At 37.5% G+C, this 57,671-nt stretch carries 46 protein-coding genes, 1 tRNA gene and 2 pseudogenes (1 of these 49 running past the window's edge); 28 read left to right on the top strand and 21 right to left on the bottom strand.

Going from position 1 to position 57,671, the window contains the following annotated elements; all coding sequences use genetic code 11:
- The 3 genes in view from sdhA to sdhE are tightly spaced (at most 9 nt apart) and all read left to right on the top strand, a layout consistent with a single transcriptional unit that may run on beyond the window.
- Positions 1 to 898, top strand: partial view of an 8-methylmenaquinol:fumarate reductase flavoprotein subunit gene (sdhA, locus tag CYP64_RS05590; RefSeq protein WP_103648993.1) — the final stretch only. Its footprint begins 965 nt before the window's first position; the window shows 898 of its 1,863 coding nt (coding positions 966-1,863); its start codon lies beyond the left edge, outside the window; its stop codon occupies positions 896 to 898.
- 9 nt (positions 899 to 907) lie between these two features.
- Entirely contained in the window at positions 908 to 1,873 is a 966-nt protein-coding gene (gene sdhB / locus CYP64_RS05585; RefSeq protein WP_103648992.1) for an 8-methylmenaquinol:fumarate reductase iron-sulfur subunit, read from the top strand.
- Between the two features lie 2 nt (positions 1,874 to 1,875).
- Entirely contained in the window at positions 1,876 to 2,733 is an 858-nt protein-coding gene (gene sdhE / locus CYP64_RS05580) for an 8-methylmenaquinol:fumarate reductase membrane anchor subunit (protein ID WP_087585917.1), read from the top strand.
- A 136-nt stretch (positions 2,734 to 2,869) separates the two neighbouring features.
- Here sdhE and htpG read toward each other — a convergent pair whose 3' ends face one another.
- Positions 2,870 to 4,726: a molecular chaperone HtpG gene (gene htpG, locus CYP64_RS05575; RefSeq protein ID WP_103648991.1), complete on the bottom strand. Its 1,857-nt coding sequence runs from the start codon at positions 4,724 to 4,726 to the stop codon at positions 2,870 to 2,872.
- 210 nt (positions 4,727 to 4,936) lie between these two features.
- On the opposite strand from htpG, the pseudogene CYP64_RS10525 reads away from it, so the two are divergent.
- Positions 4,937 to 5,869: pseudogene (locus tag CYP64_RS10525) on the top strand (Cache 3/Cache 2 fusion domain-containing protein); the annotation flags it as partial.
- A 27-nt stretch (positions 5,870 to 5,896) separates the two neighbouring features.
- Positions 5,897 to 6,949, top strand: a pseudogene (locus CYP64_RS10520) (methyl-accepting chemotaxis protein); the annotation flags it as partial.
- 143 nt (positions 6,950 to 7,092) lie between these two features.
- Here CYP64_RS10520 and CYP64_RS05565 read toward each other — a convergent pair.
- Genes CYP64_RS05565 through CYP64_RS05540 form a run of 6 tightly spaced genes read right to left on the bottom strand, consistent with a single transcriptional unit; the run spans position 7,093 to position 11,988 of the window.
- The gene (locus tag CYP64_RS05565) at positions 7,093 to 7,767 is read right to left on the bottom strand and encodes a lysophospholipid acyltransferase family protein (protein WP_223154721.1); all 675 of its coding nucleotides are present in this window, start codon (positions 7,765 to 7,767) and stop codon (positions 7,093 to 7,095) included.
- On the bottom strand, positions 7,748 to 9,043 hold the full coding sequence (locus CYP64_RS05560; protein ID WP_103648990.1) for an SH3 domain-containing protein: 1,296 nt from the start codon (positions 9,041 to 9,043) through the stop codon (positions 7,748 to 7,750). The genes CYP64_RS05565 and CYP64_RS05560 overlap by 20 nt, the downstream gene beginning before the upstream one ends.
- Positions 9,037 to 9,702: a phosphoribosylformylglycinamidine synthase I gene (gene purQ / locus CYP64_RS05555; RefSeq protein ID WP_103648989.1), complete on the bottom strand. Its 666-nt coding sequence runs from the start codon at positions 9,700 to 9,702 to the stop codon at positions 9,037 to 9,039. Before purQ ends, CYP64_RS05560 begins: the two co-directional genes overlap by 7 nt.
- Positions 9,699 to 9,935: a phosphoribosylformylglycinamidine synthase subunit PurS gene (purS, locus tag CYP64_RS05550; RefSeq protein WP_087577064.1), complete on the bottom strand. Its 237-nt coding sequence runs from the start codon at positions 9,933 to 9,935 to the stop codon at positions 9,699 to 9,701. The genes purQ and purS overlap by 4 nt, the downstream gene beginning before the upstream one ends.
- A gap of 8 nt (positions 9,936 to 9,943) precedes the next feature.
- On the bottom strand, positions 9,944 to 10,654 hold the full coding sequence (purC, locus tag CYP64_RS05545) for a phosphoribosylaminoimidazolesuccinocarboxamide synthase (RefSeq protein ID WP_021091373.1): 711 nt from the start codon (positions 10,652 to 10,654) through the stop codon (positions 9,944 to 9,946).
- Positions 10,655 to 10,671: 17 nt separating this feature from the next.
- Complete coding sequence (locus tag CYP64_RS05540; RefSeq protein ID WP_440130150.1) at positions 10,672 to 11,988, bottom strand: S41 family peptidase; 1,317 nt, start codon at positions 11,986 to 11,988, stop codon at positions 10,672 to 10,674.
- Positions 11,989 to 12,197: 209 nt separating this feature from the next.
- Here CYP64_RS05540 and CYP64_RS05535 point away from each other — a divergent pair, with 209 nt between their 5' ends.
- Positions 12,198 to 14,771, top strand: a complete 2,574-nt coding sequence (locus CYP64_RS05535) for an ATP-dependent Clp protease ATP-binding subunit (RefSeq protein WP_103648987.1) — start codon at positions 12,198 to 12,200, stop codon at positions 14,769 to 14,771.
- Between the two features lie 104 nt (positions 14,772 to 14,875).
- On the opposite strand, the gene CYP64_RS05530 is transcribed toward CYP64_RS05535, so the two are convergent.
- Positions 14,876 to 16,414, bottom strand: a complete 1,539-nt coding sequence (locus CYP64_RS05530; RefSeq protein ID WP_103648986.1) for an inorganic phosphate transporter — start codon at positions 16,412 to 16,414, stop codon at positions 14,876 to 14,878.
- Positions 16,415 to 16,544: 130 nt separating this feature from the next.
- On the opposite strand from CYP64_RS05530, the gene CYP64_RS05525 reads away from it, so the two are divergent.
- Both CYP64_RS05525 and CYP64_RS05520 read left to right on the top strand, forming a co-directional pair.
- Positions 16,545 to 17,447, top strand: coding sequence for a Ppx/GppA phosphatase family protein (locus CYP64_RS05525; protein WP_103648985.1), 903 nt, complete (start codon positions 16,545 to 16,547; stop codon positions 17,445 to 17,447).
- A 30-nt stretch (positions 17,448 to 17,477) separates the two neighbouring features.
- Positions 17,478 to 17,909: a GatB/YqeY domain-containing protein gene (locus tag CYP64_RS05520; protein ID WP_103648984.1), complete on the top strand. Its 432-nt coding sequence runs from the start codon at positions 17,478 to 17,480 to the stop codon at positions 17,907 to 17,909.
- A 551-nt stretch (positions 17,910 to 18,460) separates the two neighbouring features.
- Here the strand turns inward: CYP64_RS05520 and CYP64_RS05515 are convergent.
- The 4 genes from CYP64_RS05515 to CYP64_RS05500 are packed head-to-tail and all read right to left on the bottom strand — an operon-like array spanning position 18,461 to position 25,013.
- Positions 18,461 to 19,801 (bottom strand): TolC family protein, encoded by a 1,341-nt coding sequence (locus tag CYP64_RS05515; RefSeq protein WP_103648983.1) that lies wholly within the window; start codon positions 19,799 to 19,801, stop codon positions 18,461 to 18,463.
- Between the two features lies 1 nt (position 19,802).
- Complete coding sequence (locus CYP64_RS05510) at positions 19,803 to 21,731, bottom strand: MacB family efflux pump subunit (protein WP_103648982.1); 1,929 nt, start codon at positions 21,729 to 21,731, stop codon at positions 19,803 to 19,805.
- On the bottom strand, positions 21,732 to 22,925 hold the full coding sequence (locus CYP64_RS05505) for an efflux RND transporter periplasmic adaptor subunit (protein WP_103648981.1): 1,194 nt from the start codon (positions 22,923 to 22,925) through the stop codon (positions 21,732 to 21,734). It lies immediately after the preceding gene.
- A gap of 54 nt (positions 22,926 to 22,979) precedes the next feature.
- Entirely contained in the window at positions 22,980 to 25,013 is a 2,034-nt protein-coding gene (locus tag CYP64_RS05500; RefSeq protein WP_103648980.1) for an ATP-dependent helicase, read from the bottom strand.
- Between the two features lie 65 nt (positions 25,014 to 25,078).
- On the opposite strand from CYP64_RS05500, the gene pbpC reads away from it, so the two are divergent.
- From pbpC to CYP64_RS05460, 8 genes are all read left to right on the top strand, one after another.
- On the top strand, positions 25,079 to 27,247 hold the full coding sequence (pbpC, locus tag CYP64_RS05495) for a penicillin-binding protein 1C (RefSeq protein WP_103648979.1): 2,169 nt from the start codon (positions 25,079 to 25,081) through the stop codon (positions 27,245 to 27,247).
- A gap of 1 nt (position 27,248) precedes the next feature.
- Positions 27,249 to 32,369: an alpha-2-macroglobulin family protein gene (locus tag CYP64_RS05490; RefSeq protein WP_103648978.1), complete on the top strand. Its 5,121-nt coding sequence runs from the start codon at positions 27,249 to 27,251 to the stop codon at positions 32,367 to 32,369.
- Between the two features lie 119 nt (positions 32,370 to 32,488).
- The gene (locus tag CYP64_RS05485) at positions 32,489 to 35,113 is read left to right on the top strand and encodes a valine--tRNA ligase (RefSeq protein ID WP_103648977.1); all 2,625 of its coding nucleotides are present in this window, start codon (positions 32,489 to 32,491) and stop codon (positions 35,111 to 35,113) included.
- Positions 35,113 to 36,069 (top strand): methionine ABC transporter ATP-binding protein, encoded by a 957-nt coding sequence (locus tag CYP64_RS05480; protein WP_103648976.1) that lies wholly within the window; start codon positions 35,113 to 35,115, stop codon positions 36,067 to 36,069. Before CYP64_RS05485 ends, CYP64_RS05480 begins: the two co-directional genes overlap by 1 nt.
- The gene (locus tag CYP64_RS05475; RefSeq protein WP_103648975.1) at positions 36,069 to 36,743 is read left to right on the top strand and encodes a methionine ABC transporter permease; all 675 of its coding nucleotides are present in this window, start codon (positions 36,069 to 36,071) and stop codon (positions 36,741 to 36,743) included. The genes CYP64_RS05480 and CYP64_RS05475 overlap by 1 nt, the downstream gene beginning before the upstream one ends.
- Positions 36,744 to 36,999: 256 nt before the next feature.
- A complete protein-coding gene (locus CYP64_RS05470) occupies positions 37,000 to 37,782 on the top strand; it encodes a MetQ/NlpA family ABC transporter substrate-binding protein (protein WP_103648974.1) in 783 nt (260 codons plus the stop codon).
- A 75-nt stretch (positions 37,783 to 37,857) separates the two neighbouring features.
- Positions 37,858 to 38,637 carry a MetQ/NlpA family ABC transporter substrate-binding protein gene (locus tag CYP64_RS05465; RefSeq protein WP_021091343.1) on the top strand — a complete coding sequence of 260 codons (780 nt, stop codon included), beginning with the start codon at positions 37,858 to 37,860 and terminating at the stop codon, positions 38,635 to 38,637.
- A gap of 138 nt (positions 38,638 to 38,775) precedes the next feature.
- Positions 38,776 to 39,366, top strand: coding sequence for a DedA family protein (locus CYP64_RS05460; protein WP_103648973.1), 591 nt, complete (start codon positions 38,776 to 38,778; stop codon positions 39,364 to 39,366).
- Positions 39,367 to 39,438: 72 nt separating this feature from the next.
- Here CYP64_RS05460 and murI read toward each other — a convergent pair whose 3' ends face one another.
- Entirely contained in the window at positions 39,439 to 40,227 is a 789-nt protein-coding gene (gene murI / locus CYP64_RS05455) for a glutamate racemase (protein ID WP_103648972.1), read from the bottom strand.
- A gap of 92 nt (positions 40,228 to 40,319) precedes the next feature.
- On the opposite strand from murI, the gene CYP64_RS05450 reads away from it, so the two are divergent.
- A complete protein-coding gene (locus CYP64_RS05450) occupies positions 40,320 to 41,480 on the top strand; it encodes an FtsW/RodA/SpoVE family cell cycle protein (protein ID WP_021091312.1) in 1,161 nt (386 codons plus the stop codon).
- Positions 41,477 to 42,499, top strand: coding sequence for an undecaprenyldiphospho-muramoylpentapeptide beta-N-acetylglucosaminyltransferase (gene murG / locus CYP64_RS05445; RefSeq protein ID WP_103648971.1), 1,023 nt, complete (start codon positions 41,477 to 41,479; stop codon positions 42,497 to 42,499). Before CYP64_RS05450 ends, murG begins: the two co-directional genes overlap by 4 nt.
- On the opposite strand, the gene CYP64_RS05440 is transcribed toward murG, so the two are convergent.
- Together CYP64_RS05440 and CYP64_RS05435 are read right to left on the bottom strand one after the other, a co-directional pair.
- Complete coding sequence (locus tag CYP64_RS05440) at positions 42,491 to 43,225, bottom strand: imidazole glycerol phosphate synthase (protein WP_103619260.1); 735 nt, start codon at positions 43,223 to 43,225, stop codon at positions 42,491 to 42,493. The two genes, murG and CYP64_RS05440, sit on opposite strands and share 9 nt — an antisense overlap.
- Positions 43,226 to 43,296: 71 nt before the next feature.
- Positions 43,297 to 43,373, bottom strand: a tRNA-Arg gene (locus tag CYP64_RS05435).
- Between the two features lie 109 nt (positions 43,374 to 43,482).
- On the opposite strand from CYP64_RS05435, the gene CYP64_RS05430 reads away from it, so the two are divergent.
- The 3 genes from CYP64_RS05430 to CYP64_RS05420 are packed head-to-tail and all read left to right on the top strand — an operon-like array spanning position 43,483 to position 45,331.
- Positions 43,483 to 43,668, top strand: coding sequence for a hypothetical protein (locus tag CYP64_RS05430; RefSeq protein ID WP_021091395.1), 186 nt, complete (start codon positions 43,483 to 43,485; stop codon positions 43,666 to 43,668).
- A 50-nt stretch (positions 43,669 to 43,718) separates the two neighbouring features.
- Positions 43,719 to 44,549 (top strand): adenylosuccinate lyase, encoded by an 831-nt coding sequence (locus CYP64_RS05425; RefSeq protein WP_103648970.1) that lies wholly within the window; start codon positions 43,719 to 43,721, stop codon positions 44,547 to 44,549.
- 38 nt (positions 44,550 to 44,587) lie between these two features.
- Positions 44,588 to 45,331 carry a hypothetical protein gene (locus CYP64_RS05420; protein WP_103648969.1) on the top strand — a complete coding sequence of 248 codons (744 nt, stop codon included), beginning with the start codon at positions 44,588 to 44,590 and terminating at the stop codon, positions 45,329 to 45,331.
- Here the strand turns inward: CYP64_RS05420 and CYP64_RS05415 are convergent, their stop codons facing one another.
- The 6 genes from CYP64_RS05415 to CYP64_RS05390 are packed head-to-tail and all read right to left on the bottom strand — an operon-like array spanning position 45,332 to position 50,901.
- A complete protein-coding gene (locus tag CYP64_RS05415; RefSeq protein ID WP_258032967.1) occupies positions 45,332 to 46,582 on the bottom strand; it encodes an RNA polymerase factor sigma-54 in 1,251 nt (416 codons plus the stop codon).
- A 3-nt stretch (positions 46,583 to 46,585) separates the two neighbouring features.
- Entirely contained in the window at positions 46,586 to 47,314 is a 729-nt protein-coding gene (gene lptB, locus CYP64_RS05410; protein WP_103648967.1) for an LPS export ABC transporter ATP-binding protein, read from the bottom strand.
- Positions 47,307 to 47,705: a tRNA (adenosine(37)-N6)-threonylcarbamoyltransferase complex ATPase subunit type 1 TsaE gene (gene tsaE / locus CYP64_RS05405; protein ID WP_103648966.1), complete on the bottom strand. Its 399-nt coding sequence runs from the start codon at positions 47,703 to 47,705 to the stop codon at positions 47,307 to 47,309. The genes lptB and tsaE overlap by 8 nt, the downstream gene beginning before the upstream one ends.
- Entirely contained in the window at positions 47,705 to 47,950 is a 246-nt protein-coding gene (locus tag CYP64_RS05400) for an RNA-binding S4 domain-containing protein (protein WP_002940508.1), read from the bottom strand. Before CYP64_RS05400 ends, tsaE begins: the two co-directional genes overlap by 1 nt.
- A gap of 33 nt (positions 47,951 to 47,983) precedes the next feature.
- On the bottom strand, positions 47,984 to 48,811 hold the full coding sequence (locus CYP64_RS05395) for an alpha/beta hydrolase (RefSeq protein WP_103648965.1): 828 nt from the start codon (positions 48,809 to 48,811) through the stop codon (positions 47,984 to 47,986).
- Entirely contained in the window at positions 48,805 to 50,901 is a 2,097-nt protein-coding gene (locus tag CYP64_RS05390) for a TonB-dependent receptor domain-containing protein (RefSeq protein WP_103648964.1), read from the bottom strand. The genes CYP64_RS05395 and CYP64_RS05390 overlap by 7 nt, the downstream gene beginning before the upstream one ends.
- Positions 50,902 to 51,103: 202 nt before the next feature.
- Here CYP64_RS05390 and CYP64_RS05385 point away from each other — a divergent pair, with 202 nt between their 5' ends.
- The 7 genes from CYP64_RS05385 to CYP64_RS05355 form a co-directional block, all read left to right on the top strand.
- Positions 51,104 to 52,327: an argininosuccinate synthase gene (locus CYP64_RS05385; RefSeq protein ID WP_103648963.1), complete on the top strand. Its 1,224-nt coding sequence runs from the start codon at positions 51,104 to 51,106 to the stop codon at positions 52,325 to 52,327.
- Between the two features lie 23 nt (positions 52,328 to 52,350).
- Positions 52,351 to 52,797 (top strand): 50S ribosomal protein L9, encoded by a 447-nt coding sequence (rplI, locus tag CYP64_RS05380; protein WP_054196623.1) that lies wholly within the window; start codon positions 52,351 to 52,353, stop codon positions 52,795 to 52,797.
- A complete protein-coding gene (gene hslV, locus CYP64_RS05375; protein ID WP_002940451.1) occupies positions 52,798 to 53,331 on the top strand; it encodes an ATP-dependent protease subunit HslV in 534 nt (177 codons plus the stop codon).
- Positions 53,332 to 53,339: 8 nt separating this feature from the next.
- The gene (gene hslU, locus CYP64_RS05370; protein ID WP_103648962.1) at positions 53,340 to 54,662 is read left to right on the top strand and encodes an HslU--HslV peptidase ATPase subunit; all 1,323 of its coding nucleotides are present in this window, start codon (positions 53,340 to 53,342) and stop codon (positions 54,660 to 54,662) included.
- A complete protein-coding gene (gene era / locus CYP64_RS05365) occupies positions 54,659 to 55,528 on the top strand; it encodes a GTPase Era (RefSeq protein WP_103648961.1) in 870 nt (289 codons plus the stop codon). Before hslU ends, era begins: the two co-directional genes overlap by 4 nt.
- A 59-nt stretch (positions 55,529 to 55,587) precedes the next feature.
- Positions 55,588 to 57,108 carry a C4-dicarboxylate ABC transporter gene (locus CYP64_RS05360; RefSeq protein ID WP_103648960.1) on the top strand — a complete coding sequence of 507 codons (1,521 nt, stop codon included), beginning with the start codon at positions 55,588 to 55,590 and terminating at the stop codon, positions 57,106 to 57,108.
- The coding region (locus CYP64_RS05355) for a pilus assembly protein PilO (RefSeq protein ID WP_103648959.1) at positions 57,105 to 57,671 on the top strand (567 nt) is incomplete at its 3' end. The genes CYP64_RS05360 and CYP64_RS05355, both read left to right, overlap by 4 nt.

Raw genomic sequence — 57,671 nt, 5'->3', positions numbered from 1 at the left:
GCTAGCTCCTCGTGACGTCGTCGCTCGTGCGATCGAGACAGAAATTCGCGAAGGCAGAGGCTTTGGCGAGGGTATGAGTGCTTACGTGCTTTGTGACGTTCGTCACCTTGGCAAAGATACTATTATGAAAAAGCTTCCAAAAATTCGCCACACAGCCATGCTTTTCCAAAATATCGATCTAATCGAACAACCAGTACCTATCCGTCCAACAGCTCACTACTCAATGGGTGGCATAGAGGTAGCTAAATTTGATGATATGAGCACAAAAATCCCTGGAATTTATGTAGGTGGCGAGGCTTCATGTGTATCTATCCACGGTGCAAACCGCCTTGGCGGAAACAGCCTAACTGACGCAGTTGTAACTGGTGATCTAGCTGGCAAAGGTGCTGGTGCTTACGCTCAAAATGCAAAATTTGCAAGCGGAAAGAAAACTTCTGAGCTAGCAAAAATGTGGCAAGATAAATTTAAAGCCATAGCAACAGGCGAGGGCGGTGTGAACGACATGTACGCACTTCGTGAAGAGCTTGGTAAAAATAACTGGGATCTAATGGGTATCTTTAGAACTGGCGCAAAACTTGATCAGCTTTCTAAAAACCTAGAAGCTATCCAAGCAAAATATGACACTATCAAAGTGCCAAATCAAAACCCAGTTATGAATACAGCATTTACCGACTATGTCGAGCTTGGCAATCTTATACTTCTTTCTCGTGCAGCATGCCTTGCAGCGCAAAATCGTCTTGAGAGCCGTGGCGCTCACACAAGAGAGGACTATCCAAAAAGAGATGATGTAAATTTCTTAAAACACAGCATAGTCACACTAAAAGACGGCAAGCTTGAACTTAGCTACAAAGACATTGTGACAGGCATATTTTCACTTGACGGCAAGAAGCCAGAGTAAGGAGCTAGGATGGAAATTATTATCGACCGTTTTGACGGAACTAAAAAATATGAATCAACTTATGAGCTAACAAATGAAGAGATCAAAGGCAAAACTCTTTTAACAGTGCTTCTTGATATCAAACAAAAAAAGGATGCGACGCTAAATTTCACTGCATCTTGCCGTTCAGCGATATGTGGAGCGTGTGCTGTTAGAGTAAATGGTCACTCGTATCTAGCTTGCGATACAAAGATGAATGAGCTTTTGGCGGAGTATGACAATCCAGAGAGTATAAGAATTTCTCCACTTGGAAATTTCAGGGTCATCTCTGATCTTATGGTGGACTGGGAGCCAAGTATCGAAAATTTACGCAAGATTAGGCCTAGCATCACTGCTAAGTCAGAATTTAGCGCAGAAAAAGGCTGTAAGCAAAGTCAAAAAGAGTACGAAAAAGTAGCACTTGAATGGGACTGCATACTTTGCGGAGCGTGCGCTAGTGAGTGTAATAAGCTTGAAGCTGATGCGAGCGATTATATGCAGCCATTTGTATTTGTGCATGCTTATAGAGCGGCATTTGACTCACGTAGTAAAGATCCTATGCCGCATCTAAAACCAGCTATCGATAATGGTCTTTGGATGTGTGTAAAGTGCCAAGAGTGCGCTGATCGCTGTCCAAAAGGCATAAGCGCATGCAAAGACATAACTGATCTTCGCATCATGGCTATACAAAAAGGCTTTGATGATGGTATGGGACCAGATCACGCTGAGGCGTTCTTAACCGATCTAGTTGATGGCTCAGGCAGACTAAATGAGATCAAGCTTGCACTTCGCTCTGAGGGAGTGTTTAGAAATATGGGCAAAATGGATATCGCTGCAAATTTAATGCTTGCAGGTAAGATGAATCCGCTTCATATCTTTGGCGAAGAGGACATAGAAGGACATGATAATCTAGTAAAAATGATAAATGCGGCTCGCAAAGCTGCTAGTAAGGAGTAATTATGCAAAACGAATTCGCTTTTTTTCCAGGATGCGTACTCTCTCAAGCAGCTAAAGAGGCTAAGATGTCGCTTGAGGCTATCGCTCCGATACTTGGCTGGAAGCTTCACGAGATAAAGGGCTGGAGCTGCTGTGGTGCCCAACAAGCACAAGACGTAGATCCTATCGCTACGCTTGTGGCAAATGCTAGAAACATAGCGCTTGCAGAGCAGATGAATATGCCGATGCTTACGACATGCTCAACTTGTATGCTAACTCTAACAAGAGCAAAAACTACACTTGATAAGGGTGCAAAGGACCGCATAAATACTTTCTTGGCTGAGGGCAATATGAAATATAATGGCTCAACCGAGATCACAAGCCTTCTTTGGGTGCTTTATCAAAACGTAGAAACGCTAAGAGCAAAGGTTGTTAAACCACTTAGCGGGCTAAAAGTAGCGCTGTTTTACGGCTGCCATAGCCTAAGACCTGAAAAAGATCTGCACAATAGAGAAAGCTCAGTCAATCCAAAGAGCTTTGAAACTGTTGTAGGCGCACTTGGTGCTACTATCGTGCCATTTGAGAAAAGACTTGACTGCTGTGGTTTCCACGCTAGCTACCCAGCTGGCACATCTGTAAGGAAAATGTCAAGTCAGATCGTAAATAACGCCGATGAAAACGGCGCTGACGTAGTTGTCACACCATGCCCACTTTGTCAAATGCAACTTGACATCTACCAAGAGAGATATCAAGATGAGAACCACTCAAATGTGAGAAAGCCTATCATTCACCTATCTCAGCTTGTAGGTCTTGCACTTGGACTATCTGTTGAAGATCTTGGACTTGATCTAAACATCATCGACGCTACCAAGATAGCGTAAATTTATCCCACGTCTTTTGGCGTGGGAAATTTAGCTTACACAATTAAATTTTTACCGTAATAAAGATAATAAATATAGGAAATTTAAATTTATAGAAGCAGGTTAAAGCCCAAAATTTCTCTTGGGCTTTATAAATTTAGATAGCTTTTATCATCACTTTCGTTAGTAGCTCTGAAAATTTAGCAGGGTTTTCTAGGCTCATGCCCTCATTTAGCCTTGCCATATCAAGAAGCAAAGGCGCAATGTCGTAAATCATAGCCTCATTTTTCTCTAGTTTTGAAAAAATTTCATGGTCAGCATTGATTTCTAAGATCGGCTTAACTTTTGGAGCGTTTGCACCTTGTCCCATTTGTTTTAGCATCTCTTGCATAGCATAATCAGGATCGTTTTTATCATAAATTAGCACAGCAGCGGAGCTTGAGAGTCTTGAGCTAAGTTTTACGTCTTTAACTTCATCTTTTAAAATTTCTTTCATTTTAACAAGTGTATTTGCAACTTTGCTTTCATCTACTTTTTCATCGCTTTTTATCTCATCATTAATATCAGCGTGCGAGATAGATTTTATAGGAGTTTTGTCAAATTCATTCACCATTGGCATAACGATCGTATCTATCTCTTCATCCATAATAAGAACCTCGATATCATTTTTCTTAAAGCTCTCAAGGAGTGGAGAATTTCTTAGCATATTTTCGTTGTTGCCACTGATATAATAGATCGACTTTTGATCATCTTTCATTGCTTCTTTGTACTCTTTTAGGCTGATAAGTCCATCTCTTTTTGAGGTTTTAAATAGACAAAGATCTAAAATTTGCTCTTTTTCAGCACTGAATCCATAAAGACCTTCTTTTAAAACCTTACCAAATAGTTTGTAAAATTTTATGTATTTTTCACGATCGTTATCTTTTAGTTTTGCAAGCTCGCTTAAAATTTTCTTCACGCTTTGCTCTTTGACACTTCTCATGATCGCATTTTCTTGTAAAATTTCACGGCTTACATTTAATGGCAGATCCTCAACATCAATGATACCCTTGATAAATCTTAAATATGGCGGCAAGAGTTCTTTTGCATCATCTGTGATAAAAACTCTTTTTACATAAAGCTTTACGCCACTTTGATAATCAACCCTAAATAGATCAAATGGCTCGGTGCTTGGCACATAAAATAGAGTTGAGTACTCGATCTTGCCTTCAGCCTTTGTATGAATATAAAGGAGAGGATCGCTACTGTCGTGAGAAATTTGCTTATAAAAGTCGTTGTAATCTTGCTCTTTAAGGCTAGCTTTGTTTAGCCTCCAAAGCGCATTTGCCTTATTTATTTGCTCATTTTTAGTCTCATATGTGCCTTCTTTTTCGCCTTCTTTTGGAGCGACATAGCTTTGCTTATCCATAAATATAGGATAAGGAATGTGGTTTGAATACTTCTTGACTATCTCTTCAATACGCCAAGAATTTGCAAACTCATCATCGTTTAGATACAAAGTGATATCAGTACCAAAACTCTCTTTGCTGGCCTCCTCGATCTCATAGCTTTTTGCATCAGATGTCCATTTGTAGGCCTTATCGCCAAGTACTCTTTGGCTGATGACTTCGATCTTGTTTGCTACCATAAAAGCTGAGTAAAAGCCAACGCCAAATTGGCCTATTAGTGAACTATCTTTTTTTGCATCACCGCTTAAATTCTTCATAAAGCCTTTTGTGCCGCTTCTTGCTATTGTGCCCAAATTTGCGATAAGCTCATCTTTGTCCATACCAATGCCGTTATCACTAATAGTCAGTGTTTTGGCTTTTTCATCGATTTTGATATCGATCCGTGGGGTATAGTTTAGTTTTTTGTACTTTTCGTCGGTCAAACAAAGATAGTTTAGCTTGTCTAGTGCGTCGTTTGAGTTTGAAATAAGCTCTCTTAAAAATATCTCTTTGTTTGAGTAAAGAGAGTGAATCATTAAATTTAGAAGGTCATTAACCTCGGTTTGAAATTCAAATTTATCTGCCATTTTTCTTTTCCTTTTTTTAAAATTTTTGGCAGATTATAACACAAAGTGATAAAAATATACTTAACCTTGATAGCATTACTATCAAGATTTTTAAATTAATTTTTTAAAATGATTTCAAAAAAGTTATAGTTTATGAATAAAATAATAATAGTAATTTATTAATTATTATTAATTATGCATTCTTGTATAAAGTTTATTTAAAATAGTGCTATAATCAAGGCTAAAATTTTTGGAAAAAGGAGACAAAATGAATTTACGAAGCATTTTGGTAAAAGTTTCAGCAACGATTGCTACGGTTTTGGCAGTATCTATGAATGTTTTGTTGTATATACGTCAAATATTTTAGAGCGCGAGATAAAAGATGGTGTGCTTACAACAGTAGAACAAAACGTCCAGCTTGCTATGAATACGGTTAAATTATTTGAGAAAGATAATGTAAGTAGTGCAGAGCTAATAATGAGTGTTTTTAAAGAGATGATTGGAAAAATTTCAACTAATCACCAGATGAGCAAGACTGGTAAATACGAAGCGATAGAACTAATATCTCAAAATGGTATTTTAAACAATAACTACGATATTCTAGATAAATTTAACAACGCTACAAAAGGTGGAATTTCAACCATTTTTGCAAAATCAGGTGATAATTTTTTAAGAGTTAGTACATCAGTGACGAAGGCTGATGGTAGCAGGGCCGTTGGTACAATGCTTGACAAAAGCGGTCAAGCCTATAAAAATATCATGAATAAAGATAGGTATATAGGTGTTGTAAATTTATTTGGACGCAACTATATGAGCGTTTATGATCCTATTATTGAAAATAACGAGGTAATAGGAATTTTATTTGTTGGTTATGATCCTACCGAGGGATTAAACAATATGAAAAAGACTTTTTCTGAGATGAAACTTGGTAAGCATGGATATTTTTCTCTGTACAATACTAAAACTGGTAAATTTGACTTCCATCCAACTAAGGCAGATCAAGAGCTAAATAGTGAATTAAAAACTACTATGGATAATATTGTCAAAAAAGGAAAGGGCATTGAGCCTATTATAATTGATGGGGTTGACTGCATAGTTGCTTTTGAGTCATTTGATAAACTAGACTGGATGGTTTTAGGTTCAGCTGTTACTGATGATTTTTTAACACCACTAAAAGTAGTTAGTAAAAATTTCATCATAGCAAGCATCATAGTTACCTTACTTTTGATAGCTGTTTCGATGTTCTTGCTTAAGAAGATGGTTGCAAATCCTATCGATAGACTAGGAGCAAATTTAAATGCGATAACATCTGATTTTACAATTAAAATTCCTATTTATGGTAAAGATGAGATAGCTAAAATAAGTAGAGATATAAATGATTTTATTGAAAGAATAAGAATATTAATAAGTGATACAAAGCACCTTTCAAGTGAAAATAGCTCCGTTGCAAATGAGCTTAGTTCTACATCTCTTCAGACAGGCAAACGTGTAGAAAAATCAACCGAAATAGTGGAAGAGACAAATCAAAGATGTAAAGTAATGCAAGAAAATATGAAAGAATCTTTAGCAGTAGCTCAGGCCGGCAAAGACGATCTTCAAAAAGCAAGCACACATATAAAAACGGCAACTGAAGCTATAAGATCGCTATCGGCACAGATTATTGACTCTGCTAATGTTGAAAATCAAATGGCTGATAAGATTGATCAGCTTAGTCGTGATGCCGAGCAGGTAAAATCAGTCCTTGTTGTTATCAATGATATAGCTGATCAAACAAATTTACTTGCTCTTAACGCAGCTATAGAGGCTGCAAGAGCAGGTGAGCATGGACGAGGCTTTGCCGTCGTTGCTGATGAAGTTAGACAGCTAGCTGAGAGGACTCAAAAGAGTTTAACTGAGATAAATGCAACTATCAATGTCATCGTTCAAGCGATCAATGATAGCAGTGAGCAAATGGGTATCAACTCTAAACAGATCCAAGAGCTAACTCACGTGGCAAGCGATGTTGAAAAAACTATAAATGTTATGGGTGAGACAATGAATAACGCTATAGCAATGTCTGATAAGACTATGCAAGACTACATAGCAACTGGCAAAAATGTAAATGAAATCATGGAAGGCATCTCAAATATCAACCAAATTTCATCTGAAAATGCTAGAAGCGTCGAAGAGATAGCTTCAGCAGCAGAACATCTAAACAAGATGACAGATGCATTAAATTCAAAGCTTAGTGTCTTTAGAACTTAAGAACTTATCTGCAAAACTAATATTTTTAGGTCTAGCTCTTGCTAGACCTTTTTAAATTTATTGATAAAAATTTATAGTATGAAATCAAAATTTTATAGATAATGATATAGAGTAGGGGCTTTGTAAATTTGCAAAAACTAAATTTATTTTCTATTTTCGTCTAGGACTTTTTGCATACTCTCTCTAGTCGCCTCTAGCCAGTTTTCTTTTGAAGTATCGACTAGATCAAGGCAAAAGAGCTTGATATCTGCTTTTTTAAAGCTAAATTCTTTTACTTTCATAGCATCGCTTCCTACAATAACGATAGGCTGAACTTTTAAATTTAGCTTTTCAACTAATAGTTTTGCACCGCCCTTAAAAGGTAAAAGCTTATTAGTTTGAGATCTAGTTCCTTCGGGAAATATGGCTAAAACGCGACCATTTTCAACTCTATCTTTTGCTTCGCTTAAAAGCTTTATAAGTGAGTGTTTATTTTCACGTTCAACCGCTATCATTTTTGGTAAGCTTAAAATTTTACCAATTATAGGAATTTTACCGATCTGTGCCTTTGCGATCCAGCAGACATTTTTTGGGTGAAGCTCTTCGATGACTATGATATCAAGCATGCTTTGGTGGTTTATAAGTAAGATATTTGCTTCATCACTAAAATTGCCTATCACTTCAAGTTTATATCCACCAAAAAACCTTTGCGATCTTCCCCAAAATTTTCTTATGGCTCTATTTTTGTCATTAAATAGCCACATAAAAAAGACGACTAAAACAACGCTGATAACAAACTCAATAGCAAAAAATAAAGCTCTAATTTTTGACAAGATTATCCTTTTTTACCCAGCCAATCTTACCATCAGCAAATAAAATTTTTGAGTAGTCATCTTTCGTGTCTAAAATTTCAACATTTTCATTTTTGTGAGATGTGTAAAAAACGGTTGAATTTTTAGTTGGAAGGATAGTAACGCTCACATCTGGCTTAAGTGCTGCTTTGCCAAAAGGGTTGTAGGTATAAATTCCAAGTGCGATAAAAACAGCCGCCACAAAAAAGTAGCTAAGCCTTCTGCGCCAAATAGCTAATAACATAAAAATTACCGCGCAAGAGTAGATCGTGACATCTTTATAGGTGCTAAACTCACTTTGTTTTGGATTTAGTCCGATCTGTGTGCTGACATCGTCATCTTCGACACTCACTGGCAAAGAAAAGCTTTCAAATTTAGCCTTTTTTAGGTTGTAGTAGTTAAAGTCAAGCGATTTTTTATTTGGCTTAAATACTGCAAAATAATATGCACTTTGTGAGTTAAAGTCGCCATTTATCGTATCTACGCCTTGCTTTAAGATGGTTTTATTTTCTATATTAAAAGCACTTAAATCTACGTTGTTGCCATAAATTTCTACAACCATGATATTGTTTATATCATCAAATTTTGTTGTCTTAAATTTCTTAACTTCAAGATTATCAGCCACGATATGGTTGTAGTTCTCATCACTTCTAAGCTCTTTTAACTTCGGCAAAAAGATATTTATGCTTGAGCTCTGATAGTTTTCGCCATTTCTTTTTAGGGTTAAGCTAACTTTTAAAGTCTTTGCGTCAATGCTTGTTGCCTCAAGATAAAAAGTACCTACATATTTGTTGTCTTCACTTTTTACCCATTGAAAATTTTTCTTATTTAGCCATTTAATATTTGTTTCATCAAGCTGTGTCTCAAACTCAAACTCAAAGTCATTTTGTGTATCAGCCACTACCTCAACACTAAAAATTTCTCCTATAACAACATTTTTTGGCACATTTGTGGCTTTTAAAAGAAGCTCTTTTACTTTGATCTTATCATATACTTGATTGTCTGGGACGCTAATGTCTGGCTCGTTTGTTGGCACAATGTTTCGCATCTGCTCTGGAGTGATACGTTCTGGCTGTGGTGATACAAATTTTCTTGAAAAATCTTGTTCTTTTGGCGGTTTTTGAGTTTTTGGATTTGAAGTAGGGCTATTTACAAATTTATCCTCCCTAGCTTCGTCCATCATATCAAAAACGCTTACTTCATCGGTATTTGCAGCAAATAAATTTAGTACGAGTAGGGAGATAAAAAGAAAATGTTTTACCAAACTAGACCTTTTAGTATCTTCATACCATCATCTGTACCTAAAATTTTCTCACAAGCACGCTCAGGATGAGGCATAAGACCAAAAATCTTTTTGTTCTCATCACAAATTCCTGCTATGCTATCGACTGAGCCGTTTGGATTTATTTCGTTACCTTTAGCATCACAGTATTTTAGTAATACTTGATCGTTGTCGTAAAGGCCTTTTAGAGTGGTTTCGTCAGTATAATAGTTGCCCTCGCCGTGAGCGATAGGTATATTTACTATTTCATTTTTGGCTAAATTTGCTAAGAATTTATTGTTATTTGAAATCACCTTTAGGTGATGATATTTTGAGACGAAATTTAAATTTTCATTTCTTCTCATCGCACCCTTTAAGAGTCCAAGCTCAAGTAGCATCTGAAAACCATTGCAAATTCCTAAGATATAGCCGCCTTTTTTTGCATGCTCTTTTACAGCTTGCATAGCTGGGCTAAATTTAGCTATCGCAGCTGTTCTTAGATAATCCCCATAGCTAAAACCGCCTGGAAGTACGACTAGATCAGCATCTATTTTATCTTCTTTGTGCCAGATTATTTGTGTTTGGCATCCAAGTAATTTAAATGCGTGAGCTGTGTCTTCTTCGCAGTTTGTGCCAGGAAAAAGTATGATCGCTACTTTCATAGCACGATCTCATAGTCTTCGATGACGGTATTTGCTAAAAGCTCCTCGCACATCACTTTTAGCTGCTCATTTGCTTTGTTTTTATCGCTCTCATCGATATCTAAAACGATTTGTTTACCTATTCTGACATTTGATACACCGCTAAATCCAAGAGAATTTAAAGCATGCTCCACTGCTTTGCCAGCAGGGTCAAGGACCCCACTTCTTAATGCTATATTTACAACAGCTTTCATTTTTGTCCTTACGATAAAATTCTTCTTAAAACTTCTTCGTAAGCGACTTTTACGCTACCAAGGTCTTGTCTAAATCTATCTTTATCAAGTTTTTCATTGGTTTTAGCATCCCAGAATCTACAACTATCAGGGCTTATTTCATCAGCTAGAATGATATTGCCGTCTTTATCGATACCAAATTCTATTTTAAAATCAACTAGTTTTAGATCTCTTTCGGCAAAAAATTTAAATAATATAGAGTTGATCTCTCTAGCTGTGTGTCTTAGAGTTTGAAGATCTTTTTCGCTCTTTACTAATCCCATAATGATACAGTGCTCATCTGTTACTAATGGATCGTGCAAATCGTCGTTTTTGTAGTAAAACTCAACAAGTGTAAAAGGTAAAACCGTGCCTTCTTTTATGCCAAGTCTTTTGCTTAGTGAGCCAGTTGCGATATTTCTAACAACAACTTCAAGAGGTATGATCTCGCATTTTTTGACTACTTGCTCAGTGTCGCTGATAGTCTCAACTAAGTCAGTCACGATACCTTTACTCTCTAAAAGCTTAAAAAGCTGTGTTGAAATTTTATTATTTAATGCACCTTTTCCAGCTTCGTTGCCTCTTTTTTGAGCATCAAATGCTGTTAGATCGTCTTTAAATTCAGCCACAAGCAAATTTGCATCGTCTGTGGCATACATTTTTTTACCTTTTCCCTCGTAAATAAGCTCTCTTTTTTGCATGGAAATCTCCTTCTAATTTATTGTTTTATTTTTAAAATTTTGATCGTATCAATTGCCGTTTTTAATTGAATATCTTCATCAACTTTTTTTTGCGTGATTATCTTTTTATCATCTTTTGCTTCAGTTTTATTGCCCTCGCTTGTAGGATTTATCTTGTTTAGCTCGCTTTTTAGGTGCGCTTTTAGCTCACTTTCTTTGATGCTAAATGCACTATCGTCGCTTTGTGGCACTTTACCAGGATGCACGACTACATCAGGTGTTACGCCAACTGCTTGGATAGTTCTGCCACTTGGCAAGTAGTATCTTGCGATAGTTAGTCTTAGTGCTTCGGTGTCGTCTATTGGTAGGATTACTTGAACGCTTCCTTTTCCAAAGGTATTTTCACCGATTATTACAGCACGTTTATGATCTTGAAGTGAGCCACTTACGATCTCGCTAGCACTAGCACTTCCGCCATTTACTAGTGCAACAAGTGGTAGTTTTGAAAGAGTTTTACTAGTACTTGCTTTATACTCTACATTTTCAGATGCGTCGCGACCTTTTTGAGAGACGATGACGCCGTTATCTACAAAAAGATCAACCAGATCGACAGCTTGATTTAAAAGTCCGCCAGGATTGTTTCTAAGATCAAGTATGATGCCACTTGCTTTTGGATACTCTTTGATCGCTTCTTTTACCTTTGTAACAACATTTTTGTCAAAATTTGTGACACGTATATAAAGGATATTTTCATTTTCTATCATTCTTGCATAGACAGACTCAACTTTTATGAGATCTCTTATAATCTTTACATCAAATGGTTTTTGCTCACCTTTTCGCAAAATTGTGATAGTTATTGGAGTTTTTGGCTTGCCGCGCATTTTATTTACTGCTTCATCTATCGTTGTGCCGATAGTTGAGTTCCCATCTATCCTTAAGATAATGTCGCCTGATTTTATACCTGCTTTATCAGCTGGGGTATCTTCTATCGGTGAAATAACGGTTAGTGCGCTATCTTTCATGCCAACTGTTATGCCAAGGCCACCAAATTCTCCACTTGTTTGCACCTGCATATCTTTGTAAGCTTTTTCATTTAAAAAGCTTGAGTGAGCATCTAAATTTTGCATTAACCCTGCTATGGCTTTATCAATGATCTCTTTAAATTTAATGTCATCAACATAGTATTTTTCAACGGTTGAAATTGTTTTTGTAAGCTTTGAAAGTGCTTCAAGCTTCGCACTTGCTTCGTCTTCACTCTTTGCAAAAAGTGCATTCACTGCTACGCTTGAGATAAGCAAAGCACCTGTAATTTTTAGTGCAAAAAATTTACTAAATTTATTCAAAATTTCTCCTATAATTTTTGGCTCAATTCTATTAGCTTTTGGCTAAAAAAAGTATAAATTTAAGCTTATATTTTTGCTTTTGGATAGTTTTTTTGATACAAATTTATAACGGTAAATTTTAGCAATTAAATAAAAAGAGTGACAAGCATTATAAAAATACTTGACAATATAAGACTAAAGTTATATAATGGCGACCATATAAAATAATCCAAGGAGATTTAATGGCTGATATAACAGAAAATTTAACAGCTCAGATGCAAGAAACTCTTGAAAAAGGTATTAGTTTAGCGATATTTTCTAAAAATCCGCAAGTTATTCCGCTTCATATTTTTTGGGCTTTGCTTGCAGATAGTAATTCTATTTTAAACCAAGTGTTTAATAAAATGAATGTAAGTAAAGATGCTGTCGAGCTTGAAGTAAAAAGTAAAATTTCTTCACTTCCAAGTAGCTCAAATGTTACAAAAGATAACGTTTCAGTTTCAAGAGAGCTTATAAACTCTCTTGAAAATGCAAAAGCTTTAATGGTAAGCATGGGAGATAGCTACGTAGCTGTTGATACATGGATTATCTCATCTCTTGAACTTAGTGAGATCAAACAAATTTTAAGCAAATTTTGCGACATCTTAGAGATCAAAAAGAATCTTGAGAGTATAAGAGGTGGCAAAAAGATAGATAGCCAAACTGGCGATGATACTCTTGATAGCTTAGAGAAATTTGGTATCGATCTGACGCAAAAAGCGCTAAATAAAGAGCTTGATCCAGTCATCGGCCGTGATGAAGAGATCACTAGGATGATGCAAATTTTAATAAGAAAGAGTAAAAACAACCCTATCTTGCTTGGTGAGCCAGGCGTTGGTAAAACAGCCATCGTTGAAGGGCTAGCTCAAAAGATAGTGGCTCGCGATGTGCCAACAAGCCTTGCAAACAAGCGTGTCATCGCGCTTGATATGAGTGCGGTTGTAGCTGGTGCAAAGTATAGGGGCGAGTTTGAAGATAGGCTAAAAGCTGTCATCGACGAGGTTAAAAAAGCTGGCAATATTATACTTTTTATAGATGAAATTCACACCATAGTTGGAGCTGGTGCGAGCGAGGGCGGAATGGATGCTGCAAATATCCTAAAACCAGCTCTTGCACGTGGCGAGCTTCACGCTGTTGGTGCGACGACATTAAAAGAGTATAGAAAGTACTTTGAAAAAGATGCAGCACTTCAAAGACGTTTTCAACCAATAGACGTTAAAGAGCCAAGCGTAAATGAGGCACTTCAAATTTTACGTGGTATAAAAGAGCGTCTTGAAGTTCATCACGGCATCACGATAACAGATAGCGCGCTAGTTGCCGCAGCAAGGTTAAGTGACCGCTACATCGCAAACCGCTTCTTGCCAGATAAAGCGATCGACCTTATAGATGAGGCAGCAGCTGAGCTTAAGATGCAAATAGAGAGCGAGCCATATGAGCTTTCAAAGATAAAACGCGAGATCGTAACGCTTCAAGTAGAAAAAGAAGCTCTAAAGATAGAGGATGCGGATAAAAATAAAGAAAGACTTGGCGAGATCGAAAAAGAGATCGCTGATCTAAATGAGAAAAAGCTAGCGCTTGATACTAAATTTGAAAACGAAAAGGCCGTTTTTGGCGGAATTTCAAAAGCAACAAAAGAGATCGATAGCCTAAAATCACAAGCTGAGATAGCAAAAAGAAATGGCGATCTTCAAAAGGCTGCCGAGATAGAATACGGCAAGATAGCTGACGCTAAAAAGCACAAACACGAGCTTGAAGAAAAATGGGAGAGCATGAAAAAAGAGGGCGTGCTTCTTAAAAATCAAGTCGATGAGGAGCTTGTAGCTGAAATTTTGAGCAAATGGACTGGAATTTCAGTCAAGAAGATGCTAACAAGCGAAAAAGAGAAGTATCTGCGCATCGAAGAGCATCTAAGAGAGAGCGTTGTCGGTCAAGATGACGCACTACACGCACTCGCACGTGCTGTTAAGAGAAACAAAGCTGGACTAAATGAGGGTCAAAGACCGATTGGTTCGTTTTTATTTCTTGGACCAACAGGGGTTGGTAAAACTCAGTCTGCTAAGGCTTTGGCTAAATTTTTATTTGACGATGAGAAAGCACTTATTCGCTTTGATATGAGCGAATATATGGAAAAACATAGCGTGAGCAGGCTTCTTGGCGCGCCTCCAGGATATGTAGGTTACGATGAGGGCGGTCAGCTAACAGAGGCTGTTCGTAGACGACCTTACTCGGTCATACTTTTTGACGAGGTTGAAAAGGCCCATAAAGATGTATTTAACATACTTTTGGGAATTTTAGATGACGGACGTGCGACTGATAATAAAGGTGTAACGGTTGATTTTAAAAATACGATCATCATTTTAACCTCAAACATCGCTTCAAATTTCATAATGGAGCTAAAGGGCGAAGACCGTGACGCTGCTGTTAAAAACGAGCTTAAGAACTACTTTAAACCCGAGTTTTTAAATAGGCTTGATGATACTATCATCTTTAATCCTCTAAACGAACAAGGCCTAATCTCTATCGTTGAGATCATGTTTAAAGAGCTTGAAAAGACTCTTCATAACCGTGGTATCAAGGCAATTTTAAGTGAAGAGGCTAAGAAATTTATTGCAAAAGCTGGCTTTGATATAGTTTATGGTGCAAGACCTCTTAGAAGAGCGCTTTACGAGCTAGTTGAAGACAAGATCGCTGATATGATCTTAAAAGATGAGCTTGAAAGCGGCGATGAGATCACCATCGATAGCGATGGTGAGAAGATCATCATTAAGAAAAAATAACTTCAAATTTACTTGGCAGGTTGGATCAACTTGCCAAGCCTTCATATAAATTTTATACAAAAATTATCTAAAAAATAGGGCGGTTTAGCTATTTAAAAATATGACTAAACGCCTAAAAATTTAGCAAGGGCAAAATAAAATATAGCTGATGAGATAGCAGCTGCTGGAAGCGTGATGAGCCAAGCAAGAATGATTGGTCTTACCATTTTCCAGTTTGCATTTTTATTTACGATACCGATACCTAAAACTGCACCTATTAGAATATGAGTCGAGCTAACTGGTATGCCAAGCTTTGTAGCTAGAAGTATGACGATACTTGAGGCAAGCTCAGCACTAAAGCCAGTTGTCGGTAAAATTTCAGCTAGTTTTGAGCCGATGGTGGTGATCACCTCTTTGCCTAAAAACCAAAGTCCAACGACAAGCGAGATACCAAAGGTTACCATTGCGATGCTTGGTATGGGCGAGCTTTCGTTTATAGAGCCAGTTTTTAGCACGTCAAGTACGGCTGCAAATGGTCCAACTGCGTTTGCGATATCGTTTGCACCATGTGAAAATGCAAAAGATGAAGCGGTAAAAATTTGAAACCATGAGAAAATTCTATTGATACTCTTTTCGCTATCGTTTTTGCTCATGACGTTTATAATAGCAAGGCTTGCAAGATATGCTAGAGCTCCGATAACAAAGATAATCCAGACGGTTTGGATGATGCTAAAGGCTAAATTTATATGCTCAAGCCCTTTAAAAAGCATCATTGATGAGATGACCATTGCGGCAAATCCAGCGATGATCGGGATATGCTTTTTCATCGCTTTAAAGGTATCTATCTCTTTTTCGCTATCTTTCATAATGCGAATTTTTGAGCGATATTCGCTGTATTCAGTGGTTTCGATCTCGTCCTCATCGATAACTGCGATCTTTGAAAGAGTGGCTATTTGCTCCTCAGCTGGCTTTGTTTTTAGTGCTTTTATGAAGCTTTCTTTATATGCTTTTCGCTCAGCTTTTAGAGCTTTTAGATTCATTTTAAGTTCATGTGTTGGCTCGATAATCTTACTTTTTACATAGCCAAATATAATGTAAGACATCACGCCGCCAAGCAGTGGCGAAATGACCCAACTTACGGCGATTCTACCGATCTCGCTCCATGAGACCATGCTAAATGGCTCTGGATCTTTTATCATAAAACCCATAGCAAGTCCTGCACCAACGATGCCGCCAACGATCGAGTGGGTGGTTGAGACTGGCAGACCTTTTTTGGATGCGTAAAATAGCCAAAGCCCAGAGCTAAGAAGGGCTGAGATCATAATGATGACAAATTTCATTGGGTTTAGATCGCTTGGAAATTTCACGATCTCGTTTCTAATCGTATTTGTAACCTCTGATCCTGCAAATATCGCACCGCTAAGCTCAAAAATAGCTGCGATGATGAGAGCTTGCTTAAGTGTTAGCGTCTTAGCACCAACGCTTGTGCCAAAGCTATTTGCAACGTCATTTCCACCGATATTAAAGGCCATAAAAAGACCAAACATGCCAGCGATCAAGAATAAAAAGTAGTTATTTGTCGGGATGTATTGATAGCCCCAAACGAAAAATCCAACGCTACAAATTGCAAAAATAACAAATGCTAATAAGTTATCTCGAAGCAATCAAGCCCCCTTATAAGGTTTTTGATAGGGATTATATCTTGAAAAATATTAAAGTTTTTAGAATTTTTCAACTTTAAATGATACTAAATTATCATATGTTAGAATCTGCAAAAATTTTTAAGGATAAATTTTGGTTATAGCGATCGATCTTGGCTCAAACACATTTCGCGTAGCGCTTGTCAAAAAAGAACAAAATGGCTTTAGTAATGAGCAAATTTATGAAAAGATAGTGGGAGCTGCTAGAGGACTAAATGAAAGTGGCAAGATAGCAGATGAGCCCAAAAATAGGCTCTTTGAAGCGATAACAGAGGCTAAAAATAAATTTGATTTTGATAAATTTAAATGCGCAGCAGTCGCGACTGAGGCTTTTAGGGTAGCGTCAAATAGCGAGGAAATTTTTAGCGAGATAAGAGAGAAATTTGGCATAAATTTTCATATCATCAGTGGCAAAGCAGAAGCAAAGCTTACATTTTTGGGTGTTCAAAATGCTTTTAAAAAGCTTGGAATCAATGAAAAATTTAGCATCATTGACATCGGTGGAGCAAGCTCAGAAATAGGCGAAGATGGAAAATTCATAAGCTTTAAATTCGGCATCATCACTTTTTACGAGAGGTTTAAAACGCTTGATCTGATGCAAGAAAATGCAAAAATTTATACAAAAGGGGCAAGGGAATTTTTAACAGGCCTTGACAATAGACTTATCGTGCTAACTTCTGGAGTGCCGACCACTATCGCAGCGCTAAAGCTTGGGCTAAACTACGAAAGCTATGATCCCAAAAAAGTGAGTGGATATGAACTTAAAAATAACGATCTTGCTTGGTTTGTAAATGAGCTTTTAAAGATGGATGATAAAAGTGCTGACGTGGCGGTTGGAAGAAGTAGAAAGTATCCGCTCATCGCTGGAACCTTGCTTTTAGAGGAGCTTTTAAGTGGGCAAGAAGCAAAATTTTTAGTTATTGACGATGGGCTTAGAGAGGGTGTTGGGGTGGCCTATCTGCAAGGAAAATTTCAAGAAATTATCACAAATTTTTAGTTAATATTTCAAAAATTTAAAGGAGAGAAAATGAGCATAAGAGAGCAAATTTTAGCCGACATAAAAGAGGCCATGAAGGCAAAAGATGAGTTTAAAAGAGATACTTTAAGAACGTTAAATGCAGCACTTAAGCAGGTCGAAGTCGATCAAAGGATCGAAATGACTGATGAAGTGGTACTTCCACTACTTCAAAAGGAGATCAAAAAGAGGGCTGACTCGGTTGAGCTTTATATAAAAGGTGCTAGAGAGGATTTGGCTAAAAAAGAGCAGGGCGAGATTGAGCTCATTAAGGCATATCTGCCAGCACAACTAAGTGATGAAGAGCTTAAAGAGAAAATAAAAAAGATTATTGAAAGAGTTGGTAAAAATTTAGGCGCCGTAATGAAAATAGCAAAAGATGAGATCGGAGCAAGTGCTGAAGCAAAACGCATAAGTATGATTGCAAAAGAGCTTTTGGCTTAAAATCTACAATCTTATAAAACTTCTAATTTTGAAAGCTTACTTCTAAATGTGTAAGTTTTCAAAAAAACAAATACAACTTTCATTTTAAAAAGATAATTTTAAAAGCATAATACTTATATGAATATGTTAAAGGGTAAAATACAAGCTTTTTTATATATTTGTATTGAAAACTGTAATTTTCAAATTAATATTTTAAAATCTTTATTTTACTCTTTTGAAAGTTTTAAATGACTAAATATAGGCATTTTCGTGTTTTATCTTTTGTATAATTTTAATTTATCCATTAAATTTGTCGTAAAAATATTTGTAAGAAAATGAGTTAAATTTTATACTTTTTGAAAATTGTAAAATTTGTATTTATCTTATACATAACTTAAATTTTGATCTACCCTATTGTGTAATTTTTGGGCATAAAGTTCTGCCGTCCATTCATAAAAAGCTAGAAATTTTGGGTGTCTTTTAAATTTAGGTAGTGCTCGCTATTTATAAGCAGTAAATTTGCCGTCTTTGCTGCACGCGTTTGCCTCGTAGTCCCAAGCCGAGCTCATATATTAAAATTTGCCAGCCATGGCTTTATAGATATTTAGCTCGTCTTGTAAGAGTGTGTATTTTGCCTTTAGTAGCCCTATTTTGGCTTCTAGTTCGCTATTTTTAGCCTCCAAAAACTGCTTTAGCTCGACCTTGCCATAAGAGTATTTTAGCTCGTAAATTTTTGAAATTTCCTCGTAGTTTTTTATCTGCTCTCGGTAGTTTGTAAGTAGTGCTTCGTCGTTTAAGTAGCCTTTGTAAAATGCGTCTATTTCGTTAAGAGCGCTATTTAGAGTGCTTATGTAGTTTAGTTTTGCAAGCTCAAAATTTGCCTCGCTGACCTTTAAATTTGACTTTAGTTTGTGGTAGTTTAAAAATGGTAAATTTAAAGCTATGTTGCCATTTAGGAATTTAAGGCTAAACGCTTCCTCTTTTTTGTTGGTACTACTTTTTAGGCTAGCTCCTAGCGTGATGCTTGGATAAAAATCTTTTTGACTAGCTTTATAGTTTAGGATGCCCTCTTCTATGCGGTAAATGGCCGCTCTTATATCAGGGCGGTTTGCTATGGCACTTGTTGGCACATTTAGATCAACGCCCACTTTTTTTACAGGACTTAGCGTGAGGCCCTCAAATTTAAGCTCAAAATCCGGCCTCTCATTTAGCAAAATCCTAAGCATTTTCTTGGCTACGACTAGCTCTTTTTTGGCATTTTCTATCTTGTTTTGAGCGCTTAAAAGCTGTGAGTTTATCTGTTTTAAGCTTAGCGCCTCCTCTTTGCCAAGCTCAAATTTAAACCTAACTATCTCATTTAGTTCATTATAAATTTCTAAAATTTGCTTATAAGTTTTAATGCTCTCATTTAGATATAATATCTGAAAATACGCGTCTGCCACAGAGTTTATCACGCTTAGCTTGCTAGCTTCCAGATCAAATTTAGTAGCCTCTGCTTCAAACATCGCTGCATCTTTGCTATTTGCAAGCTTTTGCCAAAGATCAAGCTCGTAGCTAAGCCCTATGCTTGAGCCAAAATTTCTGCTAGAAGCACCACCCTCTTTTATATTTTTGTTGCTTGATGCCTCAACGCCAGCGTTAAAGCTTGGGATTAAATTTGCCTCCAAAATTCCAGCTTGAGCGAGTGCTTTATTTACATTTATCGCAGCTTTTGTAAGGTCGGTGTTGTTTTTAAGTGCTAGATCAATGAGTTCATTAAGATAGCTTTGGTGATACTCTTTCCACCAAGATGTGTTTAAATTTAGCTCCCTGCTAGCGTTATCTTCAAACAAAATTTGCTTGTAGTTTTCATCTATATTTTTAACAGCGCAGCCGCTTAAAACAAGTACTAAAGCTAAGCTTAGAAATTTCATATTACTCCCTTGAAAGCGCATCTATTGGATTTAGTTTTGAGGCATTTTTGGCGGGCATGTAGCCAAAGATGATACCAATGGCCATCGATGTAACAAGCGCAAGCACGATCGAGCCGTTTGAAAAGATCATGGTAAAACCATCTAAAAAGTTGTTAAAGATGTAGCCTATAGCGTAGGAAAAGGCTATGCCGATAGCTCCACCAATTAAGCAAAGTAGCACTGCCTCTATCAAAAACTGCTGTAAGATGTTGCTCTGTCTGGCTCCGATCGCCATTTTTATGCCTATCTCTTTGGTGCGTTCGGTGACTGAGACTAGCATGATGTTCATCACGCCTATACCACCAACTACTAGTGAAACTACGGCGATACTTGATATTAGAAGGCGCATGGTTGAGATCGTCTCTTCGATAGTCTGCTTGATACTATCAGAATTTCTTGTAAAGAAGTCTTTTTTGCCGTGTTTTATCGTTAAAAGATCAGTTAGGCTCTTTTCTGCGATTTGAGCATTTACGCTTTCATTTACTTTTACGGTTATTGAGCTAATAAATTTATCGCCCGTTATCTTGTTTATCACGGTCGTATATGGAGCATAAATTTTAAGTGAGCTAGCATCACCGACTTTAAACTCATCTTTTTGCAAAACGCCTATAATGCGAAGTGGCTTTTTATTAAAAAGTATGATCTTGCCGATCGGATCTTCGTTTTTAAATATACTATTTTTGGTATTTTGATCTATTAATGTGACAGAATCTGAGTTTAAGACCTCGTCGTCATCGTAAATTCTTCCTTTTTCTAGCTTTAGTCCATTTACGTCAAAGCTCCCTACTCCACCACCTTTTAATGTCGCTGTTAAGGAGATATTTTCATACGTTAGTACGCCTGAAGTGCTTGTATTTGGAGTGACTGAGTCCAGAAATGACTGTTTTGAGAGCATATTTGCGTCACTTATAGAGAGCGTTTTTACCCTACCTGAGAGCATATCGCCAAAGCCTTTTCCTGGCATTATGTCGATCGTATTTGTGCCGATTTTTCTGATGCCAGCTAAAATTTGCTCCTGTGAGCCTTTGCCAAGAGCTACGACGCTAATGACCGCCGTGATGCCAATTATAATGCCAAGCATGGTTAAGAGCGATCTTAATTTGTGAGCTAGCATCGCGCTTACCGACATCTTAAAGCTTTCAATTAGCTGATCTTTATAGTAGGTAAATTTACTTTTTTCTGGCTGAGTTTGCTTTTTGGCCTCAAAAATTTCACTATTTTTTACATTATCGTTTACGATGTTGCCATCTTTTATCTCGATCACACGACTAGCATACTCGGCGATCTTTGGATCGTGCGTGACGATGATGATGGTGTGACCTTTTTTGTAAAGATCCACTAAAATTTCCATCACTCTAAGACCACTTTTGCTATCAAGCGCTCCTGTTGGCTCATCTGCCAAGATGATCTCGCCCCCATTCATCAGCGCCCTTGCTATGGAGACCCTTTGCTGCTGTCCGCCTGAGAGTTTATTTGGTAAATTTTTTGCTTTTTCGCTAAGGCCAAGAGAGTCTAAAATCTCCATCCCTCTTTTTTCTCGGTCGCTCTTATTTGCCCCTGCGTAGATGCTTGGCAGCGCTACATTTTCAAGAGCATTCATTGTGCTAAGAAGGTTATATCTTTGAAAGATAAAGCCAAATTTATCTCGTCTAAGCTTAGCAAGTGCGTCGCTATCAAATTTTGATATATCTCTGCCATCTAGTAAGTACTGCCCGCCACTTGGGCTATCAAGGCAGCCAAGGATGTTCATAAGAGTTGATTTACCAGAGCCAGACTGACCTATGATAGCTATAAATTCGCCCTTTTTTATCTCTAAATTTATACCATGAAGAATTTCTATTTCATTCTCACCTAGCTTAAAGCTTTTTGTGATATTTTTTAGACTTATCACTTAAAACTTCTTATTTTCTTTTTCGATCATCTTGGCTATTTCGCTTGCTGAGCCTTGTGATGTGATGATCTCATCACCCTCATTTACGCCACTAATGATCTGCGTATCGAGGTTGTCTTTTATGCCGGTTTTGACCGCTGTTTTTATCGCTTTGCCATCTTTTAAAATATAGACAAACGTGCCGTTTTCATCTCTTTTAATGCCGATGCTTGGTACTATGATAGCATCCTTTACGTTTGCTATTAAAAGCTCATTTTGCGTGGTCATGCCTATTCTTAAAATTTTATCTTTATTTTCAACTATGCTTTGCGCGTAATAATAAACAGCTGAGTTGCTTGAAGTGCTTGAACTTGTAGATTTGCTACTACTGCTAGAGCCGTAGCTACCATCGCTTAATGTCGTTAAGCCAGGGTCGATTGAGCTAACCGTCGTTTGAAATTTTTTCGTTGGCTCAGAGAGGATCGAGTATTCAACTGGCGTGCCAACTTTTATCTTTGTGATGTCGCCCTCGGCTATTTGCATCTTCATCTTAACATAGCTAAGATCTGCGATCTTTACGATAGTTGGCGTAGTTTGATTAGCATTTACAGTCTGTCCCTCCTCTACTTGCACGCTAACTACGACGCCATCTCTTGGTGCGGTGATCTTTGTGTAGCCTAAATTTATCTTAGCTGTGCTTAGCTCGATATTTGTTTGCTTTATCTGAGCCTCGAGCTCCTTTATCTTGGCACTGTTTGCGCTATAAGTATTTTTTGCGCTTTCAAATTCTTGTTTTGAAGTGGCGTTTTTGGCAAAAAGTGCATTTTCTCTATCAAACTGCGTTTTTGCAATGTTTAGAGCCACTTTTGCACTTTCAAGCTGAGCTTTATAGATAGCAAGTTGAGCTTCTTTATTGTCTATGCTATTTTGCTGTGTCGAGCTATCGATACTTGCGATCATATCGCCTTTTTTGACCTGATCTCCAAGCTTAACATAGAGTTTTTTTATCTGGCCGCTCACCTGAGCACCAACATCAACTAGCTCGGTAGCAAAAATTTCTCCAGTGGCATCGACCTTTTTGCTAAATGAACCTTTTTTTGCCTTTTTGGTGATAAATTCCACCTTTTCATCTTTTATCTTAAAAAAATTATCATAGATAAAATATCCACCGACGCCTAAAATAAGCAGGATTATTAAAATTTTAGATTTTTTCATCGCTTCTCTTTGTAAAAAATTGGTCAATTTTACTTAATAAGATTAAAATTCTCTTTAAACTTCCTCTTTTGCCATGCCAGCCTCTATCAAAAACCTACTCGGTTGGTAGTTGATCTTCTTTATCTTGTCGTATTTTGCGTAACTAAGATAGAGTTCGTCTTTTGCTCTAGTTACGGCTACGTAAAAGAGCCGTCTTTCTTCTTCTAGGCTACCGCCCATGCTCATTAGCTTTAAATTTGGAAAGCGGTTTTGCGCGAGATCGACGATAAAAACTTGGTCAAACTCAAGCCCCTTGCTCGCATGCACGCTAAGTAAGCTAACGCCCTGCCCTTCGCTCATCTCGTTGCTGCCAAGGGCTAAGAAGTTATAAAATTTACTGATATCTTGATACTTTTTAGCTAGCTCGCTTAGCACCACGCTCTTTGCCATTATGCGCTCTTTGACCTCTTCTTTGAGTGCTAGGTCAACGTTGCCATTTTTTAGAGTTGCCCTTTTTGTGCTGAGATTTTCAACGATTAGAGAGTAAATTTTACTAGTTTTTATCTCGTTTATCATCGTGGCTGGCTTTGAGACATTTCTCATGCCTCTTAAAAAGTTGTAAATTTCATATAAAAACTGCGCCCCACTCTCGCTTAGCTTTTGTAGCTTTAGCACTGGATGACCTAGGAATTTATCGCTAAAGCCAAGCTTAGAAAACCTTGAAACCTCGGCAAATTCGTCAAGATCATCAAAAAGACCAAGCTGATAGTTTCGCCTTTTGTTTGATGAGATATTTACGCTCTCATCTGGCTCAACTATCCCTTTTATCAAATTTCCATGTCCAAGCTTAAGCAGTGCGTCAAAAATTTCTTTGCTAACTGCGCTGCCAACGCCCTTTGCGTATTCGCAGATGTGGATAAATGCCATTATATCTTTTGGATTGACATAAATTCCCATGATGTCGATGAGTGCCTTGATCTCGCGGCTCTCAAAAAAGCTCACCCCGCCCTTTCGCTTTGAGCTGATACCTCGCTCTTTTAGCGCAACCTCGATGCCATCAGCTGATGAGTTATTTCTAAAGATGATAGCAATGTTTTCCCTATTAAATGGCGAAAGCGAGATAATGTCGGCAATGTTTTGATACTGATCAAAAAGCTCGTTATAAGCAAGCAGTCTTGGAGGCTTAAAATTTCCCTCACGGCTCACTGTTAGGTGCTTTTCATAAAGCCTTGGGTTATTGTTTATGACCTTGTTTGCAAGGGCAAGTATGCTTGAGCTTGAGCGGTAATTTACATTTAAGGCGTAGATATTTGCATTTGGAAAGCGATCTTTAAATGAGCCAATGATCTCGATATTTGCGCCGTTAAATGCGTAGATACTCTGGTCAAAATCGCCCACGCAAAAGAGGCTCTTTGTCTTAAATGCGTCTATGAGGCTGCCTTGAAGCGTGTTTGTGTCTTGATACTCGTCGATCAAAATTTCATCATAAGCTAAATTTGCTCCCTTTTTTAGCTCGTCGCGCATTTTTATGAGAAGATCGTTAAAATCAGCATAGGCAAATTTGGCCTTCTCAGCTTCAAACTCCTCTAAAACATCTTCATAAATTTCAGCATAAACGCCCTGCTCTTCGCTCTTATCGCTTATCCATTTGCCAAAAGTAGTGCCTTGTTCGCTGTTTTGAAATAGCGAGTAAAGGTCGTACAAATACGCTCCACCATAAGGTTTGACGTCGCTTAAGTGGTAAAATTTACGCCTCTCAACAAGGCTTTTTAAAAGCGTCTTTAGCTCGCTTGGCTGCTTTAGTGTGACGCCTTTATCAAGGCTTTTTAAAAGCGAAAATGATACCGAGTGGAAGGTGCCTGCGGTGATTTTGGAGGTGATTTGTTTATCAAAATATCTATTTAAGCGCTCTATCATCTCGCTAGCTGCTTTGTTAGTGAATGTTAGAAGCAAAATTTTCTCTGGCACAACGCCTAAATTTAAAAGATGGGCGATGCGTGCGACAATCGTGCTAGTCTTGCCAGTGCCAGCTGAAGCGATGATGAGATTGTGTCCAAATGGCGCGGTTGCGGCGGTGTATTGTTCTTTGTTTAACCTAGATAAGGGCATTGTTTCCTCTTTTTTAAAAAGGTCTAATTATAGCTACTTAAACTTTAACAGCTATAATCACGCGGATGAAAAAGTTTAAATTTCTAAAATTCCTTGCCTTATTTTTGGCTCTATTGGTTGCTATTTTTTTGATATTAGATCAAATTTATCCACTAAATTTAGATGCACTTAAAAAAGACGAAGCCAAAATTTTACTTGATAGAAATGGCAACATTATAAATATGAGGCTTAGCAGCGACGGAATTTGGAGATTTCACGAGCAAAGCTTCCCAAACTCACTAAAACAATGCGTCGTGCTCTTTGAGGATAGGTATTTTTACTACCATTTTGGCGTAAATTTTGCCTCCATTTTTAGAGCATTTTTTCACAACCTAAGAAGCGACAACCGCATAGGCGCGAGCACTATCACGATGCAAGTAGCCAGGATGCTTGAGCCAAGTGATCGAAGCTATAAAAACAAGATAAGAGAAATTTTTAGAGCATTTCAGCTCGAGCTTCACTTTAGCAAGGATGAAATTTTAAATTTTTATCTAAATTTAGCCCCATATGGTGGCAATATCGAGGGAGCAAAGGCGGCAAGTTTTTTTTACTTTGGCAAGGAGCTAAATGAGCTTAGCTATGCCCAGGCTGCACTTTTAAGCACGATCCCTAAAAATCCAAATAAAAATAGACTAGATCGTGTTTCAAACATAAATGCTCTAAAAAATAGAGTCATAAAGATGCTTTATAAGGCAAATTTAATTGATCTTAGTGCCTTCAAAAGAGCACAGGCTGAGCCATTTAAAAATGTAAGGATAAGAGCCGTCGTAAACGCGGGCGACTACGCAAATGTTGCTTTTAAAAATCAAATCGTAAAGGCTAGTTTGGATCTAAATTTACAAAAAGATATGCTTAAAATTTTAAAAGATGCGATGTTTTTACTAAAGGCTAAAAACGCAAACAACGCTGCAGCCGTGGTAATAGATAATAAAAAAATGAGCGTCGTAGCCTTTATAGGCTCGCATGATGAGCACGCACGTGACGGTAAAAACTCAGCACTAAATATGAAACGAAATACCGGTAGCACTCTAAAGCCATTTATTTATTCACTTGCTCTTGATAGCGGGCTCATCACGCCAAACTCGCAGCTAATTGATACACAAATTTATGTAAATGAATATGTGCCAAAGAACTTTAATAACAACTTTTTGGGGCTTGTGAGCGCCAAAGACGCCCTAAATTTTAGTCTAAATATCCCAGTTATAAATTTAAACTTAAAGCTAAAAGACAACTCACTTTATGAGCTACTCGAAAAGGTAAATTTGGTAGATGAAAGCAAGGAATACTACGGTGCTTCGATAACTCTTGGCAGTGCTGAGATGAGCCTGCTTGAGCTTGCACATCTATATACTATATATGCAAATGGTGGCGTTTTTATGCCACTTGAGTTTGCAGGCAAAAACTATAAAAATTTAGACAAAAACTTAACTCTCATCTCGCCTCAAAGCGCCTACTTGACCGCTAAAATGATGAGTGAAGCCTCAAGGTCATATCTAAAAAATGCTTGGCAGTACGCACAAAACACGCCAAAAATAGCCTTTAAAACAGGTACAAGCGCAAATTCGCGCGACCTTTATGCCATAGGTATTGATGCAAACTACACGGTTGCTGTTTGGGTGGGGAATTTTAACGCCGATAAGACAGATAAGCTAACAGGGCTAAATGATGTTTCAAAGATGGTTTTTGACATGTTTAAGATCACAGCTCAAAGGCAAAATTTAGAGTTTATGGATGCCCCTACTGGTATAGTAAAGCTTCCGACTTGTCTTGATGTTTTTAGCTATGAGCAGTGCCGAAAAATGGCAGTCGATGAGAGGATAGAGGGCGTTGAGCTCGCAAATAAATGTGAGAGTTTAAGAGGCGAAGAGCTTGAGTTTTTAGTTAAAAATGAGCTTTTAAATAAGGACGAAATACAAAAAAGTCCTTGCGCTGAAATTTTTAAAGATAAAAAGCCAGTTTTTGCCTATCCTTATGACAAAGAAGAGATAGTGACAGATGAAAATATTACCCAAGTTATGGTAAAATGCTACGCGTTCTTAGGTGATGAAATTTACCTAAAAATAGATGATTTAAATTTTACAAAAATAGAGAATGCAAGTGAGAAAAAGCTTGATATGACTCTTGGCGAGCACAGCATAAAATGCCTTGATCAAAACTCAAATCAAAGTGAAATAATAATAAAAATAAGGAGATAAAATGTGGCAAAAAGTAGCGCTTCTAGCACTTTTGGGAATGACAAATTTATATGCTTTGAGCCTAAATGGCACTGCGCAGATAAAATCGCCCCTAAGCGTAGAGTTTGGACTAGAAGATAAAGTCAATAAAAATTTTGTTGGTATGCTAAGTGATAAAAAGCTACTTTTGTGCCAACCAGCATTAAATGGTACGGTTAGATTTAATAGTCAAAGCTTGCTACTTTTTACAAAAGATATGCATGCTGGTTTGGATTATAGCTGCAAGCTTGAAAATGGAAGCACTGCTAGTTTTGCCACGAAAGAATTTGAGCTAACAAAGATAGAAAAAATAAGCGATAGCAAATATATACTTAAATTTAATGATGAAGTAAATATTGAAGCTATCAAAAATATTGCCGTAAAAGATGCAAAATTTAAAGTAATTGAGCTTTCTAACAATAGCTTTGAGCTTAATCTTGATAAAAATTTAAGCAATCCAGTTTTTGATTTTGGTGAAAAATTTGAGAGCAAATTTGGCGCAACGCTTTCAAGTGAAACGATAGTAAATTTTGCCGATGAAATAAGCGAAGAAAGCGTAAATATAAATGATAATGCAAAGAGTCTTGAGATACCAGGAATTTATCCAGTGAGCCTTGATAATGGTATCTTAGGCTTTAGAATTTATCTAAAAAATTGGCTTGATGACGACATTAACTTAAAAAAATTTATAAACATTAAAGGTGTAAAAAACTTTAGCATTAGTGACGTTAAATATAGTGACAGCTATGAAGAAAACTCAGAGCTTAGCGAGTATTATTACTACATTGATATTACAAGTGACGATTTTAAGCCACAAAATAGTTATGAAATCACCATTAAGCCCGGTTTTGGCGATGATAGAAATGTAGTAAGAGAAGAAAGTAGCTATGAAGTAGTAGCTGGCAATTTTACTCCATTTGCAAATTTTATAAATAATGAGCCATATATCTCAAGCGTCGGTGAGATCGGTATCAGAAGTGCAAATTTGCCTGAGTTAAATGTAAGCATTGAAAAGCTAAGCGATCAAAATTTTAGATATTTCTTAAATTTTAATGACAATAACGAAGAGTTAAGCAACTTCAGCACAAAAGTGGCAAGCAAAAGCTATAAACTTGATGGCGCATTAAATGAAATTTCTCTAAATAAAATCAAACTCGACTTTGCCGGGGCTGGAGACGGAGTTTATAAGATAAACTTAAACTACGGCAAAGATAAGAGCGTCTCAAAAGTAGTCTATCTAAGTGATATCGCCGTAAATGCAAAGCTTGGCAAGGATGAAATTTTCGTATTTGCAAATCGCCTTGGCGAAAATACAATGCTTCCAAACGCAAATGTGAAAATTTATGGCAAAAAGAACGAAGAAATCGCAGTTGGTGCGACAAATGATATAGGCGTTTTTAAATTTAACAAAAAAGATATTTACAAAGATATCTCCTCAGTGGTTGTCTCTCTTGGAAAAGAGCAAAATTTTCTTATTTTAAAAGAAGACGAAGCGCTAAATGAAGCGAAATTTATGAGCCAAAATGCCAGTGAGAGTATCAATGCGTACGTTCATTTTGCTTCAAATATCATAAGACCAAATGAGAGTTTAAAGGGTGCAATCTATCTAAGAGATAGAGATTTTAATCCTTTAAAAAATATGCCTATAAAGATAAAATTTTTCGATCCACAAGGCAAAAGTAGTGCTGAAATTTCAAAAAATACAAATGACGTTGGCATGGTAAATTTTGAAAAAGAGATACTAAGCGATCTAAGCGGTAGATTTAATATGCAAGTAATTTACGCAAGTAAAGTGATCTCAAATGTGCCATTTTTTGTTGAGAGTTTTATGCCAAATAGGATAAAAAATGAGATAACGCTTGAGAGAGATAAATTTTTCGCAAATGAGCTTGTTAGAGCAAATCTAGCTAGTAACTATCTCTTTGGTGGCGCTGCTAGCGAGCTTGATGGCAGCATGCAGGTGAGCTTTTTTGATGATGAATATAAAAATAGTGAGTTTAAAGAGTATAAATTTAAAAACAATACGCTAAAACCAAGCGCTTATCCATCTTTTGAAAACGATCTCACTCTTTCAAAAGATGGTAAATCAAGTCAAATGATAGATCTTAGCTTCAGCACCAAAAATGCCTCTTCTATCATAACAGGCGTGATAAATTTCAATGTAAATGATGACGGCAAAAACGTAAGCGATACAAAAAGCTTTACGCTCTATCCTTATAAAGATATGGTTGGTATCGCAGCAAGCACGACATTTGCTGAGCCAAACGAAGATGTAAAAATAAGAACGGTTGTAGTAGATATGTCAAGTCAAAAGGCCGTAAAATCAAATTTAAAATTTGATATAAAACGCGTTACTTGGCAATACCAAAGAGATGCAAATGGCTATATAAAGTGGTTTCAAACGCTAGAAGATGTGGATAATTTTTATAAAGATAATGGCGAGTTTAGCTACAAATTTACACAAAGCGGCTCATATGTGATCATCGCTACAAATCTAGTAAGTGGAGCAAGCACAAGCCTTGATATGGACGTAAGTGGCTACAACTACTCTACTCTAGCGCCTACAAAAGAGCTTAGCAAATCTCAAATCAAACTAAATAAAAATATCTACAAAAAAGGCGATGAACTAAGTGCTGATATAAGCTCAGCCATAAAAGAAGGCATCGCCCTTGTTACACTTGAAGATGGTGGCGTGAAAGCTTACAAGGTCGTTAAGATAAAAAATAACTCAGCAAATGTGAAATTTAAACTTGATTTTGATTTTAGTGGACTTTACGTTAGTGCAAATATCTACCGCATGACAGATGGTGGATTAACTCCGTTTAGGACTTACGGTAAGGTTTATGCTAAAGCTGATAAGTCATCAAGGATACTTGATCTAAGTCTTGACGCACCAAATACGGCAAAAAGCGATGAAAATATAAAAATTTCGCTAAAAACAAAGCCAAAAGCTTATGTAAATTTATTTATCACAGATGTTGGCGTGCTTGATATAACGTCACAAAAGCCAGCTAATCCACTTAAATTTTTTGACAAAATTTTACCAGATGGCGTTTTTGATTATGACATTTATAATATGCTCACAAACTATAAGGTCGAGGGCAAAACTTTAAGCTTTGGTGGCGATATGGCGGCACTTGCCATGGAGGCAAAAATGGCAAAACATGCTAGCCCAATCGATAGCAAAAAGGTAAAAACATATGCAAATTTAGTAAGCCTTCAAGCTGACGATAATGGTGAAATTTCATACGAGTTTAAAACGCCAAATGGCTTTAACTCAGCCGTTAGAGTAGATGTCGTGGCAAATAATGAAAATAGTATGAACGCTATAAATAAAGAAATTCTAGTAAAAGATGATGTGATTATTAAGCCAAGTGCGTTGGTTTATTTGCTAAAAGGCGATGAGCTAAATGCGAACTTAAGACTTATAAACACAACAAATGAGGATAAAAATTTAACCATAAAAGTGGCTAGCAGTAAAAATTTAAGCATTAAAACAAAAGAAAATGCGAATTTAAAGCCGCTTGAAAATAAAGCCTTTACATTTAAAATTTCAGCTCTTGAAGCTGGAGCTGGCGAATATAATATAACAATAAGCGACAAAAATAGCTCAAAAACTGCTCAAAATTTACTTGATGTAGTTAATCCTTATACGATTAGCACCTATGCAAAAAGTAGCGTCTTTGACAAAGAGAGTATGATCTCGCTTCCAAAAGGCTTTCACAATGTTAGTATAGATGCGTCAAGCTCGGTCTCAAGCGTATTATTAGCAGCTTCTAAAAATTTAGTCGAGTACCCTTACGGATGTGCGGAGCAAAGGAGCTCAAGACTGCTTGCGCTTTTAAATTTAAAGCCAAAAAATGAGCTTGAAAAAAATGATCAAAAGAGATTTATTGCAAGCGGTATGAGTGAGCTAATTAAGATGCAAAAACAAGATGGTAGCTTTGGCTACTGGAGCGATCTAGGTAGTACAAATGCATTTGCTTCGATCTATGCAACTGATGTGCTGCTTGATCTTGAAGAGGCTGGATATGAGCTAAATAAAAATATAAAGCAAAGAGCATTAAATTCGCTCTTAAAATATACGAACACAGATATTGAAGCCCTATATGCTATCTATGTAAGCTCCCGCGCAAATGTTGCTGATAAATCAGTGCTAAATAAAATTTATGACCATAAAGCTTACAATACGACTGCACTTAATAAATATCTAATGGCAGCGGCTCTAAAGCTAAACGGCTTAAATGACGAAGCAAAGGTGGCGCTAAAAGATATTAAAAAAGCTCAGATAGCTGATTACAGCAGGGATTATTCTAGCTTTGGCTCAAAGATGAGAGACAATGCATTTATCTTGTATCTGCACGCAAAATATTTTGAGAAAAACGACTACTCAGATGATCTTGCAAATTTCTTGATCACAAATTTAAATGAGCTTAGCTCAACGCAAGAGCGCGCTTTTACACTTAGAGCGCTAAATGCCTACTTTGGCAAAGATGTTGGCGAGAAAAATAATAAATTTAAGCTTAGCTACAATGGCGAAAGCAAAGAATTTGACGGCCTTTTAAACGTATCATTTACAGCAAAAGATGGAAATTTTACCATCACTCCACTTGGTGAAAACAAGCTATATGCTACTATTTTAAGCTACGCTTATGTGCCACTTGAGATTAAACATAAAATAGAGCCAAAAGAGCTTGATGTTTATAGAACGTTTGTCGATGAAAAAGGCAAAGAGCTAGGTCTTGACAGCCTAAAAGTAAATGACGTCATCTACTCAAAAGTAGTGATAAACTCAAAAACAATGGTTAAAAATGGCGTTATTAACGAGATAGTAAGTAGCTGCTTTGAGCCGATAAATGAAAATTTAAGCAACTTTAGCAAGAGCTTAAAAAATAGCTTGCAAGTTGAGTATAAAAGCATAAAAGATGACCGCGTACTAAGCTTTTACACACTAATTGGCGACGAAAAAGACGCCGTACTTTACACACCTTATCGCGTAAGACTTGGCGGCAAATGCTCACTTGGCGCAGTCACAACTGAAAATATGTATAACGAAAGACAAAACGACTACGACTTAGCTCAAAGAAGCTTTACCGTAAAATAGCCATTTAAACTTTGGGGCGTTTAACCGCCCCAAGCCCATATTTCCCCACTTTTGCAAAGATTTTTTTAAACAAATTTTAGATAACATTAAGCATTTTTTAAACGAAAGAGGATACAAAAGTGGCAGAATTTTACAATGCAAAAGAGATAGAAGATAAATTTTATAAAATTTGGGAAGAACGCGGATACTTCGAGATAGACGCAAACAAAGATATCCAAAAAGATGGACGTAAATTTTGCATTATGATGCCACCTCCAAACGTGACTGGCTCGCTTCACATCGGACACGCCCTAACCTTCACACTTCAAGATATCATGACTCGCTATAAGAGGATGGACGGCTACAAGACACTTTGGCAGCCAGGGCTTGATCACGCTGGTATCGCTACTCAAAACGTCGTTGAAAAGCAGCTCCTAGCACAAGGCATCAAAAAAGAAGAGCTTGGACGTGAGAAATTTGTAGAAAAAGTGTGGGAGTGGAAAGAAAAAAGTGGCGGCATGATAGTCCATCAGATGCGAAAACTTGGTATCACTCCGGCTTGGTCACGCCAGAGATTTACTATGGATGAGGGCTTAAGAAAAGCTGTGAAAAAAGCCTTTGTAAATTTATACGACAAAGGGCTAATAGTCCAGAAAAACTACATGATAAACTGGTGTACGCATGACGGCGCACTCTCTGACATCGAGGTCGAGCATAAGGAGAACAAAGGCAAGCTTTATCATTTGAGATACTACTTCGCAGACAAGCCAAGCGAATTTGTTGTTGTTGCAACAACTCGTCCAGAGACCTATTTTGGTGACACTGCCGTAATGGTAAATCCAAACGACGAGCGCTATAAAAATTTAATCGGCAAAAAAGTTGTGCTACCTATCATAAATAGAGAGATCGAGATCATCGCAGACGAGCACGTTGATATGGAGTTTGGAACAGGCCTTGTTAAGGTCACACCTGCGCACGATCAAAACGACTACGAGGTCGGCAAAAAACACAACCTTGAGTTTATCACCGTCTTTGACGAAAAGGGCATCTTAAACGACAAGTGCGATAAATTTGCAGGACTTGAGAGGCTTGAGGCTAGAGATATCGTAGTAGCCGAGCTTGAAAAACTTGGCAATATTGAAAAGATAGAAGACTACGAAAATCAAGTAGGTTACTGCTACCGCTGCAAAAACGTCGTCGAGCCATACATCTCAAAGCAGTGGTTTGTCAAAAAAGAGATCGCAGACGAGGCGATACAAAAGGTCTCAGAGGGCCTTGCTAAATTTTACCCGCCGCACTGGATAAACAGCTTTAACGCGTGGATGAGAGAGCTAAGAGACTGGTGTATCTCACGCCAGCTTTGGTGGGGACATCAAATTCCAGTATTTTACTGCGATGATTGCGGTCACATGTGGGCTGACGAGGGCGAGCCGTGCGAGTGCAAAAAGTGTAAAAGTAAAAACATCCACCAAGACCCAGACGTGCTAGATACGTGGTTTAGCTCTGGTCTTTGGCCATTTAGCACGCTTGGCTGGGGCAATGGAAATGAGCTAAAAAATGAAAAATGGTTTGAAGGCGACTTGGCTGAATTTTATCCAAACAACCTTCTCATAACTGGCTTTGATATTTTATTTTTCTGGGTTGCTAGGATGATGTTTCAGGGTGAAAATGCCCTTGGCAAGCTGCCGTTTGACGACATTTACCTGCATGCGCTTGTAAAAGATGAGTTTGGCAGAAAGATGAGCAAAAGCCTTGGCAACGTCATCGACCCGCTTGATAGCATAAATGAGTATAGCGCCGATATCTTACGCTTTACGCTAACGCTTCTAGCCGTTCAAGGACGCGACATCAAGCTAAGTGACGCTAAGATGAAGCAGGTAAGAAATTTCACCAACAAGCTTTATAACGCGAGCAAATACCTCATGCTAAATGAGAGCAAATTTGCAAATTTAGAGGATATCAAACTTCAAACAAAGCTCGGCATTTATATGAATAGCCGCTTTAACGAGTGCGTGAGAGAGGTGCGCGAAAACATCGACGCCTACCGCTTTAATGACGCTGCAAACACACTTTATAAATTCCTTTGGGATGAGTTTTGCGACTGGGGTATCGAGCTTAGCAAGGCTGACAAAGCGAGTGTAAAAGAGCTTGGAAGTATATTTAAAGAGGCGATGAAACTGCTAAATCCTTTCATGCCATTTCTCTCAGAGTATCTATTTCAAGAGCTTAGCGGCACACAGCTTGAAAACGCAAAATCAATAATGGTGATGAGCTATCCAGAGATAAAAGAGCGAAATTTAGATGTTGAGAAGAAATTTGAGCTAGTTATCGAAGCGATCGTGGCGATTCGTCGTGCAAAAGCTACCATCGATCTTGGCAACTCAAAGATAGCAAAAGCCTTTGTTAAATTTAATGAAAAAATCGACCTTGACGAGGTTAAAGAGTACATCAAGTTGCTTGCAAAATGCGAGGAGATTGGCTTTGTAGATGAGAAAATCGAAAATTCAATAAGAGACGTGAGCGAAAATTTAGAGTCATTTGTTCCGCTTGAAGGGCTTGATATGAGCGGTATCATCACAAGGCTAAGGTCTCAAAAGACAAAGCTTGAAAAAGAGATAGCCAAACTCTCAGGCATGCTAAATAACCAAAATTTCGTGGCAAACGCACCAAAAGAGGTCATAGAGACAAACAAAGAGGCACTAGAGGGCGCTGAGGCTAAATTTAAAAAAGTATGTGAAGAATTAGAAGCTCTTGGAGAAAAATAGTGGTAAAGATAGAAAATTTAAGTAAATTTTATGGTGATACGCAGATCCTTTTTGATATAAATTTAGAGGTTAAAAAGGGTGAAATTTTTGCTATCGTAGGACATAGTGGTGCTGGTAAATCAACGCTTTTAAGGTGCATAAACGGCCTAGAGAGCTATCAAGGTGGCAGCTTAAAAGTCTTTGATCAAGAGATAAAAAATTTAAATGAGATGCAGCAGAGACATTTAAGGCGAGATGTCGGAATGATATTTCAGCATTTTGCCCTGATGGCTAGGAAAAATGTCTTTGAAAACGTCGCTACTCCGCTTAAATTTTGGGGATATAAAAGCGATGAAACTGAAAAAAGAGTGAGAGAACTTTTAAATTTAGTCGGTCTTGAAAGCAAGGCAAAAAGCTATCCAAGCGAGCTAAGCGGCGGTCAAAAACAGCGTGTCGCCATCGCTAGAGCACTTGCTTTAAATCCTAAAATTCTACTAAGCGACGAGGCGACTTCGGCTCTTGATCCAAACACGACAAATCAAATTTTAGAATTGCTTGAAAAGATAAACAAAGAGCTAGACATCAGTGTCGTCATCGTCACGCATGAGATGGAGGTGGTAAAGTCCATCGCAAAACGCGCGATACTGCTAGAAGGTGGCAAGATAATAGGCTCTGGAAGCATAGAGGAGCTATTTTTAAAGCCAGATGAGAAGATGAAAGAATTTTTAGGTGAAGTAGAAATTCTGCCAAGCACTGGCACAAATATCAGGCTATTTTTCCCAAAAGAAGTGGCTCAAAATAGCGTGATCACACACATGGCAAGAAGCCTAAATATCGACTTTAACATAGTCTGGGGCAAGCTTGAAAAGCTAAACGACAATGTCCTTGGCTCGCTTGTCATAAACATAGATGAAAAAGATAAAGAAAACGTGCTTGCCTACATCAAGCAAAGTGGCGTTTTGTGGGAGGTGGCTTGATGTTTGGTATTGATTTTTCTAAATTTCCTGATGTATTTTCTAGGATACTTTTGCCAGCTATCGGCGAAACGCTATATATGAGCATCGTCTCTACCCTGCTCGCCTTTACCATAGGCCTTATACCAGCGGTTTTGCTCATACTTTCAGATAAAAATGGCCTAAAGCCAAACAAACAGCTTTATTTTGCCCTTGATATCGTTATAAACGTGCTTAGAAGCTTTCCGTTTATCATTTTAATCATCGTGCTCTTTCCAGTCACAAAAATGATCGTAGGTACAAGTATTGGCACCACAGCTGCGATCGTTCCACTAACTATCGGAGCGGCTCCGTTTGTAGCAAGGCTCATTGAAAATGCACTAAAAGAGGTTGACAAAGGCATCATCGAAGCTGCTCAAAGCTTTGGTAGCTCGAAATTTCAGATCATCTTTCGCGTTATGTTTGTCGAGGCACTTCCTGGCATCATCTCAGCATTTACGCTAACGCTTATCGTAAACATCGGCTTTTCAGCGATGGCTGGTGCAGTTGGTGGTGGCGGGCTTGGCTCAGTCGCTATAAACTACGGATATCAGAGATTTCGCCCAGATATCATGCTCTACACCGTGGTTATTCTTATCATTATGGTTCAAATTTTTCAAGTTTTAGGTAACTATTTATATAAAATTTCTAAAAAATAGGTCTTTGTTTTTATCTGATTTTAAGTTTTTTTTCTTAAAATTGCCAAATTAATTTTAGCTGAAAGGATAAAAGATGAAATCAGATATGTGCCACATGTGCCGCTTACTAAAAAACGCGTTGTCGAAAGACTAATCTCTAAGCACAAAATTTCTTTTTAAGTGCTTAGAACTAGCTTAAGCGCTTAAAAAGAAATTTAACCCTCTAGCTTAAATTTATCCTTTTTGGTGCTTGGCAAATTTTAAAAAAGGATAATAAATGAAAAAACTACTTCTTACTTCTTTAGTTGCTCTTGGTCTTAGTGTAAGTGCAAATGCAGCTGATAAATCAAAAACAATAATCGTTGGTGCTACACCTATCCCACACGCTGAAATTTTAGAGGTTGTAAAGCCTATTTTGGCAAAAGATGGCTATACGCTTGAGATCAAAGAATTTAACGACTACACCACGCCAAACCTTGCGACAGAGGACGGCGACCTTGACGCAAACTTCTTTCAACACATCCCATATCTTGAAGAATTTAACAAAAACAAAGGCACTCACCTTGTAAAAACAGTTGGCGTACACCTCGAGCCAATGGGAGTTTACTCTAAAAAGATCAAAGATATCAAAGAGCTAAAAGATGGCGCGATCGTTTCTATCCCAAATGATCCAACAAACGAGAGCCGCGCACTTGACATCATAGCTAGTGCTGGCCTTATCAAGCTAAATGACAACCCACTAAAAACTCCACTTGATATAGTTGATAACCCTAAAAAGCTTAAATTTGAAGAGATAGAGACTGCTCAAGTACCAAGAACACTTGATGACGTTACTATCGCGGTTATTAACACAAACTATGCTCTAAATGCTAATCTCAATCCGGTAAGAGACGCGCTTGTGCTTGAAAGCAAAAATAGCCCATATGTAAACTACGTTGTAGTTAAGTCTGGCAACGAAAATAGCCCTAAAATAAAGGCTCTTGATAAAGCAATAAACTCATCAGAAGTTAAAAAATTTATCGAGATCAAATACAACGGCGCGATTCTTCCAGCATTTTAATTAAAATTTTAAATAAGCGACGTAAAAGCTTTTACCTTTTTAGCGTCGCTTAAACCAAACAAAAAAGGAAAAACAATGAAATTTATCAAACTTTTAACCGCATCTTTAGTTGCTCTAAGCCTTCACGCAGCCGACAAGGACCACACTATCGTAGTTGGCGTTTCACCAGTACCACACGCTGAAATTTTAGAATTTGTAAAGCCAAAACTAAAAGATAAAGGCTACGACCTTGTTATCTCTGAAATTTCAGACTACTCTATCCCAAATGTCGCCACAGAAGATGGCAGTTTGGATGCAAATTTCTTTCAGCATTTACCATATCTTGAGGAGCAAAACAAGGCTAGAGGCTTGCATCTTGTAAGCGTTGCAAACGTGCACGTAGAGCCACTTGGCTTTTACTCTAAAAAGATAAAAAACATAAAAGAGTTAAAAGATGGTGCAAAAGTTGCGATCGCTTATGATCCATCAAATGGCAACAGAGCGCTTAGAATTTTAGAAAAGGCTGGCCTTATCGAGATCGATAAAAACGTAAAAGTTGCAACTATAAATGACATAACTAAAAATTCTAAAAATTTACAGTTTGTAGAGCTTGAGGGTGCTCAGATACCAAGAACGCTTGATGATGTCGATATCGCTGCCATTAGTACAAATTTCGTCCTTGATCTTGGCATGAGCGTGGCAAAAGACGCGCTTTTACTTGAAGACGCCAATAGTCCTTACGCTAACATCATCGTTACAAAGGCCGGCAACGAAAATAACCCTAAGATCAAAGCTTTGATTGATGCGGTACTTAGCCCTGATACTAAAAATTTCATCATCACTCGCTATAAAGGCGAAGTCATACCTGCATTTTAAAAATGGGGCGAGCTTTCGCCCTATTTTACTTCTACTTTCATCTTGTTTTAATAAGCTATAAACTCTCTTTATTTTTGTCAAAAAGCTTAAGCTATGCTTTGCTAAAATGGCTCACTTTAAAATTTTTCAGGAATTTAAATGCTACATGATGTTATTGATTTTATAGTTGCGAGTGTAAGTAGCTGGGGTTATGCTGGCATATTTGTGATGATGTTTTTAGAAAGCTCGTTTTTTCCATTTCCAAGCGAGGTCGCGATGATACCGGCTGGCTATTTGGCGCATAAAGGTGAAATGAGTTTAATTTTGGCCTTTCTTGCAGGCACGCTTGGTAGCTTACTTGGTGCTATTTTTAACTATTATCTTTGCTACTTTTTTGGTTGCGAGATCGTTTTAAAATACGGCAAATTTGTGGGAATCACTCACGAAAAAATGGATAAATTTGAAGCATTTTTCAATAAACACGGCGAAATTTCTACATTTAACTCACGTCTGATTCCTGGCATTCGCCAATACATCAGCCTACCAGCTGGACTTGCTAAGATGAATATATTTAGATTTTGTCTATTTACCACACTTGGCGCTGGGATTTGGTGTGCTGTTTTGCTTGGAGTTGGCTATTTTCTAGGTTCAAATCCTAGCAAACAAACACTTTTAATAATCACGATCGCTCTTTTGGCTGTAGTTGTAGTAATAAGCGTGGTCTATATAATAAAGCAAAGAAAAGGCTAAATACATATAAAAATATGTAAAATTTAGTGTATTTTCTAAAATTTTTATTTGTGGTATTTAGTTAGATTTAGCCTAGCAAATCGCCCTCATCTTTTCTAGATGAGTTAAATTTCTTGAAATTTTATCTAGCTCAAATTTACTGAATACTTCATTGCCAGAATAGAAAAATCTAACTTTTGGGGCTTGATCTAAAGTAGAAATTTTTAGTCCAAGCTCACTTATAAGGCGATTTATTGTCCCTTCATTGCCATCAATTATGCTTATATTTGGTGGCAAAATTTCTCTTAGGCTATCTTTAAAATAGTTAAAGTGTGTGCATCCAAGCACTAAAAAACCAAATTTATTTAGATCAAATTTAGCTAACTCTTCTTTTAGATATGATTTCACATTCTCGGTGTCAAATTCCCCATTTTCAGCAAAATTTACAAGGCGTGGTAGAGCGAGCAGCTCAGTCTTATCTTTTGCGTGTAAATTTGCGATTAGCTCTTTTAGTTTTGCACCATTTACGGTGACTGGAGTGGCTATGACAAGCGTTTTTAGGATGTCATCACAGCTTAAGTCATGAGCTTTTTTTACGGCCGGCTCCATGCCGATGATCGGCACGCTTAAATTTGCTCTAAGCTCTTTTATCGCTACACTAGTTGCTGTGTTACAAGCTACTACAACGGCGTTTGCGCCATTTTCTATGAGAAATTTCACCGCATCAAAGCTAAATTTTAAGATCTCATCCCTGCTCTTTTGTCCGTATGGGACATTTTTCACGTCTGCGTAATATAAAAATTCATGTTCTCTAAGCTTGCATAAAGCTTCGTTTAAGACGCTTAGCCCACCAAGTCCTGAGTCAAATATACCTATCTTCATGCCCATCCTTAAAGCCTGCAATTATAGCAAATAATATCTTTGTAAGCCGTTTTTTATTATACTTTGGCACTTTTTAAACTTGGAGTTAAATTTTGGCAGTTGATAAGATCATTTTCTATCTTTGTTCGACTTTGATCGCTATAAGCATTATTTTTTCACTATCTTTGCCAGTTTTTACGGTTTTATTTTTTAATTACGACGAGTTTCACTTTTTCATCCGCCAGTTTATTGTTGGTTGTATCGGAATTTTCATTATGTGGTGGCTCTCTAGGCTCAATCCTGAAAAGACGCTTGTTTGGATAGGGTTTGGCCTTCTTATATCTTGCGGTATCGCCATGGGGCTAATGCATGCATTGCCAGCTTCAATGGTAACTGATGCTGGTGGTGCCAGGCGTTGGATCAGGTTACCTGGCTTTTCGCTAGCTCCAGTAGAGTTTTTTAAAATCGGTTTTGTCTACTTCTTGGCTTGGAGTTTTACTAGAAAATTTAGTGAAGGCAAAAGGACCCTGCTAGATGAGATTAAGATACTTATGCCTTATATTATTCTTTTTGGTGTTGCCATCTTTCTTATCGCTGTTATGCAAAATGACCTTGGTCAAGTGGTCGTGTTGGCGCTTACATTTGTGACGATGGCACTTTTTGCAGGAGCAAGTGCGAGACTTTTTAGCATCGGTATCTTAGGAGCTGCTTTTGTTATGACAGTAGCGATAATCAGCTCTGAGCATAGAATTTTACGTATAAAGTCGTGGTGGGGCACGATACAAAATATGGTGCTTTCTTTCTTGCCTGATAGCGTTGCAGATGTATTAAGAGTGGCTGATGCGCCAGAGCCATATCAAATTTCTCACTCGTTAAACGCTATAAAGCATGGCGAATTTTTCGGCGAAGGGCTTGGCGCTGGTATCTTTAAGCTCGGCTTTTTAAGCGAGGTTCATACTGACTTTGTATTAGCTGGTATCGCTGAAGAGGTCGGTGTATTTGGTATTTTGTGTATCGTAGCTATATTTATAACGCTACTTTATAGAATTTTTAGAATTTCAGCTAGAAGCGAAAATAAGGTCTATCATCTATTTACACTTGGTGTCGGGCTTATTTTATCGTTTTCATTTTTAATGAATAGCTATGGCATCACATCGATCACGCCTATTAAGGGTATTGCTGTGCCATTTCTTAGTTACGGTGGTAGCTCTGTGCTTGCGATTTGTATCGGTATCGGCATGGTTTTGATGGTTAGTAAAAGGGCAAAATTATGATTGTTATTTGCGGTGGAGGCACTGGTGGGCATTTAGCTATCGCGAGAAGCTTTTGTGAGGAGCTAAACGAACGAGGCATAAAGCCTATATTTATCGGCTCAACTAGCGGTCAAGATAAATTTTGGTTTGAAAATGATGATAAATTTTCACAAAAATTTTTTCTACCAAGTAGTGGCGTGGTAAATAAAAGAGGTTTAGCAAAGCTAAAATCTCTAGTAAACATCATAAGCCTAGCTCTAAAATGTAAGAAAATTTTTAAAGAAAACGGCGTTAAAGCAGTTATTAGCGTGGGCGGCTACTCAGCAGCACCAGCAGCTATCGCAGCCATCATCTCAAAAACACCACTTTTTATCCACGAACAAAATGCCGTAATGGGCAAATTAAATAAAATTTTAAAGCCCTACGCGAAAGGCTTTTTTAGCTCTTATGATGAAGTTTCGCCCTACCCTTATCCCGTAGCAAAGAAATTTTTCGATAGTGCAAGAGTGAGAGAGGAGCTAAAAACTATTTTGTTTTTGGGCGGCTCGCAAGGCGCAAAAGCGATAAATAAACTAGCTATAAATTTAGCTCCATATCTTAAAGAAAAAGGCATAAATATAATTCATCAATGTGGTAAAAACGGCTTTGATGAACTTAAAAAAAGATATGATGAACTTGGCTTTAATGAAACGAATTTAGAAATTTTTGAATTTAGTAAAGAGATAGAAAATAAGATGAGCAAGGCTGACCTTGCCATATCAAGAGCAGGAGCTAGCTCGCTTTGGGAGCTTTGCGCAAATGCTTTGCCATCTATCTTTGTGCCATTTCCTTATGCCGCTGGTAATCATCAGTTTTATAACGCTAAATTTTTAAAAGATAAAGGCATTGCTGAAATTTGCTTGCAAAATGGAGAAAATTTAGACAAAGATGAAGTTATAAGAATGATAGAAAATTTTGATCTAAATAAAAGCAGCAAAGCTCTAAAAGAGATTCTTTTGCCAAATGGAGCAAAAGAGATAATTGATAAAATTTTAAACTAGCTCCTCACCTATCGCACAAGCTTTTAGTTCTTTTAGCTCAAAGATCAAGTAGTGATAAATAAGCTCATTTGTATTTAAAATTTTTGCACTAAAGACCGGTTTTATCATAGTTATTATCTTATCAGTTATACCCGCGATCTCCACAAGTAAAAGTTCATCTTTGCGTTGCTTCGCAGCCTTAATACAATTATAAAAGAACGTATAAATTATCTTAAAATTTTGCAAAATAACATTTGAAACTATCCTAGAATGAATATGTAAAACATTATGTATACGCTCTTGTAGAGTATTTAGCTCTGCAAGTAGTGATTTTATTTGAGTAGTATCTGTTGTCCTAGAAAAGAGATTTTTCGCTTTATTTTTGTTTTGTATTTGATACTCTGCTACTAAAATTTCTATTATATTTAAAATGGCGACATAGCTTTCTTGTAAATTTTCATTTGCCTTAAAGCTCACACCGTTTTTCTCAATTTTATAATTTAAGCTTCTCTTTATCTGCTCCAAATAAGTACTAATGTTTTCATAATAGTCCTCTGTATTGAAGACACTTTTAAAAAAATCGCTTTCACCTTTTAAATTTGTAAGCTTTTTTTTAAGTTCATCAGCGTTTTTATTAAACTCTACAACCCCAACTGCCAAGCCGATCTCGTGCTCGCTATTTTGTTCTAATGCTGTCAAACTTTCTTTTAGTACTAAAATTTGTTTTTGAATATTTTGAAAATCCATTTTTTCTCTTTTAATTTTTATGCTTATTTTACTATAAAAATTATGAAGTTTGTCATTAAGAATTAAAAAGATGGTGCGCCCGAGAGAATTCGAATCTCTGACCTTTTGAACCGCAATCAAATGCTCTATCCAGCTGAGCTACGAGCGCACAAGAAAGTTAAGTCGAGATATTAGCCAAACTTTCCTTAAAGAAAAATTGTATTCATTTTAATTTTATAACTGTTTTAGTAAAATCCAATAAAACAAAAGGAGTAAAAATGAATGATTTTTTCGATAGTTTAAAAGAGATAAAAAAAGAACTTACTAAAGAGCAAGGTGAGATCAAAAAAACTCAAAAAGAAGCCGTTTCTCATACAAAAGAAGAGGCGATCTTGTATAAAGAGAATAAACTAAAAAATGAATTTGCAGAGTACATTAAAGGCCAAGATATAAGAAAAATATAAATTTGGAATGCTTATTGCTAAAACATGTAATATTTTATGTGGAGTAGGCAATGAAAGTTACGCAAACATTAGAATCTCTAAGTATTTTAACTGATAATGACACTTTGTTTCGTGAGCTTAGAGATATGATAAGCAGAAATTTTACAAAAATTTTATCTAATAAAAATAAGGTTATTTCGTTTTACGAAGAGAGCGAGATCCCACAACGCAAGTGCTTTTTAAAATTTATAAAAAAACTTTATGAAAAGCAAAGTGATGATAAACTCGATATTCGTTTTGCAAACTATAAAACCATAAAACTTGGCTTTGTTCAAAAAAATACCCTAACTCCAGTCATTAGCCTAAATGTAAATTTTGTAAAAAATGAAGCCAAATTTGAACTAAAAGATGCACTTTGCAGAGATTTTGCTAGCTACATCAGTGAGAGTCTAGTAAAAAGCAATGTTGCTTTTAGCAAAAATGATGATTTTTTAAACATCACCATCTCAAATGACAACGACATAAACACATTAAACAAACTGCTTTACAAAAGAAGCTATCCAAAATTTAGCGTAAATTTTATCTATGATGAAAAAGACTACAAAGCCTTTAAACAAGGCATAAAAATAAAAAGCTCATCTAAATTTGTAAGCAGATTTTCTGTGCTTGCAAATTTACTTGAGGAAAATTTTGGGATTTTGGGTTGTAAAAAAGATGATGACTTTGAAACTATCAGGCAGAGCTACCTTTCGCTCGTAAATATCTATCACCCAGACAGGCACGCCAACAAAAATCCTCTCATACAAGAAGAATACGCAAAGAAATTTAAAAATATTCAATCTGCTTATGAGAGCCTAAAGCCATACTTTAAAAATCAAGAAAATTTTGTGATGGTTGGCTAAAGCACAGCTTGCCACGAGGGCTGTTAAATGGAGAAAAAATGAATGGTGAAATGTTTAATATATGCGCCATTATTGTTGCCGTAAAGCAGGCCATAAAGTCAAATTCTCCTATCCTGTATAATGGCACTAGCTACGAAAATAGTATAAATTTTCACTTTCTCTCAGGCCATAGGGCAAATAGCGTAAATGAGTGGTTTGAGTACACATTAAAACTTGGATTGAGCGATGTAAGACTTACTGCAAATTTAACTGGCTCATCAGATGAACGTTTATTGCTTAGCTTTTCAAACTCTACCGCAAAATCGATCATCTGCATTTTTAAAGAGCACATGAGCTGCTTCGTGCCCTACTGGAGATACAACAAAGGTCAAAGAGGCTGGGACATAATATATAAAGAATTCGGTCTTGAAAAAGATGTAAATTTAGAAAATTTTAGTGACAACACAGAGGCTTTTATGGCCATACTTACCAAGATAGCGGCCTTTGCAGATAAGATAGAGTGTGAGAATTTTGGTGAGTGTTTTCGCGGTGCATTAAAATCACTTAGATCTTCAAGCAATGATGATCAAAAGATATTTAATGCACCGCTTATGCCAAAGAAAAATTTAGCTCTTTTTGCTGCGGCAAGCTTGGCTGATGTTTTTGGTGGTATGGGCTCTTGGAACGACGATGCAGCGGGCATGTCACAATATAAAAAACGTGGAAAAGAGTACGAAGAGTTTAGCAATGAGCTTTTTGCGCAGATGCGCAAGGCCATACTTTTTGCTGTAAATGAGTGGTAGTTAGCCGTTTATCTGATAGACTCTTTTTCGCTGGCTTGAGCTACCGATGTTTAGAATTTTGCGGTATTTTGTGATAGTTCGGCGAACGATTTGGATATTAAATTTAGCTTGGATTAGCTCTTGAATTTTTAGATCAGAAAGTGGTTTTTTGTGGTCTTCGCCTTTAATGAGCTCTAGTAAAAATTCCTTTATTGCAGCGTTTGAGATCTCATCGTCAAAGCCAGTTGAAAAGAAATTTTTAAGTGCGACCGTACCTCTTGAGCAGCTTAGATATTTATTTGCGATCGCTCTTGAGATGGTTGATGGGTTACGCCCAAGCTCGTCTGCTAGGTCTTTTAGCTTCATAGGCTTTATGTCGCCGCCCAAGAAGTAGTCATACTGGTACTCAACTATCATGAGCCCTATCTTATAAAGCGTCGCTTTTCTCATCTCAAGTGCGTCTATGAGCTCGCTTGCCTCTTTTATGCGCGAGCTTACAAAGGCCTCTTTCTCGTCTAATCCCTCGGTATCAACCAAAATTTCAGGATAGTAATCGTCATTTATCTGCACACTTATGCCGCTACTTGTGCTTAGCACGAAGATGTCAGGTACTGCTTCTTTTTTATCTTCAAGATACTCAATCGCCGGTGGATTTTTAAATTTCTTTATGATCTTTAGCGCGTCGTCATAAAATTTAAGCTTTCTAAGCTTTTCTATATTTTCAAAATTTAAGATGATCTTTCTTGTGCACTCGATGATCTCATCACTCGCCTCTGCCTCGCTTAGCTGAAACAAAAAATTCTCTTTGACATCCTTTGCACCAATGCCACATGGCTCAAGGTAGGCAAATCTCGCTCTAACCCGCTCTACTTCGCCCTCATTAAAGCCTGCAAAAATTTCATCATCATAAGAAAAATAGCCCTCATCGTCCAAACACTCGATGATCTTATATGCGATATCTTGAGACTTTTGCGTGGGGAAAAGTGGCGGATTGATTTGACCAATTAGCTTTTCATAGAGGCTTTCTTTGTAGATGCTTAAAGCCTCGATACTCTCACTTACTGAATTTTTACTGACTTGCTCAAAAAAATTTCGCTTTTTTTCGCTTTTTTCTAAATTTTTATGTTCAATCGTGGCAAAAGGATTGTCTTTTATAAAAGGCTCAAGCGTCTCTTTTAGCTCATCAAGCCCGCTTTGAAGGATGGGAAGCCAGCTTCGCAGCGTTTGGTTTAGTTTTATCTTTGGCGCTAAAGTTTGCTTTTGCCTTAGCATCATCTACTCAAGTAGCTTAAATTCTTCGCCAAGATAGTGCGTTCTAACGAGCTTATTGTTTGCCACTTCGCTCGCACTGCCACTTGCTAGAAGTGAGCCATCCTTGATAACGTAGGCTCTGTCGCAAATAGCTAGCGTCTCACGGACGTTGTGGTCAGTTATCAAAACACCGATGCCTAGCTTTTTAAGGTCTCTAACGATACCTTGGATGTCGCTAACAGCGATAGGATCGACGCCCGCAAATGGCTCATCAAGTAGCAAAAATTTTGGCTTTATGATGAGGCTTCTAGCGATCTCACAGCGTCTGCGCTCGCCACCACTTAGGCTAACACCCTTTCTTAGGCGAATAGGCTCAATGTTTAGCATATTTAGCATCTCATTTACTTTTTTAGAGATCTCTTCTGTGTTTTGATCTAAAATTTCAGCTCCGAGAAGTAAATTTTCTTCTACACTTAGCTCTTTAAATATGCTTGACTCTTGCGGTAAATAGCCGATGCCAAGGTGTGCCCTTTTATGAAGTGGAACACTTGTGATCTTTTGATCATCCAAAAAGACATCTCCGCTAGTTGGTGAGATGAGCCCACAGATCATATAAAAAGTAGTCGTCTTTCCAGCGCCATTTGGCCCAAGAAGCCCAACGACTTCGCCGCTATTTACCTCTAAAGATATACCTTTTATGATCTCACTTTTTTTGATCGTCTTTTTTAGATCTTTTACTTCTAGTTTATGCACTTATAACCTCGTATTTTCTGCCATTTTTGCTAGGAGAAATTTTTACTAACGTATAGCTCTCGCCATTTTTCTTTAGAGCTTTTTCTAAATTTTCATCGCCCCACTCTACTAGATGAAGCCCCTCTTCAAATAAATTTTCAAAAAGGCCGTTTTTTGCCATCCCGTCAAAACCGATCTGATAAATGTCGTAGTGATAGATATCTTTACCATAAATTTGCATCAATGAAAATGTCGGAGACGTCACGCTCTCATCTACGTCATGAGCCTTGATGATCGCCTTTACAAGCGTCGTTTTGCCACTTGCTAGATCACCACTTAGTAGCACCACGCCACTTTTTGGCAGCACCCGCACAAGCCGGTCAAGCTCATTTTCTAAAAGCTCAAAAACCATCAAAGCTCTTTTACGTATTCGCTCTGAGCGCTTTTTGGTATGCTTTTTGTAGTTGGGATCGCCAGCACCTCATATCTTGCCTCACGAGCTAGAAATTTGATGGTAATAACATCGCCGATCTTTACATCTTTTGCCGCTTTTGCCTGCACGCCGTTTATGCTCACAACGCCGCTTTTACACATATCTTCGCTAACGGCACGCCTTTTGGTGATATTTACTACGTTTAAAAATTTGTCTACTCTCATGCGGCGGATTTTAACAAAAATAGCCTTAAATTTTTAATCCTTTAGATATTTTAAAAGCTCTTTTAAATTTAGAGGTATGACGCTGCCATGGGTTTCATTTTTAAAAAGCTCAAAGTGAGAATTTACCCCACTTTGCTTTAAAATTTGAGCCAAATCACTCGCCTTTAAAGTGCCAGCTTTGTCAGTCTTGCCCTTTCTTTTTTCAAGCTCGCCAACGCTGAGAAAAACAAATTTAGCCTTTAGTTTCTCTTTAAATTTACCCTCGCTCACATTTTGCTTTAAAATTTCAGACTCACCCCACCAAAGAGATGGTGAAGCGATAAAGAAATTTTGAAAAATACCCTCATTTTTAAGCAACGCATAGAGTGTAAAAAGACCACCAAAAGAGTGTCCATAAAGGCTTTTTGGGAGATCTTGCACATTAAATTTCTGATCGATAAGTGGCACTAAATTTCTTGTCAAAAAATAGTAAAACGCATCTGCGCCACCACCTTTGCTAAACTCCTCGCCCTCTGCCTTTGGCGTGAGATCTCTTGTGCGTTTTTCTACTTCGTAGCTTTTGTTTGTGTCATATCCTATGCCTATTATTAGTGGCGCAGCTTTGCCATCAAATTCATTTAAAAGCATGTTGAACTGGGCGTTTGCATCAAGCAAAAAAAGCACGTTTTTAAACTCATTTTGCCCCTTTAGCTTGGCTGTGAAAATTTTATAAATTTCATCATTTGCGCTCATTTTAAAGGTTGAAATTTCAAATTTACTAGCAGCTTTTTGGCTAAGTGGCTCAGGCGTTTGGCTAGGTCCTGCGTGCAAAATTTGAGTCACGCCAAGCGTAAAAAGCAAAAATTTAAAGGCTCTTACCATTTTGCAGCGACCTTAAACCAAAATCTCCTGCCCTCTTGCGGATACCAGTAGTAGTCTTTGTTATTTATTTGCGCCTCTTCGTATCTTACCTTATCAAAGATGTTGTAGGCGTTTAGACTAAGCGTTAGATGCTTGTTTGCGTCCCAGCTGACGCCTGTATCAAATGTAAGTAAATTTTTCTCATTTTCTCTTACTCTGTTACCAGGGCCAAATTGTACGCTTGTTAGCTTGCTCTCGTAGTTTGCACCAAAAAATGTCTTAACGCTTTTTACAGGTTTATATGTAAGCGTGGCGTGAAGTGCGTGCTCTGGCGTTGCGGTAAGGCTTTTTGCGTCAAGTCTGGCAAGATTTGTCTCGCTAAATTTCATAGCGCCCCTTGGTGTGTTTATCGTTGGGTTGCCAGTTTTTATCTTTGACTTATTATAGGTGTAGTTTGAGCTTAAATTTAAATTAGAAAGGATGTCGTAGTCGCCACTTAGCTCCACACCCCAAACGGTCGCACCCTCTATATTAAAGTAAGTTCCCCAGCCAGGACAACCCCGCACACCTACTGGGCAAGCGCCAAAGGCAGGAATTTTATTGACGTTACTGCCGTCTGTGTCTAGGATCTTATCTTTAAATTCATTTCTAAAAAGCGTCACCGAGCCTCTAAAATCAGCTTGATTGTCATAATACGCCCCAACCTCATAAGTCGTGCTCTTTTCTGGTTTTAGGTCTTTATTGCCAAAATCGACTATCGTCCAGCCACGTTGGATAGTGCCTACTTCTGGGGAGATTTGATTGACGTCAGGGGTTTTATAGCCAGTTGCTACGCCGCCTTTTAGGCTTAGCGTATCTGTGGCGTTATAGACTAGGTAGGCTCTTGGCGAGAGGTGGTTGCCAAAAAATTCGTTGTGTGTGAGCCTTGAGCCAAGCGTTAAAAAGAGCTTCTCATCTAAAATTTGCCACTCGTCTTCGATAAATCCCGCATGCTCGCTCATCGAGTAGGTCTTTGGATCTTTTAAGCCGTTTTTTGAAGCGTTTGAGATGATGAAGGTCGTGCCGACATTTTGTTTGCTAAAGTCATAGCCAAAAGTTAGAGTGTGTGCGCCAAAAAAGGTTGTAAATTTTGAGTTAAAGTTATGATTTTTAGCTTTTGCTGGTATAAATTTGTCAAAAAGGCTCGTTCTTTGCGTCTGGTCATAAATGTAGCTGATATCGGCATTTAGGCTATCAAATTCTCCAAGATAACCCACGCCATAGCTCTTTTTCTCGTAGTCGTAAGCATTTAAGACGTTCTTTTTTGGATCTGGATCGGCTGACTTGCCAACAGTGCGCGAGTAGTCGTGTCTTTCGTTTGAGCCAAGGATGAAAAATTTATTGTGTTCATCTGGCGTGATCCAAAGTTTTGCACTTAAATTTCTCTTATCGCTTTTTTGGTAGCCACCAACGTAACTATCCTCATCTCTTAGCTTTTTATAGCCCCAAAGCTGAAGCGCTAAAAACTCTTTATAAAGAGGTAAATTTAGGTAAAAATCCCCTTGCCTGCCATCACCTATGCCTTTGTGAGTGTTTATCGTGGTTGAGATGCCGACGTTGCCGCTAAATTTTGAAAAGTCTTTTTTGGTAATAATATTTATAACGCCTCCAACTGCGTCGCTACCATAAAGCGAGCTCATAGGTCCGCGGATGATCTCTATACGATCGATCGCCTCGGCCGGTGGGATGAAATTTGAGTTCATATCCCCTGCTCCGCCCTTTGGATTTGCGCTGCTTGAATTTGCCCTTTTGCCGTCTATCAAAACTAGCGTTTGAGAGCTTTCCATACCGCGTATCGAGATACCACTAGCTGGACCATCCTCGCCACCAACGACATTTACGCCTGGCACTTTTTGGGCGATTGAGTGAAGTGAGGTAAAGCTATCTTTTGTTAGCTCCTCGCCCTTTATCACGCTTATGCTTGCAGGGGCTTCTTTTATCTGTTGCGAAAAGCCACTCGCACTTACTACGACGCCATCTAGCTTAGTTTCGTTGTTCTCTTTCTCTACTGCATAGAGAGAATTTGCCACACAAGCGCTAAGGCAAATGGCGATAAATTTTGATCTATTCACGGATATCCTTTTAAAAATTTAATTTGAAAAAGTTTGAAATTTAACAAAGTATCTTTTAAAACAATATTAATTATCATAATTTTAAATAGTAATCTTTTTTATAAAATTTTCTAAGAAAAAACTTACATTATTTATTAAATTAGTTTATTAAAAATTAATCAATTTAGGCTAAAATACGACTATTTTAACAAAAGGAAGAGCTATGAAAAAAGACGTAAAAAAAGTGGTTTTAGCATACTCTGGCGGACTTGACACAAGCATCATTTTAAAATGGCTTCAAGATGAATATAACTGCGAAGTAGTCACATTTACAGCTGATATCGGACAAGGCGAAGAGCTAGAGCCTGCACGCAAAAAAGCCCTAGCGCTTGGCGTGAAACCTGAAAATATTTTTATTGAAGATTTAAGAGAAGAATTTGTACGTGATTATGTATTTCCAATGTTTAGAGCAAATGCGGTCTACGAGGGTGAGTATCTGCTTGGCACATCGATCGCACGTCCACTAATAGCAAAACGCCAAAGCGAGATTGCAAGACTTGTCGGCGCTGATGGCGTGAGTCATGGGGCAACAGGCAAAGGCAACGACCAAGTTCGCTTTGAGCTTGGATACTACGCACTTGGCGATAATCTAACTATCATCGCTCCATGGCGCGAGTGGGATCTAAATAGCCGTGAAAAACTTTTAGCATACGCTGAGAAAAACGGCATAGATATCACTAAAAAACCAGGCAAGAGCCCATACTCAATGGACGCAAATTTACTTCACATAAGCTACGAAGGTCTAGTGCTCGAAGATCCGAGCCACGCACCAGAAGATGATATGTGGAGATGGAGTGTTGACCCTAAAAATGCCCCAGATGAGAGCGAGATCATCGAGATCGGCTATGAAAAAGGCGATCCAGTTAGTATAAATGGCAAAAAAATGAGCCCAGCTGAAATTTTAACCGAACTAAACCGCCTTGGTGCAAAACACGGTATCGGCAGACTTGACATCGTAGAAAACCGCTCAGTTGGTATGAAGAGCCGCGGCTGCTATGAAACTCCAGGCGGCACGATAATGCTAAAAGCTCATAGAGCGATCGAGAGCATCACGCTTGATCGCGGTGCTGCTCACTTAAAAGATGAGATCATGCCAAAATACGCTGAGCTAATTTACAACGGCTACTGGTGGTCACCTGAGCGAAATATGCTCCAAGCTCTCATCGACAAGAGTCAAGAGCACGTAAATGGCTCTGTTAAAGTTGAGCTTTATAAAGGCAACGTGACCATTCTTGGCAGAAACAGCAAAAATGATAATCTATTTAGCGAGGCATACTGCACATTTGAGGAAGACAGCGTGTATGACCAAAAAGATGCAGAGGGATTTATCAAACTAAATGCACTTCGCTTCATAATCGCACGCAAAAACGGGCGAAAATTTGACTAAAAATAAAATTTAAAAGGAAAAAAATGAAAGTATTATTAATAAAAGATGTAAAGGCGCTTGGTAAAGCTGGCGAGATAAAAGAGGTAAAAGACGGCTATGGCAACAACTTCTTAATCGGCAAAGGCTTTGCAAAAGCAGCTACTCCAGACGTTCTTCGCCAATATGAAGCAGCTCAAAAAAGAAAGGCTGAAGAGCTAAAATATGAGATCGCAAATTTAGAAAAACTTAAAGAAGAGCTTGAAAAAGTGACAGTTGTCATCAAGAAAACTCTTGGTGCAAATGGCTCGCTTTTTGGCTCAGTTTCAAAAGAAGAGATCGCAGCAGAGCTTGAAAAAACGCATCATTTAGTTGTCGAGAAAAAAGCGATCGACATGGACACTCACCTAAAAGCAGTCGGCCTTTATGACGTTCATGTAAAGCTAGGACACTCGATAAATGCGAGCTTGAAGGTTGATGTGCAAGGAGAGTAGATGTTTCATGCGACAACTATCTTAGCCTACAAAGGCAAAAATAAAGCGGTCATCGGCGGCGACGGGCAGGTGAGCTTTGGCAACACCGTCTTAAAAGGAAATGCCGTAAAAATTCGTAAAATTCATAACGGTAAAGTCCTAGCTGGCTTTGCTGGTAGCACTGCTGATGCGTTTAACCTTTTTGATATGTTTGAGAAAAATTTGGAGCATACAAAGGGCGATTTGCTAAAGGCGGTTATAGAATTTAGCAAAGAGTGGCGCAAAGACAAGTATTTAAGAAAGCTTGAGGCGATGATGCTTGTGCTTGATAGGGATAAAATTTTCTTACTTAGTGGCACTGGGGATGTTGTAGAACCAGAAGATGGCAAGATAGCAGCTATCGGAAGTGGTGGCAACTACGCCCTTTCAGCAGCCCGTGCCTTAGATAAATTTGCCGATATAGACGAAGAGGAGCTAGTTAAAGAGAGCCTCAAGATCGCCGGCGAAATTTGCATCTATACAAATACAAACATTAAAACTTATGTTTTAGAATAAGAGAGAAAATGAACTTAACACCAAGAGAAATTGTTAAATTTTTAGATGACTATGTGATCGGTCAAAAGGACGCCAAAAAGATTATAGCGATCGCACTTCGCAACCGCTACCGCCGCATGAAGCTTGAAAAGAGCTTGCAAGATGACATCATGCCAAAAAATATCTTGATGATCGGCTCAACTGGCGTTGGTAAAACTGAGATCGCAAGGCGTCTTTCAAAGATGATGGGACTGCCATTTATCAAGGTCGAGGCTAGCAAATATACCGAGGTTGGCTTTGTTGGCCGTGATGTTGAGAGTATGGTAAGAGACCTTGCTATGGCATCATATAATCTCGTAAAAAACGAGCAAAGTGAAAAAAATCAAGATAAAATCAACGCCTACATCGAAGAAAAGATCGTCTCAAAGCTACTGCCACCACTTCCAAAAGGTGCTAGCGAAGAGAAGCAAGCAGAGTACGCAAAGAGCTATGAAAAGATGCTAAATAGGCTAAGAAACGGCGAGCTTGACGAGCTAAGTATCGAGATCGAGGTACAGCAAAATCCGCTTGAGGCTGGCTCAAACGTGCCACCTGACATGGCGCAGATGCAAGAGAGCTTTATAAAGATAATTGGCATCGGCGGTAAAAACATCAAAAAAGAGATGAAGGTAAAAGACGCTAAAAAAGCCCTTCAAAGCGAGGCAAATGATAAAATTTTAGACCTTGAGAGCGTAAAAACTGAAGCTTTAAGAAGAGCTGAAAACGAGGGCATCATCTTTATAGACGAGATCGATAAGGTAGCCGTTGGCTCAGGTAGCTCAAACAGACAAGATCCTAGCAAAGAAGGCGTGCAAAGAGACTTGCTGCCTATCGTTGAGGGCTCAAATGTAAATACTAAATTTGGAAATTTAAAGACAGATCACATTTTATTTATCGCAGCTGGCGCTTTTCACATAAGCAAACCAAGTGATCTCATCCCAGAGCTACAAGGCCGTTTTCCACTAAGGGTCGAGCTTGATAGCCTTGATGAGGACGCACTTTATCAAATTTTAACCCAGCCAAAAAATTCGCTTTTAAAACAATACATCGCCCTACTCTCAACCGAAAATGTCGAGCTAGAATTTGACGATGAAGCGATAAGAGAGATAGCAAGGATCGCTCACGCAGCAAATGAAAAGATGGAAGATATCGGCGCTAGACGCCTTCACACCGTGATCGAGCGCGTGATAGAAGATGTCAGCTTTGAGGCTAGCGAGAAGAGCGGCGAGAAGATAAATGTGACAAAAGAGCTCGTAAAAGAGCGCCTAAAAGACGTGGTTGAGGATCAAGACCTAGCGAGGTATATACTTTGAAATCAGGCTTTGTTAGCATCATAGGACGCACAAATGCTGGCAAAAGCTCATTTTTAAATGCGCTACTAAACGAAAAGATTGCCATCGTTTCACACAAGCAAAATGCAACTCGCAGAAAGATAAATGGCATCGTGATGAATGGTGAAGATCAGATCATCTTCACCGACACGCCAGGACTTCACGAGAGCACAAAGGCGATAAATCAACTACTAATCAGCCAAGCGATAAAATCGATGGGAGACTGCGATCTCATCGTATTTTTAGCGCCTATTCATGATGATACAAGTGACTATGAAAAATTTTTAGCTCTAAATCCTGAAAAACCACATATCTTAGTGCTAACAAAAGTCGATGAGAGCTCAAACGCTAAAGTATTAGAAAAGATCACCCAATATCAAAAATTTCAAGATAAATTTACAGCTTTGCTTGCCTTTAGCACCAAGCAGCCAACCTATAAAAAGCCGCTTCTTGATGAAATTTGTAAGCTTTTGCCAGAGCATGAGTATTTTTACGATCCGGAATTTCTTACTTCAACAAATGAAAAAGAAATTTTTAGAGAATTTATACTTGAAGCGATCTATGAAAATTTAAGCGATGAGGTCCCATATCTTAGCGATGCGATCATAAAAAGCGTAAAAGAAAAACCTGGCATAACTGAAATTTATGCGAGCATCATCACTGAGCGTGAAATTCATAAAAGTATGATCATTGGTAAGAATGGTGAAACGATAAAACGAATAGGAATTTTTGCAAGAAAGTTAATACAAAATTTAACCGGATCAAAGGTCTTTTTAAAGCTCGATGTAGTCGTTAAAAAAGGCTGGAGTAAAGAAGAAAAGAGCCTTAATAAAATAATTGGTTATTGATTTTTTATTGTAAAAATATTAAAATACAGCCCAATTAGAGCATTATGAGGTAAATTTTTATGTTAAAGCTTAGAAAAATTAACGATAATCCAATCGTTACGCTAGATCCTTACGAATATGAAGGTTTTAGATTTTCTAATAGCAATGTCGATACACTAAGTCTCTCAAAGAATATTTTAAAGCGAGACTTCTTTATATCTTACATCGAGTACAAAGATATAATAACAGCTACCATAAACATCTCAAGAACAATAGATGATGAGGATATTGAAAATAATATCTCAATAAAAATTTACGAAGAGCTCTCTCTAGATCCTGCAATTGACTATAAAATAGTTTATTTTGACAGCAATGTTGAAAAAGAAGATAGAATTTTTAATGTTTTTATTGCTACAAATGAAACGATAAATAAAATTTTTAAAAATATTTCTAAAAGAGTACCTTTTATAGATTATGTCGTTGTAGAGCCACTCTTATATAGTGCTATCTATAAAAAGGGCTTACTTCCTAGCACTCAGAGTGATTGTTTTTTGACATTTAGGGCCGATGAAGCATTTATAAGCATTTATGTAAATGGAGAATACCTTACATCAAGAGGTTTAAGATACACACTAAATTATCTAAAAGATAAATTTATAGAGCAAAGTGGCGAAAGAGTAAGCCTAGAAAGCTTTTTGAATATCCTAAAGACAAGAGGACTTTTAGATAGCAATGAAGAAGGCTTTAGCTACGATCTAAATACTGTTTTTGAGGACTATATATTTTACGTAAATGACACGATAAATGTTGTCAATAGAATCTATAGCATAAATATAAAAAATATCTATATTGACTGCGACTATAAAATAGAGCGTTTTGAAAAATTTATCAATACAAAGCTTGGCACAAATGCTACGAAATTAAATACAAGCACTGTAATAAATTCTAAAAATTTAGCTATCAGCGAACGGCATAATATGATGGCTTTGTATGCAAATTTTTATAAAAAAGAGGCCTTTAATGCTGATTTTAACTTCTCAAATTTGCTTAGACCTGATCCATTCACAAAAAGAAAAAGTGGTAAATTTATACTGACATGTGCTGCTGCTTTTTGCCTAAGCATGTCCTATCCACTTTATAATTATATAGCTGGCAGTATTTTAGAGGCAGATTCGCAAAGACTAAGCGATGAGCTTGATGTTCTTAATGCACAAGCAGCACAAATAAGAAATACTCTTGAAAGACTAAAAAAAGAGCAAAATGATATAAAAGGATTAACTGATAAAGAGGAAGAGAAGTTAAATTTTAGAAAAGGGTTGCTTCAAGAAATTGAAAACAAAAAAGATCACTACGTAATGAAAGGTTTAAATCTTTTTGAAATTACAGATATGATAAACAACAATAGCATTTTTATAACAAATATTAAAAACAACGATAAAAATTTAACAGTAACAGTTGTTAGCGATAATGAAAAAAGGATTACGCAGCTAATAAAAGATATTAGCAAGATGCCTAAATATTCAGTAAATACAAAAAAAATTAAAGAAGATAGGCAAAACAACGAGTATGAAAGTAATATAAGTATAGAGATTAGACAATGAGACAAGATGTTTTAAGTAAAATAGATAAGTATTTTGATGCAAAAAAACAAAGTGAAACAAATATAATTTTTTTGGGTTCAGCTTTAATTATTATTTATATTGTTTATATGCTTTGCTTTGATCCGTCGCAAGATTTTTATGATGAAAGATTTAATTCGCATACTAAAATTAGCAATGACCTTTCAAGAACAAGAGATTATTTAAGATCGACTAGCTCACCTAGTGGGGATAAAAATTTTAAAATAAATGAAGAGTCCAAAATACTTGAAGCGCTAAAAGGCAAATATTCTAGTGTTTTAAAATTTAATGCCCATTTTGACTCAAAGCTAAAAGAACTATCGTTTTTATTATTTAACGATCAAAATTGGGCAATTTTTTTAGACAACATCGTATATTTAGCAAAGCAAAATAATATAAAAATTTTAGAGTTAAAAAGTGATATAAAAGAGCCAAATTTCCAAAAGATTGAGCAAATTTTAAATATTGACTTGACATTTTTGGGAGGTTTTAAAGATATACTTTCATATATAAATGGCCTTGAAGAATCAAAGCTAGTGGTTGAT

Source organism: Campylobacter concisus, assembly GCF_002913945.1.
Lineage (GTDB): Bacteria > Campylobacterota > Campylobacteria > Campylobacterales > Campylobacteraceae > Campylobacter_A > Campylobacter_A concisus_P.
The sequence above is the reverse complement of the archived record's forward strand: the minus strand, read 5'-3'. Positions and strand labels throughout refer to the sequence as shown.

Coding starts and splice junctions, on each gene's coding strand:
- CYP64_RS05515 (WP_103648983.1), bottom strand. CDS start 19,801: ATGAAATTTCTAAGCTTAGCTTTAGTACTTGTTTTAAGCGGCTGCGCT.
- pbpC (WP_103648979.1), top strand. CDS start 25,079: ATGAAAAAGTTTAAATTTCTAAAATTCCTTGCCTTATTTTTGGCTCTA.
- CYP64_RS05500 (WP_103648980.1), bottom strand. CDS start 25,013: ATGCCCTTATCTAGGTTAAACAAAGAACAATACACCGCCGCAACCGCG.
- CYP64_RS05415 (WP_258032967.1), bottom strand. CDS start 46,582: ATGCTAAGGCAAAAGCAAACTTTAGCGCCAAAGATAAAACTAAACCAA.
- purQ (WP_103648989.1), bottom strand. CDS start 9,702: ATGAAAGTAGCGATCATACTTTTTCCTGGCACAAACTGCGAAGAAGAC.
- htpG (WP_103648991.1), bottom strand. CDS start 4,726: ATGGCAGATAAATTTGAATTTCAAACCGAGGTTAATGACCTTCTAAAT.
- CYP64_RS05385 (WP_103648963.1), top strand. CDS start 51,104: ATGAAAAAAGACGTAAAAAAAGTGGTTTTAGCATACTCTGGCGGACTT.
- murG (WP_103648971.1), top strand. CDS start 41,477: ATGATTGTTATTTGCGGTGGAGGCACTGGTGGGCATTTAGCTATCGCG.
- CYP64_RS05400 (WP_002940508.1), bottom strand. CDS start 47,950: ATGAGAGTAGACAAATTTTTAAACGTAGTAAATATCACCAAAAGGCGT.
- CYP64_RS05520 (WP_103648984.1), top strand. CDS start 17,478: ATGAGCATAAGAGAGCAAATTTTAGCCGACATAAAAGAGGCCATGAAG.
- purC (WP_021091373.1), bottom strand. CDS start 10,654: ATGCAAAAAAGAGAGCTTATTTACGAGGGAAAAGGTAAAAAAATGTAT.
- CYP64_RS05470 (WP_103648974.1), top strand. CDS start 37,000: ATGAAAAAACTACTTCTTACTTCTTTAGTTGCTCTTGGTCTTAGTGTA.
- sdhE (WP_087585917.1), top strand. CDS start 1,876: ATGCAAAACGAATTCGCTTTTTTTCCAGGATGCGTACTCTCTCAAGCA.
- CYP64_RS05535 (WP_103648987.1), top strand. CDS start 12,198: ATGGCTGATATAACAGAAAATTTAACAGCTCAGATGCAAGAAACTCTT.
- CYP64_RS05490 (WP_103648978.1), top strand. CDS start 27,249: ATGTGGCAAAAAGTAGCGCTTCTAGCACTTTTGGGAATGACAAATTTA.
- CYP64_RS05465 (WP_021091343.1), top strand. CDS start 37,858: ATGAAATTTATCAAACTTTTAACCGCATCTTTAGTTGCTCTAAGCCTT.
- CYP64_RS05420 (WP_103648969.1), top strand. CDS start 44,588: ATGAATGGTGAAATGTTTAATATATGCGCCATTATTGTTGCCGTAAAG.
- purS (WP_087577064.1), bottom strand. CDS start 9,935: ATGAAAGCTGTTGTAAATATAGCATTAAGAAGTGGGGTCCTTGACCCT.
- CYP64_RS05430 (WP_021091395.1), top strand. CDS start 43,483: ATGAATGATTTTTTCGATAGTTTAAAAGAGATAAAAAAAGAACTTACT.
- CYP64_RS05425 (WP_103648970.1), top strand. CDS start 43,719: ATGAAAGTTACGCAAACATTAGAATCTCTAAGTATTTTAACTGATAAT.
- sdhB (WP_103648992.1), top strand. CDS start 908: ATGGAAATTATTATCGACCGTTTTGACGGAACTAAAAAATATGAATCA.
- hslU (WP_103648962.1), top strand. CDS start 53,340: ATGAACTTAACACCAAGAGAAATTGTTAAATTTTTAGATGACTATGTG.
- tsaE (WP_103648966.1), bottom strand. CDS start 47,705: ATGGTTTTTGAGCTTTTAGAAAATGAGCTTGACCGGCTTGTGCGGGTG.
- CYP64_RS05475 (WP_103648975.1), top strand. CDS start 36,069: ATGTTTGGTATTGATTTTTCTAAATTTCCTGATGTATTTTCTAGGATA.
- murI (WP_103648972.1), bottom strand. CDS start 40,227: ATGAAGATAGGTATATTTGACTCAGGACTTGGTGGGCTAAGCGTCTTA.
- rplI (WP_054196623.1), top strand. CDS start 52,351: ATGAAAGTATTATTAATAAAAGATGTAAAGGCGCTTGGTAAAGCTGGC.
- CYP64_RS05505 (WP_103648981.1), bottom strand. CDS start 22,925: ATGAAAAAATCTAAAATTTTAATAATCCTGCTTATTTTAGGCGTCGGT.
- CYP64_RS05360 (WP_103648960.1), top strand. CDS start 55,588: ATGTTAAAGCTTAGAAAAATTAACGATAATCCAATCGTTACGCTAGAT.
- CYP64_RS05440 (WP_103619260.1), bottom strand. CDS start 43,225: ATGGATTTTCAAAATATTCAAAAACAAATTTTAGTACTAAAAGAAAGT.
- hslV (WP_002940451.1), top strand. CDS start 52,798: ATGTTTCATGCGACAACTATCTTAGCCTACAAAGGCAAAAATAAAGCG.
- CYP64_RS05460 (WP_103648973.1), top strand. CDS start 38,776: ATGCTACATGATGTTATTGATTTTATAGTTGCGAGTGTAAGTAGCTGG.
- CYP64_RS05395 (WP_103648965.1), bottom strand. CDS start 48,811: ATGGTAAGAGCCTTTAAATTTTTGCTTTTTACGCTTGGCGTGACTCAA.